The organism is Nonomuraea sp. B5E05 (assembly GCF_039880665.1).
Classification (GTDB): Bacteria; Actinomycetota; Actinomycetes; order Streptosporangiales; family Streptosporangiaceae; genus Nonomuraea.
In genome coordinates this window covers 1-56,154 of record NZ_JBDPMJ010000019.1, presented here as the reverse complement: position 1 = coordinate 56,154, position 56,154 = coordinate 1, and the positions used below count along the sequence as shown (strand labels likewise).

Sequence of the window (56,154 nt, the reverse complement as noted above, 5' to 3'; positions counted from 1 at the left end):
GCTGCTCGATGTCAAGACGCCCAGCAAGGACGAGACGGAGATCGGCCTCCAGCGTCGCGGGGTCGGGCGGCGAGCCGTACTCGGGGATGACGGAGAACTCGATCACGGCCGTGGACCCCGCGGAGGCGGCCGAGGCGGAGCGTACGACGAGCCGGTGCGCGGCGAGCACGCCCGCGGCGCTCCACAGCAGGCCCACCCGGTCGGGAGCGACGACCGTGACCGCTCCCCCGTTGACGCGCACGGCGCCGCCGCCGTGCCGGGCGAGCGCGGCCTGCTCGGCCGAGAGCACGGGCGGCCTGGGCGGGGGCGAGCCGGCGAGCACGGACCTGACGCGGCGCACGAGGTCGGCGACGAGCCCCGCCTTCCAGCCGTTCCACGCCGCCGGGCCGGTCGCGTTTCCGTCGGCGACCGCCAGCGCGGCCAGCAGGTCGAGGACCTCCCGCGTGCCGACCGTGGCCGCGACCTTCTCGATCGTGACGGGGTCGTCCAGGTCCCTGCGGGTGGCGGTCTCCGGCAGCAGCAGGTGGTGGCGGACGACGGTCGCGAGGATCTCCACGTCGGATGGGGGCAGGCCGATGCGGGTGGCGATGTCGCGGACCACGACCTCGCCGGTCACCGAGTGGTCGCCGGGCCACCCCTTGCCGATGTCGTGCAGCAGCGCCCCGATCAGCAGGAGATCGGGACGGGAGACCTCGCGGGTGTGGCTGGCGGCGTTCGCGGCGGCCTCGATCAGGTGCCGGTCGACCGTGAACCGGTGGATCGGGTTGCGCTGCGGACGGTGGCGTACGCGCTCCCAGTCAGGAAGCAGCTTGACTAGGATGCCCGCCTGGTCGAGCTCCTCCCACACGGGCACGGCGGCGCGGCCCGCCCCGAGGACCGACACCAGCGCGTCGCGCGCCTCCTCGGGCCACGGCACCGGCATCGGCGGCGACTGAGCAGCCAGAACGGACACCGTGGCGGGGGCGAGCGGCAGCCCCGAGTCGGCCGCCGCGGCGGCGGCCCGCAACACCAGGACGGGGTCCTTGCGCGGATCGATCCCCCGGGCGAGCACCACCTCGCCGCCGTGCTCGACCACGCCGTCCGCCAACGGGCGGCGGCCCCGGGGAGCGGGGCCTGACAGGAGCCTGTCAACGGTGCGCCAGGTGGCGTCGAACGCGTGGGAGATGGTGCGGCCCGCCTCGGCGAGCCTGCGCATCAGCGCCTCGGCGTCGAGCAGGCCGAGCAGCCCGGCCACCGCGTCCTGCTCCTGCAACACCAGCCGGTCGGTGCCACGGCCGGTGACGACGTGCAGTGCGTGCCGCACGTCGAGGATGAGCTCGTACGCCTCCCGCGCCCGGGGGCCGGGCGCCGAGGCGACCCAGGCGGCGGACACGGCCTGCATGGCCTGGACGTCGCGGAGCCCGCCGCGGCCGTCCCTCAGATCGGGTTCGAGGAGGAAGGCCAGCTCGCCGCTGGCGCGGGCCCGCTGGTCGGCGGCGGCGCGCAACTCGCCGAGCCGGCGCCGGGAGTCGGCCCGCCACTCGGCGAGCACCGCCTCCCTGGCCTTACGGGTCAGCTCGGGGTCGCCCGCCACGTGCCGGGCCTGGATGAGGCCGAGCACGGCCTTCAGGTCCTGGCGGGCGACGGTCACCGCCTCCTCGACCGTGCGGACCGAATGGTCGAGGTTGACCGCCGAATCCCAGATCGGATACCAGATCCGGTCGGCGATCCTGGCGACGTCGGCCCGCCCGTTGTGCAGCAGGACGAGGTCGAGGTCGCTGCCGGGAGCCAGCTCGCCCCTGCCCAGGCTCCCGACGGCGACCAGGGAAACATGCCGGCCGTCGCCGGCCGTACGGAAGAGATCCTTGAGCCAGCGGTCGGTGTCCGCGGCCCGCTCCTTGCGGGCCCCGGCGTACGAACGGGCCTCGCCCCTCACTCCTGCGCCCCCTTGCCGAGCTCCGCCCGGACCCCGTCGTCCGGGCGTCGCCTGGGTCTCCTCACAGGGCCTCCGGGCCCCTCTCTCCCGTGCGCACGCGGATGACGGTGTCCACGGGCACGGACCAGACCTTGCCGTCGCCGATCTTGCCGGTGTGCGCGGCCTTGACGATGACGTCGATCACGTCCTCGGTGTCGTCCTCTTCGGCGAGGACCTCGATCCTGACCTTCGGCACCAGGTCGACCTGGTATTCCGCGCCGCGGTAGACCTCGGTGTGGCCGCGCTGGCGGCCGTAGCCGCTCGCCTCGCTGACCGTCATGCCCTTGATGCCGAACTGCTCGAGGGCGGCCTTGACGTCATCCAGCTTGAAGGGCTTGATGATCGCCGTGATGAGCCTCATGCGTCCACCTTCTTCGTCGCGGGAGCGGTGACGGGGCCGTTGGGCGAGCTCACGCCGGAGGCGTGAACGGTGCCGAGGTCATAGCCGGTCTCGGCGTGGGTGGTGATGTCGACGCCGGTGACCTCGTCCTCGGTGGAGATGCGGAAGCCCATCGTCCTGTCGATGATCTTGCCGATGACCCAGGTGAGAATGAAGGAGTAGCCGCCGACCGCGACGGGACCGAGCACCTGCAGGCCCAGCTGGCCGACGCCGCCGCCGTAGAACAGGCCCTCGCTCTGCTGCTCCAGGAAGGGGTAGGCGGCCAGGAAACCCAGGGAGACGGCGCCGACCACGCCACCGACGAGGTGCACGCCGACCACGTCGAGGGAGTCGTCGAAGCCGAGCTTGTACTTCAGGCCCACGGCGTAGGCGCAGATCGCGCCGGCCAGCAGGCCGATGACCATCGCCGCCCACGGGTCGACGAAACCGCAGGCCGGGGTGATGGCGACCAGACCGGCGACCGCGCCGGAGGCGGCGCCAAGGCTCGTGGCGTGCCCGTCGCGCAGCTTCTCCACGACGAGCCAGGCGCCCACGGCGACCGCGGTGGCGACCTGCGTGTTCAGGAAGGCCAGGCCCGCCGTGCCGTCGACCGCGAGCTCCGAGCCGGCGTTGAAGCCGAACCAGCCGAACCACAGCAGGGCGGCGCCGAGCAGCACCAGCGTCAGGTTGTGCGGCCGCATCGGCTCCTTGCGCCAGCCCTGCCGCTTGCCGAGCACGAGAGCGAGCGCGAGCGCCGCGGCTCCGGCGTTGATGTGCACGACGGTGCCGCCGGCGAAGTCCTCGATGCCCATGGTGTTGAGCCAGCCGGTGCCCCACACCCAGTGCGCGACCGGGAAGTAGACGACCGTGGCCCAGATGACGGTGAAGAGCATCCACGCCCCGAACTTCGCCCGGTCCGCGATCGCGCCGCTGATCAGCGCGACGGTGATGATGGCGAAGGTCATCTGGAACATGGAGAAGACGAGGCTCGGCATGCCGGTGCCGTCGTCCGCGGTGGCGGTGTCGACCAGGCTCTGCAGGCCCAGGGCGTCGAAGCCGCCGACGAAGTTGTTGAGGGCCGAGCTGGGGTTGTCGGTGAAGGCCAGCGAGTGCCCGAAGAGCATCCAGGTGACGGTGACGGTGACGATGGCGCCGAACGACATCATCATCATGTTCAGGACACTCTTGGCCCTGGTCATGCCCCCGTAGAAGAACGCGAGGCCCGGAGTCATCAACAGCACCAGTGCGGCGGCTGTGAGCATCCAGGCAGTCGTGCCGCTATCGATCTTCACGACGCGACCCTCCTTACATGTGACGTGTGGCCACAGCGTGTTCGGCCGGGGTTTCGTGGCTCGACCAGGTGTGTTTCACATTCGTGAATCTCGCCGCACGGGTGTTTCGCGTACGTTTCGGCCTTCTCACAGGCACGGTTTCCGCACCGCACTATCAGGGGCGTGGGATACTTAGGCTTGCCTAACCTAACGATCAAGGAATGCCGATGCGTCTCCGCCTGGCCCTCGCCGCCGCGCTCTCCTTCGCCCTCGTCGCCTGCGGTAGTTCCGCCTCCTCGCAGGAGGCCGGTCCCACCCGGACCGTCAAACACGCCATGGGCGAGACCAAAGTGCCCATGGCCCCCAAGCGGGTGGTGGTGCTCGACACCGACAAGCTCGACACCATGATCTCGCTGGGCCTCACGCCCGTCGGCGCCGCGCAGGCCTCCCAGAACCAGAACTGGCCCGAATACCTCGGCCCTGCGCTCAAGTCCACCAAGGCGGTGGGCACCCTCCAGGAGCTGAACATCGAGGCCATCATGGCGCTGCGACCAGACCTCATCCTCGGCTCGAAGTTCCGCCAGGCCCCCTTCTACGACAAGCTCAGCAAGATCGCGCCCACCGTCTTCACCGAGCGCGTCGGCATCACCTGGAAGGAGAACTTCCTGCTCGACGCCGAGGCACTGGGCAAGAAGGAACAGGCCACGCGGCTGCTGTCGGACTACGAGACGCGAGCCAAGGACGTGGGCGCCAAGTTCGCCAAGCTCGAGGTCAGCATCGTGCGCTTCATGCCCACCGAGATCCGCATGTACGGGCCCGAGTCCTTCAGCGGCATCGTGCTGGGCGACGCCGCCATCCCGCGGCCCGAGACGCAACTGCTGAAGGACCAGGACGACAAGCGCTTCGGCAAGCTGAGCCAGGAGAACATCGCCAAGGCCGACGGCGACGCGATCTTCTACAGCGCGTACGGCGAGGCCGCCGCCAAGTCACAGGCCACGGTCACCGCCGGCCCTCTGTGGACGAACCTCACAGCCGTCACCTCGGGCAACGCCCACAACGTGGACGACGAGATCTGGATGACCGGCATCGGCGTCACCGCCGCCGGCAAGATCCTCGACGACCTCGACGAACACCTCACCCCGCTGGTGTGACGCGATCGCCCTTCCTGACCAGGCCGGGCCGCAGCACCCGCGCGTATACCCCCGCGCACGGCTGCGGCCCCATGTCGAACACCGGCACCCGGTTGTGCCTGGCCACGGTGCGCAGGGCCTCCGTGTCGCGATCCAGCGGCCCGTGCGCCAGAGTCGGCACGGCGCAGCGAGGCGTGGCCACGATCACCTTGAGCACCAGTTCGTCGCCCACGTGCAACTCCCGGCCCGCCCAGGCGTTCTCCGGAAACCCCTCCTCGTCCGTCGCGATCACCAGGTTGGGCCGGTAGCGGACCACCTCGACACGCCCGCGCGGGCTCAGCGCGCCGATCCGCTCGACAGCGGACGTGGAGATCAGGTGAACCGGGGCGAAATCGAAGAACGTGCCGTCCGGAGACGCCCCACCGAGCGTGCCCACCGTGTGCGGCACCTCCGCCTCGATTCCCTCGGCCAGCACCTGCTCCGGCACCGACCGTTCGAACTCGGCGCCCGCCGGCGGCACGTCGATCACCCGCACCTCGCGACCGAGCATCCGCGACAACTCCACGTCACCGGGGACCCGCGCACCCTCGATCGTCAGCAGGCCACGCCAGAGCCGCGGGTTCTTCGCGCTGGCGATCTTGCCGGTGGCGACGTCGAGCACCGCCCGCGCCCGATCCCCCGCAAGGCCGCGCTCGGTCACCTCGCTCTGCCCGACGTCCTCGCCCAGCATCGACTTCACCGGATAGCGCCGCAGCATCTCCACAAGCATCCCCCGACCCTACGACCTGTCGTGCTGGGTGGGGTGCCGGGTCGCGTGGGTGCCGGACGCGGCCTGCGGCGGTCCCTGAGAAGAGCTTTTCGGGAACCCCCTCGGGCCGGGCGCCGCACTGCGTGCCTTCGGCCCGCTCGACCCGCCGTAGACCACGTGGCCTGAGGCCCGCGTGCCTACGGTGGGGCCATCAGGCGGCGGCGGTGGCCATCTTGCGCAGGCGGGCCAGCGCGTCGCGCTCGATGCGGCGGGCGCGGTCGCGGCCGATGCCGTAACGCTCACCGACCTCCGTGAGCGTGTGCTCGCGCCCGTCGAGCAGGCCGTAGCGCCAGCGCAACATCTCGCTGGTGACGCCCTCGAGCCCGGTCAGCCATTCGTTCAGCCGCTCCCGCTCCAGGATGTCGATGGCCTGCTGCTCGGGGTCGGCCCACGTCTCGTCGGCGATCATGTCGCCCAGCTCGGTCTCGTCCTCGTCGCCCACCCCGAGCTGGAGCGAGACCGGATCTGACGCCCACCGCCGCAGCTCCCGCACCCGCTCGATCGGCAGGTCGAGGATCTCGGCGAGGTCGTCGTCGGTCGGCTCGGCGTCGAACTCCGCCAGGATGTCGCGCCGCACGCGCATCAACCGGGTCATCTGCTCGCCCGCGTGCGTGGGCAGCCGCACCGGCCGCGCCTGCTCGTGGATGGCCCGGCCCACCGACTGCCTGATCCACCACGTCGCATAGGTGGAGAACTTGTAGCCCCGCCGGTAGTCGAACTTCTCCACGGCGCGGACCAGGCCGAGGTTTCCTTCCTGCACCAGATCGATGAGCGGCATCCCCCGGCCGGAGTATTTCCTGGCCACCGCCACCACCAGGCGCAGGTTGGCCTGGATGAACTCGTCTTTCGCCCGCTGGCCGGAAATGGCCAGGCGCTCCAGCTCCTCGTCCGCCGCGTCCCCGATGCGCGGCTCCGAGCCCCCGCTGTCGAGCAGCTGCTCGGCGAAGAGACCCGCCTCTATCCGCTTGGCGAGCTCCACCTCTTCCTCCGCCGTGAGCAGCGGGACCCGGCCGATCTCGGCCAGATAGGTCCCCAGCAGGTCGCGGTCGGCGACATGCTGCTCTTGCGTGCGACTCCCCGTAGGCCTTGCCATCCCCAGGCACCTCGTTCCCGCAGCTGCGTTCCCTACCGGGCCAACGTCCGGCCACAGGCAAAGATTCCCTAAAGCACTACGTCGGAGGGAGGGTTCTGGATGTCCTCCTCAAGGAGGAGACCGCCGTGAAACACCTGGTGGACAAGGGGAACGCCAGGTCGGTAAGCGAGGTGCACATAAGAGGGGGCGTCGAGGATGACGAGGTCCGCGCGGGCTCCGCGCCGCAACCAGCCTACGTCCGTACGCCGTAGCGCGCGTGCCCCGCCGTACGTGGCCGCCCTGATCGCCTCCAGCGGCGTCATCCGCATCTCGCGCACGGCCAGCGCCACGCAGAACGCCATCGACGACGTGAACGACGACCCCGGGTTGCAGTCGGTCGCCAGCGCCACCGTCGCTCCCGCGTCGAGCAGCCGCCGCGCGTCCGGGTACGGCGACCGCGTGGAGAACTCCGCCCCCGGCAGCAGCGTCGCCACGGTGCCGGAGGAGGCCAGCGCGTCCACGTCGGCCGGCGTGAGATGGGTGCAGTGGTCGGCTGAGGCGGCGCCGATCTCGCAGGCGATCCGCACGCCCGGCCCCTCGGTCAGCTGGTTGGCGTGCACCCGCGCCCCGAGCCCCGCCTTCACGCCCGCCGTCAGGATCTCCCGCGTCTGGTCACCGTCGAACGCCCCGCGCTCGCAGAACACGTCCACCCACTTCGCGTAAGGGGCGCACGCTTCGAGCATCTCCCCGGCGACGAGCCGCACGTACGCGTCGGCGTCCATGTCGGAGGGCACGACGTGCGCGCCGAGGAAGGTGGTCTCGTCGGTCAGCACGGTGGCGATCTCCAGGCAGCGGCGCTCGTCCTCGACGGACAGGCCGTAGCCGCTCTTGATCTCCACGGTGGTCGTGCCCTGGGCGAGCATCTCGTTCACCAGGCCGAAGGCGCGGGTGGCCAGCTCGGCGTCGCCGGCCCCGCGGGTGGCGGCGACCGTGGTCCTGATGCCGCCTCCGGTGTAGGGCTCGCCGGACATGCGGGCCTGGAACTCGGCGGTCCTGTCGCCGGCGAAGACCAGGTGGGCGTGGCTGTCGACGAAGCCGGGGATGACGGCCCTGCCTCCGGCGTCCACGCGCTCGTCGGCGTCGGGCGCCCGGCTCGCGGGCCCGGTCCAGGCGACCTGGCCGTCGTCGATGACGAGTGCCGCGTCGGGGATCTCCTCGCGTTCCGGGTCGCCGGTGTACAGGAGCCCGATCCCGTCGATCAGCGTCGTGCCCGTCATGGGTTCCTCCTGAGTGGTCGGTCTTCGCAAAGGCGCCGATCTACGCGGTCACCGCGGGGCGGCGCGCTGAGGGCGTCACCGGGATCCGGTCCGGGCGGTCATCGCGGGGGTCCGGGCCGTCATCGCAGGGCGCCGATCGCCTCGGCGAGCATGGAGCCGACGTCGCCGAGCCGGTGGCGCCCGTCGGTGACCACGCGCCGGCCGCCGGACACGACCGCGTGCACGTCGGCCGCCGTGGCCGCGTACACCACGGCCTCCAGCCCGCGCGCGCCCGCCGTGCGCACGGAGTCGAGCCGTACGGACACCAGGTCGGCCCACGCGCCCGGCACGAGCAGCCCCGCGCCGGGGAAGCCGAGCGAGGTGTGGCCCGTGACGGTGGCGGCGGCGAGGAGCTCGTCGGCGCGCCAGTGGCCGCGCTGGTGGCTGGCCAGCCGCTCGTCCAGCTCGACCGCCCTGGCCTCCTCGAACAGGTCGATCACGGCGTGGCTGTCGGAGCCGAGCGTGATGGACGCCCCGCGGTCGGCCGCCGCCCTGGCCGGGCCGACGCCGTCGGCGAGGTCGCGTTCGGTGGTGGGGCACATGCAGACGTAGGAGCCCGACTGGCCGAGCAGCTCGATGTCCACGTCGGTCAGGTGGGTGGCGTGCACGGCGGTCGAGCGGGGCCCCAGCACGCCCCGCTCGTGCAGCACCCGGACGGGCGTGGCCGCGTACATCTCGATGCACGCGGTGTTCTCCGCATGCTGTTCCGAGACGTGCACGTGCAGGGGCGCCGCGTTGCGGTGGGAGAACTCGGCCACGACCGGCATCTGCTCGGGCGGCACCGCGCGCACCGAGTGGACGGCCGCGCCGATCTCCACGTCGGGCTGCCCTTCGTACGCCGCCGCCAGCTCCTCCGCCCTGGCGTCCCAGCCTTCGGCGTCGCCGTCGGTGAAGCGCAACTGCGTGCCGGCCAGGGGTACGCCGATGCCTCCTGACAGGTAGCAGGTGTCGAGCAGCGCGATGCGCAGGCCGGCGTCGCGGGCGGCCTGGATGAGGGCGTGGCCCATCGCGTTGGGGTCGTCGTAGGGGCGGCCGTCCGGGTCGTGGTGCAGGTAGTGGAACTCGCCCACGCACGTCACCCCCGCCAGTGCCATCTCGGCGTAGACGGCCCTGGCCAGGCGGAGATAGGAGTCGGGGTCGAGCTTGGCGGCCATGGTGTACATCCGCTCGCGCCAGGTCCAGAAGTCGCCCTTGCCCTCCTGGGCGCTGCCGCGCAACGCGCGGTGGAAGGCGTGGGAGTGGGCGTTGGCCAGGCCGGGGATGGTCAGCCCCGCCAGCCGCTCGGCGGAGCCCGGCGGCCCCTGGCCGATGTGCGCGATCCTGGCGCCCTCGATCTCGATGAGCACGCCGTCGGTGACGCCCTCGGGCAGCCACGCCTGCTCGCACCAGTACACGTGGAGGGCTTCGCCACCCGCGGCCCCTCCGAAAGGCACGGCGCTCCGCTTCCCCATCAGGATCTCGACTTCGGCTCGGTCAGCGACACAGATCCTCCAGCACGTTCGCGAGTGCCACGACTCCCGCCTCGCAGTCTGCCCGTTCGGCGTGCTCATCGGGCGAGTGGGACACGCCGGTGGGGTTCCTGACGAACACCATGGCGCTCGGGACGCCCGCCGTCGCCAGGATTCCCGCGTCGTGCCCGGCTCCTGTCGCCAGGATCGGCGCGGGCGTGTCGCCTCCTGCCACCCTGGCCAGCCGGTCCCGGAGCGCCACGTCGAAGTCGACGACCGGCGTCCACGACTCCTCCCGCACGTCCGCCGGGGCCTCGGCCGTCAGGTCCGCGACGAGGGCGCGTACGGCCGCCTCGTCGGCGCCGCGCGCGTCGAGCCAGGCCGAGACCAGGCCGGGGATCGCGTTGGCGTTGCCGGGCGAGACGCGGACCTTGCCCACCGTGGCCACCACGCCGTGCCGCGCCGCCAGCTCGCGCGCGGCCTGCACCATGCGGGCGAACGGCACCATCGGGTCGTCGCGGTCGGCCAGCCGGGTGGTGCCCGCATGGTCGGCCCGGCCCCGGAAGTCGAACCGCCACCGCCCGTGCGGCCAGATCGCGTCGGCCACCCCCACGGGGCGGCCCTCCGTCACGAGGCCGCGGCCCTGCTCGACGTGGAGCTCGACGAACGTGCCGATCATGGCCAGCGTCTCGTCGTCACGCCCGATCGTGCGGGGGGTGCGTCCCGCCCGGGTCATGACGTCGGCCAGCGTGTCGCCGTCGTCGTCCTTGAGCGCGAGCGCCCGATCGGGCTCAAGGAGGCCGGTGAGCAGCCGCGACCCCATGCAGGGGACGCCGAACCTGGCGCCCTCCTCGTCGGTGAAGCAGGCGACCCCGACGGGCACGGCGGGGGTGACGCCGCGTGCCTTCAGCAGGTCGAGCGCGGCGAAGGCCGAGACGACGCCCAGCGGCCCGTCGTACGCGCCGCCCTGGCGCACAGAGTCGAGGTGGCTGCCCGTGACCACGCCGGGCCGCCGCGGCGAGGGGTCGCCCCACCATCCCCACAGGTTGCCGTTGCGGTCTTCGCGCAGGTCGAGCCCCCTGCGCGCGGCCTCGCCCGCGAACCATTCGCGTAGCTCCAGGTCAGCGGGCGACCAGGCGTCTCTGACGTAGCCGCCGGTCGCCGGATCTCGTCCTACGTGCGCGAGTGGTTCAAGCATGACCCCACTCTAGTGAATGGACCCATTCAACCCCGGGGCCGGATGGTCAGCTCGGTGAGGTGGGCGTCGGGGCCGGCGGTGACGGCGGCCAGCACCGCCCGCGCCACGCTCTCCGGGGTGAGGTAACGCTCCGGCTCGAAGTCCCCGCCCTCGAACTCGCGCACGCCGCGCTGCATGTCGGTGGCCGTACGGCCGGGGTAGACCGTGGTGACCCGCAATTCGGGCTCCTCCAGGCGCAGCGCGTCGGCGAGGGCCTTCAACGCGAACTTGCTGGCGGAGTAGGAGCCCCAGCTGGGGTTCACCCGCTGGCCCGCGCCCGAGTTCACGCAGACGACGTGGCCGCCGGCCCGCCTGAGCGCGGGCAGGAGCAGCCTGGTCAGCTCGGCGACGGCGACGACGTTGACGTCCATGGTCCTGCGCCACACGTCGGCGGGCTGGTCGGCGATCCGGCCCAGCTCGCTGATCCCGGCGCAGTGCACGAGCACGTCGAGCCGCTCGACGTGCTCGACGTCGGCCTGCGTGACCCGCATCAGCTCCACCGGCCACGGCTGCGCGCCGGGCAGCTCGGCCGCCATCGCGGCGAGCGCGGCCTCGTCGCGGCCGCCGAGCAGGACGTCGTGCGTCGGGGCCAGGGCCCTGGCGACGGCCGCACCAACGCCTCGGGAAGCGCCGGTGACCAGCGCCGTCGGTCGTTCACTCATGAGCCCAGCCTATTGACCGGGGCGCGCCGGAACCGTCGGCCCGCCCGCAGTCATGGATTCGCCGCGAAAAAGGGGAGATTCTGGGCGCCCTGTATGGCAGGATGCGTCAGCTCACGATCGAAACGTTTCCGGTGCCCGGGAGAACGCCACGTCCCCCGGCACGCAGGCGAGAAACTCCGTCCGGCACAACCATGTCGCGAACCCGGCCCTGACCGGGTCCGGCAGGCGATCGGGCGGGTCGAGGCGGACGAGTAGCCCCTAGAAGGAGCGGGACCCCCCATGATCATTCAGGCAGACGGCCTGCGCAAGACGTTCACCACCAGAAGCCGGAAAGGCACACAGACCGTCGAGGCCGTACGCGGTGTCGGCTTGGAGGTGAAGAAGGGCGAGATCTTCGGCGTGCTCGGCCCCAACGGCGCCGGAAAGACCACCACGATCCGCATGCTCTCCACGCTGATCGCCCCCGACGCGGGCACGGCCGTCATCGCCGGCCACGATCTGCTCAAGGAGCCCGCCGCCGTCCGCCGCAACCTCGGCTACGTGAGCCAGGCCGGCGGGGTGGAGGACACCACGAGCGCCAGGGCCCAGATCGTGATGGCCGCCAAGATCCACAACGTGGCCGATCCGAAGCGGGCCACGGATGAGGTGCTGGAGCGCTTCGATCTGACCGAGATGGCCGACCGCCCGGGCCGTACGCTCTCCGGCGGCCAGAAGCGGCGCGTGGCCATCGCGATCGGGCTGGTGCACAGCCCGCCGCTGCTCTTCCTCGACGAGCCCACCACCGGCCTCGACCCGCAGAACCGCGCCAACCTGTGGGAGCGCATCAGGCAGTTGCGCGAGGCGGGCACGAGCGTGCTGCTCAGCACCCACTACCTCGACGAGGCCGACGCCCTGTGCGACCGGCTGATGATCGTCGACCACGGCGAGGTCGTGGCGGAGGGCACCCCCGGCGACCTCAAGCGGCAGGTGTCCGGCGACGTGATCACGCTCAGGGCGGACGACCTCGGCAAGGCCGCCGAGACGCTCAGGCCGCTGGCCCGCGAGACCCGCGTCGACGAGGACGTGCTGCGCGTCTACGTCGACGACGGCGAGCACACGCTGCCCGCGCTGCTGCGGGCGCTGGAGGAGCAGGGGATCGGGCTGAGCTCGATCGCGCTCGACAGGTCCACCCTCGACGACGTCTTCCTGGCCAAGACCGGCCGCACCCTTCGTGACGCTGGAGCCGACTCATGATCCGCCACACCGTCCTGTTCACCGGCTACGAGTTGAAGAAGTCGTTCAGCAATCCCGTCTGGCCGCTGTTCGGCATCATGCAGCCGGTGCTTTATCTGCTGATGTTCGCGCCGCTGCTCAAGACCATGACGCCGGGCGGCACCACCGTCGACGCGCTGCGCATGTTCACGCCGGCGTCGATGATGATGATCGCGGTGTTCGGTTCGTTGTTCTCCGGGTTCGGCCTGATCGCCGAGCTGCGCAACGGCTCGCTCGAGCGCTACGCCGTCAGCCCCGCGTGGCGGCCGGCCATCGTGCTCGGGCGGGTGGCCAAGGACATGGTCGTGCTGGTGTGCCAGGCGATCCTCGTGCTGGTCGTGGCGACCATGATGGGCGTGCGCATCGGGGTCGTCGAGCTGGTGCTGGTGCTGCTGCTCATGGCGGCCACGGGGTTGTTCGCCTCGGGATTGTCGCAGGGGCTGGCGCTGACCGTGCGCGACGAGAACGGCATGTCGCAGACGCTCAACCTGTTCATGTTGCCGATCATGCTGCTGGCCGGGTTGTTCGTGCCGATCTCGTTCGCGCCCGACTGGATGAAGGCGCTGGCCCCGATCAACCCGCTCTACCACGCGGTCGAGGCCGGGCGGGCGTTGTTCGCCGGGCGGCTGTCCGACTCGTCGATCCCGGTGGCGTTCGGGCTGTTCCTCGTGCTGGCGGTGCTCACCACGATCTGGTCGATGCGCTCGCTACGCAGGATCGCCGGTTAGGAACGTGCCGGTCTCGTCGGTCATCCGTTCGTACTCCTCCAGGCGCGCCCGGGTGCGCAGCGGCGCCGCGTCGGCCATGGCCTCCACCAGGGCCATGGCCAGAGCGAGCGGCGCCGCGTGGGAGTCGAACACGAGGCGGTCGCCGACGGGGGCGTCCAGCACGATCTCCGCGGGGAAGTCTGACCTGTCGGTGATGGCGGCGACCCGGAGCCCGAGCTTGCCCGCGTACTCCAGCGCTTGCACGACTTCGACCGGATATCTCGGCAGCACCACGGCCACCACCCACTCGGCCCCCGCCCGGCGGGCCGCGTGCAGCCCGTCGGCCAGCTCAGACCCGCCGTGCGTGAGCAGCCGCACGTCGGGGTGGATGCGGCGGGCGTAGTAGGCGAAGGTGGTGGCCGGCCCGCAGGAGACCCGCAGCCCCACCACGGGCAGCGGCTCGGTGGCGGCCAGCTGCTCCCCCAGCTCCTTGAGAGGGAAGGCCGGCAGCCGCTCCCTGACGAGCGCGAGATTGCGGATCTCGGCGTCGATGGCGCCGCGCAGCAGGCTCTCCTGCGGCGCCTGCGCCCCGCCGCCCAGCACGAGCGGCCGCAGCGCCTGCCGCAGCTCGGGATATCCGGCGAACCCCAGCACCATGGCGAACCTCGTCACCGAGGGCTGGCTCACCCCGGCCCGCTCGGCCAGCTCGACGCTGGACAGGAAGATCGCCTCGTCGAGGTGCTCACTGAGGTAGTGGGCGATCCTGCGCTGCACGGGCGACAACCGCCGGCCGTCCAGCAGCACGCTCAGCCCACCGTGATATCCGTCCGCCACGCCACCTCCAACGCCGCCCGCCCCGCTTTCTCATCCCTCACCCTGGTCGCGGGGCGCTCAGGACTCCCGCATCGGCACACGGACACCGCGGTCGGCGGCCACCCGCGCGGCCTCCTCGTAACCCGCGTCCACGTGCCGCATGACCCCGGTGCCCGGGTCGTTGGTCAGCACGCGGTCGAGCTTCTCCGCCGCCAGCGCGGTGCCGTCGGCCACCGTGACCTGGCCGGCGTGGATGGAGCGCCCGATGCCGACCCCGCCGCCGTGGTGGATGGACACCCAGGCGGCCCCCGAGGCGGTGTTGAGCATGGCGTTGAGCAGCGGCCAGTCCGCGATCGCGTCGGACCCGTCGGCCATGGACTCCGTCTCGCGGTAGGGGGAGGCCACCGACCCGCTGTCGAGGTGGTCGCGCCCGATCACGACGGGCGCCTTGAGCTCGCCGGACGCCACCATGTCGTTGAACCGCTCGCCCGCCAGGTTGCGCTCGCCGTAGCCCAGCCAGCAGATGCGCGCGGGCAGACCCTGGAAGTGCACCTGCTCGCCGGCCTTCCTGATCCACCTGGCGAGCGCCTCGTTCTCCGGGAAGAGCTCCAGGATCGCCCGGTCGGTGGCGGCGATGTCCGCCGGATCGCCGCTCAGCGCCGCCCACCGGAACGGGCCCTTGCCCGCGCAGAACAGCGGCCTGATGTACGCCGGCACGAACCCGGGGAAGTCGAACGCCCGCTCGTAACCGGCCAGCCGGGCCTCGCCGCGGATGGAGTTGCCGTAGTCGAACACCTCCGCGCCGGCGTCCTTGAAGCCCACCATGGCGCTCACGTGCCGGGCCATCGAGGCCCGCGCCCGCTCGGTGAACCCGGCCGGGTCCTTGTCGCGCTCGGCCGCCATGTCCTCGAAGGCCACCCCCTCCGGGAGGTACATCAGCGGGTCGTGGGCCGAGGTCTGGTCGGTGACGATGTCGATCTCCGCACCGCGGGCCAACAGGTCGGGCACCGCCTCCGCGGCGTTGGCCACCACCCCGATCGACAGCGGCCTGCGGGCGTCGCGCGCCTCGTAGGCCAGCCGCAGCGCCTCGTCCAGCGACTCCGCGGCCACGTCGAGGTAGCGGTGCTCGATGCGGCGGGTGACCGAGCGCGGGTCGCAGTCGACGCAGATGACCACGCCGCCGTTCATGGTGACGGCCAGCGGCTGGGCGCCGCCCATCCCGCCGAGCCCGGCCGTCAGCGTGATCGTCCCGGCCAGCGACCCGCCGAAGCGCCTGTCGGCGACCGCCGCGAACGTCTCGTACGTGCCCTGCAGGATGCCCTGCGTGCCGATGTAGATCCACGAGCCGGCGGTCATCTGCCCGTACATGGTGAGCCCGGCCGCCTCCAGCCGCCGGAACTCCTCCCAGTTCGCCCAGTCGGGCACCAGGTTGGAGTTGGCGATGAGCACCCGGGGCGCCCACTCGTGGGTGCGGAACACGCCCACGGGGCGCCCCGACTGCACCAGCAGCGTCTCGTCGCCCTCGAGCGTCGTCAGCGTCCTGACCAGCGCGTCGAACGACGGCCAGTCACGTGCGGCGCGGCCCGAGCCGCCGTAGACGACCAGCTGCTCGGGGTGCTCGGCGACCTCCGGGTCCAGGTTGTTCTGGAGCATGCGGAGGGCCGCCTCCTGCGGCCACCCCTTGGCGGTGATCGTCGTGCCTCGCGGCGCCCGCACGCTGCGGCTCATGGTGACCCTCCTGAATGAGAGCATTCATCAATGTCACCCGCAGACTACATCGGCTAGCTCACCAGGAACTGGGTGGCCGCCAGCTCGCGATAGAGGTCGTCCAGGCCGACCAGCTCGTCGTGCGTGCCGACCGCGCGCACCCCTCCGCCCTCCATGACCACGATCCGGTCGGCGTTGGTCACGGTGGACAGGCGGTGCGCGATGACGAGCACCGTGGTCTCCGCGGCCACCTCGGCGATGACCTCGCGCAGCCGCAGCTCGTTGACCGCGTCGAGCTGCGAGGTGGCCTCGTCGAGCAGCAGCAGCCTGGGCTTGCGCAGCAGCGCCCTGGCGATGGCGACGCGCTGCCGCTCGCCGCCGGACAGCAGCACCCCGCGGTGCCCGACCGCCGTCTCCAGCCCTTCGGGCAGCCTGGCCACCAGGTCGTCGAGCCGGGTGCGGGCGATCGCGCGGCGCAGCTCCTCGTCGGTGGCCTCTCTGGCGGCGAAGAGCAGGTTCTCCCGCAACGTGCCGGCCAGCACGGGGGCGTCCTGCTCGACGTAGCCGAGTGCGGCCCGCAGCTCGCCCAGCGGCCAGTCGCGGATGTCGCGGCCGCCGATCCTGATCGTGCCGCCCTGGTGGTCGTAGAAGCGTTCGAGCAGGGCGAACACCGTCGACTTCCCCGCCCCCGACGGCCCCACCAGCGCGGTCAGGCCGCCGGGCGGCACCTCGAAGGTGACCCCGTCGTGCACGATCGGCCGGTCGTCGCCGTACCGGAACACCACGTCCTCGAACGTCACCCCGACCGGCTCCACGCTGCCATGGGCGACGCGGACCGGCTCGGCCGGCTCCGCCGGCAGCTCCTCGATCTCCTTGATCCGCTTGAGCGCGGCCAGTCCCTGCTGGAGCTGCACACCGCCCTGGACCAGCTGCCCGATCGGCGGCACGAGGTAGAACAGATAGAGCAGGAACGCGATCAGCGACGACACCTCGAGCGTGCCGGAGGCCACCCTCGACCCGCCGACGCCCAGCACGCACAGGAACGCGATCTGCACCGCCATCCACGTCGCCACGCCCGCGAGCGACGTCCACCCGGCGACCTGCAGGCCCCTGTCACGGGCGCGCACCGCCGCCTCGCCCACCTCGGCGATCTCCCGCTCCTCCGCGCCGCTCGCCTTCACCGTCCTGTACGCCTGCAGTGCCCGGTCCAGCACGGCCCCCATCTCGCCCACGGCCTCCTGGGCGTGCGTCTGGGCCCGCTGGATCCTCGGCATGATCAACGCGACCAGCCCGCCGATCACCACCACCACGAGCAGCGTGATCAGCAGCAGCACGCCGTCCATGGCCGCCATCATGACGATGGCCCCGACCAGCATGAACGCCGCGCTCACTGACTCGACGATGCCGTTGGTCAGCACGGCGCGCAGCAGCGTCGTGTCGCTGGTCACCCGCGACATCAGGTCACCGGGCTTGAGCCGGTCGACGTCGGCGACCTTGAGGCGCAACATCCGGTCCACGAGCCCGCGCCTGGCGCCGAGCACGATGCCCTCGCCCGTGCGCTCCATCAGGTAACTGCCACCGGCCGACACGACCGCGCCCACCAGCACCGCGGCGGTGAGCCCTAACAGCGGCCCGGCCATCGACGTGTTCTGGCCGAACGCGTCGACGACGTACTTGGCCAGCAACGGCATCGCCAGACCCGCCACCGAGCCGATCAGGCCCAGCAGGCCGCCCAGGAACAGGACCTTCCTGTGCGGGCGTACGTAGGCGAGCAACTCCTTGACCACCGCAACCCCCTTCACGACATTTCTCGACTTTGCTCCAACGAACGGGAGCCCTCGATCGGCACCGATCCGCCATCGTCAACCTAAATTGACGACCTTAGTATGTCAACTTCGGTTGACTTCTCCTTCGTGGGGAGGAGACGACATCCGGGAGCGGCCCGCGCGCGAATAGGGCATCGAGGAACGAGGTCATCCCTCCACCGGGGACCGCGGCGTGACCTCGGAAGCGCCCTTGTGACCTCGCGGGCGCTTTATGGCAGGAAATCAGTCAATGTCCGGCAAATCGGGATTGTCATGGCCGGCGTCACCGTCATCGACCCGCCGCAGGTGACCGGACGCTGCTGGAACGCCTCACGCAGCAGGTCGAGTCCCCGGTCGCCATGTCCTCGACCATCAGCCGCGCCATCCGCGGCGTGACATCGGTGATCGACGCCCGCAGGCCCGCGTCCAGGAACGCGCCCGCGACACCGTCCGCCACCTCGCGAAGGGGGGTCCCCATGGCGGTGGCGAAGTCGAGGTCGGCGCCCGGCCGGTCGGTGAAGCCATGAGCCCTCATGGCGTGACCGCCCGCGAGTACCAGACCGTAGGTCTCACACACGGGTGACACGGCCTGGAGCAGACGCCGCTGGAAGGAAGGAAGCTCCATGTTTCACGTGTTCCAACGCCCGCGCCGCGTGGACGGCAGATCGTGCCGCCCTGAGAGGAACTCCTGGAAGGCGATCTTGGCCTTGATCACCGGCCGCCGCCAGCGTTCCTCCCGGTGGATCGCCTTGGCCATCTTGCGCGGTGACTGCCTGGTGAAGAACCAGTGGGCCCAGGGCGAGCCCGGCCGCGCCAGGCGGAACGCGCCCACCAGCAGCATGGGCGGGATGAACAGCCCCGCCATCCCGGTCCAGATCTTGCCCTTGAGCAGGGTGACGACGGCCAGCGCCAGGTTGGCGATGATGAGCACGGCGGGGTTGACCGGGGTGCCGTAGTCCCAGGTGAGCGGGCGCAACCCCATGAGGAGCAGGCCGGTGACGGCGACCGCGATGAAGACGGCGTCCACCGAGGTGCGCCCCTCCTCTTCCCAGTAGACGTCGTGCAGGTGCAGGATCAGCGCGAACTCGTCCAGCACCAGCGCCGATCCGATGCCGAACACGCACGCCGCGGCCGCCGTGCCCACCTGCGACGCGGGCGGGACGATGAGGCCGGCGACCCCGCCTGCCATCATCAGCACGACGCCGAACACGACGTGGTGGATGTGCATCTCGCCCACGCTCACGTTGCGGAACCAGCCGATCTTCGCCCTGATCAGGCGGACGTTGATGCGCGTGGCGATGAAGGCGACGATGAGCGCCACGAAGTAACAGAACAGCGGCAGCCGTCCTGTGGCGATGATGGTGTGCTGAAACCAGTTCCCCATGATGCTGGAACTGATGCTACGAGCCCATGGGTCCCAAATGCGCGCAACCGGCGGCGACTCTCAGGCCAGAAACGCGCGCAGGAGGGCCGCCGTGCCCTCCAGGTGCTCGGCCACCGCCTGCCGGGCCGCGTCGGGGTCGCCCGCCAGGATGGCGTCGACGATGGCCTGGTGCTGCACGGCGGCGTGGTCGAGGTTGACCTGGAGCATGGGGATGGCGTTGAGCAGGTCGCTGACCCGCGAGCGGGCGTCCGCGCAGGTCGTGGCGAGCAGGGGTGAGCCCGTCAGCTCGGCGATCGACAGGTGGAAGGCTGTGTCGAGCCGGCGGTAGTCCTCGAGGCCGGCCTCGTTCACGTCGGCGAGCCGGCGTACGAGCACCGCCCGCTGCTCCTCCGCCGGCCGGGACATCGCCAGCACCTGGGCCGCCCCGCACTCGACCGCCAGGCGGAACGTGAGGGCGTCCGACAGGTCGGCCATGCCCATCTCCTCGACGGCCTCGCGCAGGTGGCCGGCGTCCGGCTGGGGCGGCGTGTACGTGACGAAAGCGCCGCCGTACCGGCCTCTGCGCACGTCGAGGTAGCCCGCGTCGGACAGCGCCCGGATGGCCTCGCGCAGCGTCACCCTGCTGATGCCGAGCCTGACGGCCAGCTCGCGCTCGGGGGGAAGCTTGTCGCCCTGCGCGACCAGGCCGAGCTTGATGGCCTGGAGCAGGCGTTCCACGGTCTCCTCGAAGGCGTTGCCGGCCCGGACCGGGCGCAGCACCGTCATCAAACGCGCCGACTCGTCCAACGTGTCCTCAGGTCTTGACAAGGGATCCCGCCATACACATCAATGGTCTAAGACTAGCCCAATCAACGGGGACGCGTGTCAGCGCAGATCGGAGCGGCGTAGCGTGAGCGAGGGAGCGAGCACCGGATGCCTTTCCGTCGGCGAGCTGCGCGACGAGGTGGCATCCGGGCGGATCGACACCGTGCTGCTCGCGATCGCCGACATGCAGGGCAGGTTGCAGGGCAAGAGGCTGTCCGCACGCTATTTCCTCGACGAGGTGCTGCACCACGGCTCCGAAGGGTGCAACTACCTGCTCGCGGTCGACGTGGACATGAACACCGTCTCCGGCTACGCGATGTCGTCCTGGGAGCGCGGATACGGCGACTTCGTGATGAGACCCGACCTGACGACGTTGCGCCGGGTGCCGTGGCAGGAGGGCACCGCCCTGCTGATGGCCGACCTGACGTGGGAGGACGGCGGCGACGTGCCGCCCTCGCCGCGCCAGATCCTGCGCAGGCAGCTGGCCCGCCTCGAGGAGCGGGGGCTGGCCGCGTACGTCGGCACCGAGCTGGAGTTCTGCGTCTACGACGACACCTACGAGCAGGCGTGGCAGCGCGGCTACCGCGACATGTCGCCCGCCAACCTCTACAACGTCGACTACTCGCTGCTGGGGACCGCCCGCATCGAGCCCCTGCTCAGGCGGATCAGGCGGGACATGGAGGGCGCCGGGCTCTACGTCGAGTCCGCGAAGGGCGAGTGCAACCTGGGCCAGCACGAGATCGCCTTCCGCTACGCCGAGGCGCTGAAGACCTGCGACAACCACGCCATCTACAAGAACGGCGCCAAGGAGATCGCCGCCCAGGAGGGCAGATCGATCACCTTCATGGCCAAGCCGAACCAGCGCGAGGGCAACTCCTGCCACATCCACATCTCGCTCAGGAGCCTCGACGGCGACCCCGTCATGGCCGGGCCGGGGCCGTACGGGCTCTCGCAGCTCGGCGCCCGCTTCATCGCCGGGCAGCAGGCCTGCCTGCGCGAGCTCACGCTGCTGTACGCCCCCAACATCAACTCCTACAAGCGTTACACGCCGGGCAGCTTCGCCCCCACGGCGATCAAGTGGGGCGTCGACAACCGCACCTGCGCACTCAGGCTCGTCGGCCACGGTCCGTCGCTGCGGATCGAGAACCGCGTGCCGGGCGGCGACGTCAACCCGTACCTGGCGGTGGCGGGGCTGGTGGCGGCCGGGCTGCACGGCATCGACAACGAGCTGCCGCTGGAGGACGCGTTCGAGGGCAACGCCTACGACTCGGGCGCGGAGACCGTGCCGCACACGCTGCGCGACGCGCTCCCCCTGTTCGAGGGGTCGAAGCTGGCGCGCGAGGCGTTCGGCGAGGACGTCGTCGAGCACTACGCGAACAACGCGCGGGTGGAGCTGGCGGCGTTCGACGCGGCGGTGACGGACTGGGAGATGTTCCGTGGTTTCGAGCGAATGTGACGGGTGACCGATGAAGATCGTCAATCCGGCGACGGAGGACGTCATCGCCGACGTCGAACTCGCCGACGCGGCCGAGATCGACCGGGCGGTGGAGCGTGCCAGGAAGGCGTACGCCGCCTGGCGGCAGGTGGCGCCCGGCGACCGGGCGCGGCTGCTGAGGAGGTTCGCCGACCTGGTGGGCGAGCACGGCGAGGAGCTGGCGCGGCTGGAGCTGGCCAACGCCGGGCACCCGATCGGCAACGCCCGCTGGGAGGCGGGCGCCGTACGCGACGTGCTGCACTTCTACGCAGGCGCGCCCGAGCGCGACCACGGCAAGCAGATCCCGGTGCCCGGCGGCGTGGACGTCACCTTCCAGGAGCCGCTGGGCGTGGTGGGCGTCATCGTGCCGTGGAACTTCCCGATGCTGATCATGTCGTGGGGGGTTGCCCCGGCGCTGGCGGCCGGCAACACGGTGATCGTCAAGCCGGCCGAGTGGACTCCGCTGACCGCGCTGAGGCTGGCCGAGCTGGCCCTGGCGGCGGGCCTGCCCGAGGGGGTGCTCCAGGTGCTGCCCGGGGCTGGGGAGGTCGCGGGCGCCCGGCTGGTGGAGCACCCCGACGTGGCCAAGATCGTGTTCACCGGCTCGACCGAGGTGGGCAAGGAGATCGCGGCCAAGGCGGCGGCCCAGGTCAAGCGGGTCACGCTGGAGCTAGGCGGCAAGTCCGCAAATATCATCTTTGCGGATGCCGATCTCGACAGAGCGGCACAAGCAGCCCCTTACGCGGTCTTCGACAACGCGGGACAGGACTGCTGCGCCAGGTCCCGGCTGCTCGTCCAGGCAAGCGTGTACGACGCCTTCATGGAGCGCCTCTCCGAGGCCGTACGCGGCGTCGTCGTCGGCGACCCCCGCGACGAGAGCACCGAGATGGGCCCGCTGATCAGCGCCGAGCACCTCGACCGCGTGCGCGGCTTCGTCCAGGACGGCGCCCCCTACCTCCAGGGGTCGTGCCCCGGCGGCAAGGGCTACTGGTTCCCGCCGACCGTGCTCACCCCGGACGTCACCGACCGTACGTTCACAGAAGAGATCTTCGGGCCGGTCGTGTCGGTGGCGCCCTTCGAGGACGAGGCGGACGCCGTACGCATCGCCAACGACACCCCCTACGGGCTGAGCGGCTCCATCTGGACCCGCGACGTCGGGCGCGCGCTCCGCGTGTCCAGAGCGGTCGAGGCGGGCGCCCTGTCGGTGAACTCCAACGCGTCGGTCCGCTACTGGACCCCGTTCGGCGGCTTCAAGCAGTCAGGGCTGGGCCGGGAGCTCGGCCCCGACGCCCTGGCGGCGTTCACGGAGACCAAGAACGTCTTCATCTCCTGGGAGTGAGGCAGCACGTGAAGAGACTGCAGGATCGGGTGGCTGTGATCACCGGCGCGGGCGGCGGCATCGGGCTGGCCACCGCGCGCAGGTTCGCCGACGAGGGCGCCAGGGTGGTCTGCGCCGACCTCGACGAGGAGGCGGGCGTCAAGGCCGCGAACGAGGTCGGCGGCCTGTTCGTACGCGTCGACGTGGCCGACGAGGACGACGTCGCCCGGATGTTCCGTACGGCGTTCGACACCTACGGCAGCGTGGACATCGCCTTCAACAACGCCGGCATCTCGCCGCCCGACGACGACTCGATCCTGGAGACCGGCATCGACGCGTGGCGCCGCGTCCAGGACGTGAACCTGACCAGCGTCTACCTGTGCTGCAAGCACGCCATCCCGTACATGCGGCGCCAGGGCAAGGGCTCGATCATCAACACCGCGTCGTTCGTGGCCGTCATGGGCTCGGCGACCTCGCAGATCTCCTACACGGCGTCCAAGGGCGGGGTGCTGGCGATGTCGCGCGAGCTGGGCGTGCAGTTCGCCCGCGAGGGCATCCGGGTGAACGCGCTGTGTCCGGGGCCGGTGAACACGCCGCTGCTGCGGGAGTTGTTCGCGAAGGACCCCGAGCGGGCGCAGCGGCGTCTGGTGCACGTCCCGGTCGGGCGCTTCGCCGAGGCGTCGGAGATCGCGGCGGCGGTCGCGTTCCTGGCCAGCGACGACGCGTCGTTCATCACGGGCAGCGAGTTCCTGGTGGACGGCGGCATCTCCGGCGCCTACGTCACGCCGCTCTAGGAGGTCATCGTGCGACGTCCCGTCATCGGGGTCACTTGTTACGTGGAGCCGGCGACGTTCACGGTCTGGCAGGACATGCCGGTCGCGCTCCTGCCGTACATGTATGTCGAGCAGGTCGTCCGGGCCGGCGGCCAGCCGGTGGTGCTCCCGCCCGCGGGGGACGCCGCGCAGGTGGTGAGCCGCCTGGACGGGCTCGTCCTGGCCGGGGGCGGCGACATCGATCCGGCGAGGTACGGCGAGACGCCGGAGGAGCGTACCGGCTATATCCGCGAATTCCGTGACCAGGCCGAGTTCGCCGTGCTGGCCGCCGCCCTCGACGCCGGGCTGCCCTTCCTCGGCATCTGCCGGGGCCTCCAGGTGCTCAACGTCGCCCTCGGCGGCACCCTCCACCAGCACCTGCCCGACGTGGTCGGCCACACGGGTCACTCCCCCGCGCCCGGACGTTTCGGCCACCTCCCCATCACCCCCGTCCCCGGCACCCGGCTGGCCAAGGCGCTGGGCACGGCGCCCGTGACGGTGCCGCACTATCACCACCAGGCCGTCGACCGGCTCGCTCCCGGCCTCACCGTGACCGCGACCGCCGCCGACGGCACCGTGGAAGGGGTGGAGCTGGACTCGGGGCCGTTCAGCGTTGCGGCGCAGTGGCATCCGGAGGCGGCCGAGGACCACGCCCTCTTCGAGGCCCTGGTGACCGCCTGCTGACGGGCGAACGCGACAAGACCCCCAAATCACTACTAGGCTGGCGGGACACACCAGCAAACCGTGCGGGAGAGCACCCTGACAGCCGGTCAGGGTCCCTGAAGGAGCAAGCCCTCCCCGCGAACCTCTCAAGGCAAAGGACCGCACGGCTGACCAGGAGCATGTCTCCTCGGAAGGTGACCTCTGGAAAGCAGGCCCGCAGGGCCTCGCCGAAGGTGAAAGTCCGGCAAAACTCGGGCGAAGCTCTCAGGCATCGATGACAGAGGGGGAGGATGCTGGCATCCAATCCTGTCCTGAGGTGCGATAAATGTCCCGACCTACTCCGCTACGAGACGTGCACGAAAGCCTCGGCGCGACGCTGACCGACTTCGCGGGCTGGCTCATGCCACTCCGGTACGGGAGCGAGTCCGCGGAGCACAGGGCCGTCCGCGAGGCCGCCGGACTGTTCGACCTCTCGCACATGGGCGAGATCTTCGTGACCGGGCCGCAGGCCGCCGCCGCGCTGGACTACGCGCTGGTCGGCAACATGTCGGCCGTGACGCCCGGACGAGCGAGATACACCATGATCGTCAACGAGCGAGGCGGGGTGCTGGACGACCTCATCGTCTACCGGCTCGGGGACGAGGAGTTCATGGTCGTCGCGAACGCCTCGAACTACGAGAAGGTCGCCGGCGAGCTGGAGAACCGCTCCAAGGCGTACGACGCCGTGGTCGACGACCGTTCGCAGCAGTACGCGCTGATCGCCGTCCAGGGACCCCGCTCCCAGGAGATCCTCGCCACGCTCACCGACGCCGACCTGGCCGGGCTCAAGTACTACGCGGGCCTGCAAGGGCTGGTCGACGGGCGGCAGGCGCTCATCGCGCGCACCGGCTACACCGGCGAGGACGGGTTCGAGCTGTTCGTGGCCAACCAGGACGCGGTGCCGCTCTGGCACGCGCTCGTGGCCGCGGGCGAGCCGTACGGGCTCAAGCCCGCCGGACTGTCCAGCCGCGACACGCTCAGACTCGAAGCCGGCATGCCCCTGTACGGCAACGAGCTGAGCGCCGAGCTGACCCCGTTCGACGCGGGGCTGGGCAGGGTGGTGAAATTCGACAAGCCGGGCGACTTCGTCGGCAGGTCGGCGCTCGAGGCGGTCAAGGACGACCCGCCGCGGCGCCGTCTCGTCGGTCTGGTCGCCCGGGGCCGCCGGGTGCCGCGCCACGGCTACCCGGTCACCAAGGACGGCGCCGTCGTCGGCGAGGTCACCAGCGGTGCGCCCTCCCAGACCCTGGGCAAGCCCATCGCGCTGGCCTACGTGGACACCGGCGCCGACTCAGGCCTGGCTGTGGACATCCGGGGCAGCCATGAACCCATGGACCTGGCCGAGCTGCCCTTTTACAGGAGGAACAAGTGAGCAACATCCCTGACGACCTGAGCTACACCAAGGAACACGAGTGGGTTTCCGGGGTCGAGGACGGCCTCACCGTGACCGTCGGCATCACGGCCTACGCCGCCGACGCCCTTGGTGACGTCGTCTTCGTGCAGCTCCCCGAGATCGGGTCGATCACCGAGCCGGGCGACTCCGTCGGCGAGGTCGAGTCGACCAAGTCGGTCAGCGAGATCTACACGCCCGTCGGCGGCGAGATCGTCGAGATCAACCAGGCCATCGTGGACGACCCGAGCCTGGCCAACAGCGACCCGTACGGCGAGGGCTGGATGTTCCGGGTGCGCATGGAGGGCGACCCGGAGGACCTGCTCTCCGCCGAGGAGTACGCCGCGCTCACCTCGGGCGAGTCCTGACCCTGCCAGGTCTCATCGGCTGACGCCGGGGCCCGCGTCCGGGCCCCGGCACTCATGAAGGGCGCACCATCAATGGCGATCAGCGTCTTCGATCTCTTCAAGATCGGCATCGGGCCGTCGAGCTCCCACACGGGAGGCCCGATGGCCGCGGCCCACAAGTTCGCCCGCGGCCTGCACGAGGACGGCCTGCTGCCGCGCGTGGCCCGGGTGGAGGCCATCCTGTACGGCTCGCTCGGCCTGACCGGCAAGGGCCACGGCAGCGACAAGGCGGTCCTGCTGGGCCTGTCCGGCGAGAAGCCCGAACTGGTCGACGTGGACACCATCGAAGGGCGCCTGGCCGAGATGCGCGAGTCGGGCAGCGTCCGGCTGTACGGCACGCACGAGATCCCCTTCGTCGTCGGCCAGGACCTCGTCTTCGAACGCAAGATCTCGCTGCCCGAGCACCCGAACGGCATGCGCTTCACCGCCTACGACGCGGCGGGCGAGCGGCTCAGGGAGAAGGTCTACTTCTCGGTCGGCGGCGGCTTCGTCGTGGACGAGAAGGCCACCGGCGCCGATCGCATCAAGCCGGACGACACCGTCCTGCCCTACCCCTTCACCACCGGGGAAGAGCTGCTCAAACACTGCACGAACACCGGTCTGTCGATGTCCGCGCTCATGCTGGAGAACGAGAAGGCGTTCGGGCGTACCGAGGAGGAGGTCCGCGCGGAGCTGCTGCACCTCTGGCAGGTGATGTCGGAGTGCGTGCGCCGGGGCATCTCGAAGGAGGGCGTCCTGCCCGGCGGGCTCAAGGTCAGGCGCCGCGCCAACCAGCTGCACCGCCGCCTGCAGTCCGAGCCGGCCGAGAAGGACCCGCTGCAGGCGATGGACTGGGTGACGTTGTTCGCGCTGGCGGTCAACGAGGAGAACGCCGCCGGCGGCCGCATCGTCACCGCCCCCACCAACGGGGCCGCCGGCATCATCCCGGCGGTCCTGACGTACTACACCCGCTTCGTCCCCCACGCGGACGAGGACGGCGTGGTCCGCTTCCTGCTCACGGCCGGCGCGATCGGCGTGCTGTTCAAGGAGAACGCCTCGATCTCGGGCGCCGAGGTGGGCTGCCAGGGCGAGGTCGGCTCCGCCTGCTCCATGGCCTCCGCGGGCCTCACGGAGGCGCTCGGGGGCACCCCGGAGCAGGTCGAGAACGCCGCCGAGATCGGCATCGAGCACAACCTGGGGCTGACCTGCGACCCGATCGGCGGGCTGGTGCAGATCCCGTGCATCGAGCGGAACGCGGTCGCCTCCAACAAGGCCATCACGGCGGCCAGGATCGCCCTGCGCGGCGACGGCCGCCATTTCGTGGCCCTGGACAAGGCGATCAAGACGATGCGCGACACCGGCCGCGACATGCTGGACAAGTACAAGGAGACCTCACGCGGCGGCCTGGCCGTCAACGTGATCGAGTGCTGACCACCATCGAGCGCCTCCGGGCGCGCGATTTGTCGCGTTAGCTGGGAAATGCCAGCTTATTTGGAGAAAAGCCCCAGGAAAGGGCGGATCCGTTCGGCGCTCCGTTGTGCGGGCGGGGGGATTCGAACCCCCACGGTGTCTCCACCAACAAGACCTAAACCTGCCGCGTATGCCATTTCGCCACGCCCGCGTAGTCCCCGCCGAAAGCGGGCTTCAGACAGTTTAGCGCTCTGGGTGAGGACGACGCGCATCCGTGATGAACGCCGGCCGGAGAAGGGCGGGAGAAGGGCGCGGGCCCTTTTCCGCGGGCCCGCGAACCGGCTCAGGCCAGGCCCAGCTTCTTCTTCAACGAGGCCACGTGCCCCGTCGCCTTCACGTTGTAGAGCGCCTGCTCCACCTTCCCGTCGCCGTCGATGACGAACGTCGAGCGGATGACCCCCACGATCTCCTTGCCGTACAACTTCTTGGGGCCATAGGCGGCGTACGCCTTGTGCACGACGAGGTCGGGATCGGAGAGCAGCGGGAAGGTCAGCGCGTCACGCTCGACGAACTTGGCCAGCTTTTCCGGTTTGTCCTTCGACACGCCGAGCACCACGAAACCCTCGGCGGTCAACTGGCTGAGGTTGTCACGGAAATCGCAGGCCTGCTTGGTGCAGCCGGGCGTCATCGCGGCGGGGTAGAAATAGAGGATCACCCGTTTGCCGCGGTGGTCGCCGAGGGAAACGGTGGTTCCGTCGGCGGCGGGTAGCACGAACTCGGGCGCGGCGTCGCCGGGCGCGAGCTTGGTCTCTGTCATGGGCCCTCCTCGGTTCTTCCCGCAAACCTACCGGGCTGGCCACCGTGCCGTACGGCCTGCCGACCTGACAGACTGATCACGACCACTACGGCCGCAGCCCGCACGGCACACGAGGCGGGCGCGGCCACGCACGGTCGAAAGGAGACGCCATGGCTGACACCGATCCCGACGAACTGGAGCGGCGGATCGCGCGGACGCGCGCCGAGTTGGCGCAGACGGTCGACGCCATTGCCGACCGGGTGAGCCCCAAGCGGGTCGCCGAACGCACGGTGACCGACGTCAAGAGCAGGGCGGGGCACTTCGTGGCGTCCGTGGGCGACGCGCTCGGGGTGGCGCCGCGACCGGCCGGCTACGCCGACGATCCCGAGCGGGCGTGGGACGATGAGCGGCCCGACCTGGGTCCTGTCCTCATCGGGGTCGGGGCGGTCCTGGTCGTGGGGGCGGCCCTCGTGCTCTGGCGCCGCCGCCGCCGGCAGCGCGCCTGACCCTCCCGCACACCGGTCGAGCACGCCCGGCGCGCGTGGCGCCGGAGGTCAGAGGAAGGTCCTGCCCTCGCCTCTGTACGTCGGCACCGATCCGGCCAGGGTGTCCCCGTCGACGAGGTGGAGCGTGTCGAACCGCTCGCACATCTCGCCCGCCTTGGCGTGCCTGAACCACACCCGGTCGCCGATCCGCAGGTCCTCGGCGGCCTGCCCGAGCAGCGGCGTCTGCACCTCCCCCGCGCCTTCGTCCGGGGAGAAGCGCAGCCCCGCCGGCAGGTAGGGCTGCGGCAGGCGGCTCCTGCCGGCCGCACCCGAGGCCGGATAGCCGCCCCCGAGCACGGTGGCGATGTCCGGAGCCGGGCGGCGTACGACCGGCAGGGCGAAGAGGGCCGCCGGATGGCCGGTGAAGCCGCGGTAGAAGTCGAACAATCTCGGGTGGAAGAGTCCGGATCCCGCCGTCACCTCCGTGACGGCCTTCTCGCGTACGGTGCGCTCGATGGAGCCGGTGCCGCCGCCGTTGACGAATTCGAGGTCGGCGACCCGGCGGACGGCGTTCACGACGCGGCCGCGCCTGACGACGAGCTCCCGGGCGGAGCACGCCTGCATGACTCTGATCGCACGGGTGAGCAGAGCGTTGCCCGGAGCGTCGTCGCCGACTCCGGCGATCTGGGCCTCGTACGCCAGCAGCCCGGCCAGGCGGAGCCCCGGGCGTTCGGCGATGGCGGCGGCCAGGTCGGCGGCCTGCTCGGGCTCGCGGATCGGGGAGCGCAGGGCTCCCGCCCGGAATCTCCCGCCCAGGGCGAGGTAGCCGGCGTCGATGTCGAGGCAGATCCGCAGCTCGGCCCGAGGACGCACCCCGTCCACGGCCGCCTCGATGAAGTCGAGGTGCGCGAGCGAGTCGACGGTCACGGTGATGCGCCCGGCCGCGACCGCGTCCCCGGCCAGTTCGGCGAGCGCGTGCCGGTCGGCCGTCGGGTAGGCGACGAGGACGTCCGTGCACCCGTGCCGGGCCAGCCACAGCGCCTCGGGCAGGGTGAAGGCCATGACGCCCTGGAAACCGTCCATGGCCAGGACGCGTTCGAGCAGCGGCCGGCTGCGCAGCGATTTGCTCGCCACCCGGATCGGTTTGCCCGCCGCCCGGCGGACGAGGTCGGCCGCGTTGGCCCGCATGGCCGCCAGATCGAGGATCGCGAACGGAGGCTCGAGCGCCGCAGTGGCGCGATCATAGCGCTGGCGGGCATCCATACCAGCAGCGTAACGACATATCAGGCAAATGAATATGAGCGGCTTTCATATTAGTCCTCGTCCCCGTAATGATCGGGCAAATCGGCGGCGAGGGCGCGGTTCAGGCCATGCGGCTCCCCTGTACTTCTGTCCTTGTGATGACCACGCTTCAGCAGATACTGCCCGGCGCCGCCGCCACCCCACGGCTCACCGGACTGCGCCGGGCGAACAGGGCACTCAGGCCGGCCAGGACCGTCCCAGGGGCCGTCGTGGCGATCGCACTGACCGCCGGGATGGGCCTGACCACGGCGGAGCTGGTGTCGGGGCTGCTCGGCGCGCCACTCGGCTGGCTGCCGGTGAACGAGGTGGTGGAGCTGGCGGGCAAGACCGCGTGGCCGAAGGTGTCCACCGCCGCCCTGGTCGTGGCCGGCGCCGGCGTGCTGATGGTGCTGCTGGCCGTCGTGCCGGGCACGTCCAGGCTGGTCGCGGTGGAGACGTCCGACCCGCTGATCGTCATCGGCATCACCCGTCCGGGCCTGCGCCGTACGCTCGCCGCCGCGGCCCAGCAGGTGGCGGGCGTCGACAAGGCCCGGGTGCGCCTGCGCAGGCGCACCATCGAGGTCACCGTCGTGACCGACGCGGAGAGCACCGGAGTGATGCTCAGGCAGGTCGGCAGCGCGGTGGGCGACCGGCTGGCGGGTGTGGGCACGCTCGGCACCGGCGAGGTCGTGGTCCGGCTGCGCAGGAAGGCGCCGTGATGCGGCAGTACGCCGGCAATCGGGTCGGGCTGGCCGTCGTGGGCACCGTGCTGGCCGGGCTGGGCGCGTACGCGTGGTTGCGCGGCGAGGGCCGCCTGTCCGATCTGCCGCCCAAGGCGAAGGTCCTGCCGGCGCAGCTCCACCGGACGCTGGCCGAGGAGCCGTGGAGCATGTGGCTGCTGGCCTTCGCCCTGCTGCTCCTGTCGCTGGTCTCGCTGCGCTGGCTGCTGCTCTGCCTGGGCTGGGGCCGCCGCGGCACGCCCAACGGCACGGGCACCGCCATGTTGTTCGTCGGGCTGAAGAACGTGGAGGGCCTGGGCAAGGCCAAGGTGCGGGTCGGCGATGACGGCCTGCGGATCAGCGTGACCTGCCCGTCGGAGGCGGACATGGGCGCGGTGGTGGGCAAGCTCGACCAGGACATCGTGGGGCGCATCCGGCGCGAGGTCCGCGACGACGAGATGAGCACGGTGGTCCGCCTGCACGTGCGCCGTTAGGTTCAGGAACGCCGAAGGCTACTGGGTCGCGCGGCGTTTCTTCGTCACCGCGCGACCCGGGCGTCTTGATCATGATCCGCCATCACGATCTCCCTTTACTCACCCACAAGGGGCGCTCCCGATGACCAAGAATGCCCGATCGCCTGTAAGCCCGGCGTAAGGGGTCGGTCTCGTCAGACCTGGGTCGTACGCGCACTTCACCCTCCAGGCTGATCAAGACCCCACTATAGGTACATATCTTGAGGATGTGTTCGGAAGCGTACAAGCGTGGTCGAGGCGCCACGAGAAGCTGGCCGCCGTCCTGCGGGTGGCGCCGCTCGGCGCGCTGTGCCTGATCACGGCGGTGGTGTACGCGGGACGTGAGGCCCCGGGCGGTGGCGTCAATCCCGGCGTGATCTCGTACGTGGGCTTCTCGGCGGCGCTGGTCGTGCCGCTGGTGTGGCGCGACCGGCCGCGCCTGTCCTTCGCGATCATCGCGCTGGCCAGCTTCTTCCAGTGGGTGGCCGACGTCGGCCCGATGCCCGCCAACATGGCGGTGCTGATCGCCCTCTGGGGCGTGGCCTACCGGTGCTCATTCCGCTGGGCGCTGGCGGCGCTCCTCGTGGCGGAGGTCGGGGTGCTGTTGGTGCTGATCAACTGGCTGGTGCCCACGTTCGGCATGTTCTTCAGCGGCTCGATCCTCGTGGTGACGATCTGGCTGACCGGCCTGTACGCCAGGACGCGCAGGCACTATCTCGAAGGGCTGGAGGAACGCGCCGAGCGGGCCGAGCGCGAGCGGGACCAGCAGGCCAGGATGGCGGCCGCCGCCGAGCGCGCCAGGATCGCCAGGGAGTTGCACGACGTCGTGGCGCACAACGTCAGCGTGATGGTGGTGCAGGCCGACGGGGCGGGCTACGCCCTCGACCACGATCCCGAGCAGGCCCGCCTGGCCGTCACGACCATTTCCAGGACCGGCAGGGCCGCCCTCGCCGAGATGCGCAAGCTGGTCGGGGTCCTGCGCGAGAACGAGAGCGCGGCGACCGACTACACCCCGCAGCCCGGCCTGGACGGGTTGGAGAAGATGGTGCGCGAATCGGCCGTGCCCGCCCGGCTGCGCATCGGCGGGAGCCCCGCCGACCTGCCCGAGGGCCAGCAGCTCGCGGTCTACCGCATCGTGCAGGAGGCGCTGACCAACGCGCTCAAACACGGCGGACCCGGCGTACGGGCGGACGTGGAGATCGACTTCACCGGCCCTGACCTGCTCGTACGCGTGACCGACGACGGCCGCGGCGCGGCGGCGCCCAGGAGCCATGACGGGCACGGCCTGATCGGCATGCGCGAGCGCGCCGGCATGTACGGCGGCGCGGTCTCGGCCGGCCCCCTGCAGGGCGGCGGCTTCGAGGTGCTGGCCCGGTTGCCCATGGCGGAAGCGGCGTAAGAGGAGGCGGCCGGGTGATACGCGTGATGCTCGTCGACGACCAGGAGTTGCTCCGGGCCGGGTTCCGGATGGTGCTGGGGGCGCAGCCCGACATCGAGGTCGTGGCGGAGGCCGGCGACGGCGTCACCGCGCTGGAGGTCCTCGAGTCCACAGAGGTCGACGTCGTGCTCATGGACGTGCGCATGCCCCGCATGGACGGCGTCGAGGCCACCCGGCTCATCGAAGGGGCGAAGGTGCTGATCCTCACCACGTTCGACCTCGACGAGTACGCGTTCGCAGCGATCAGGGCGGGCGCCTCCGGGTTCCTGCTGAAGGACGTGCCGCCGGCCGACCTGGTCGACGCCATCAGGCTCGTGCACGCCGGCGACGCCGCGGTGTCGCCGCGCACGTTGCGGCGGATGCTGGACACGTTCGCCGCCCAGCTCCCGAGCCAGGCGCCGGCGACGGCGGACGACCTGACGCCGCGCGAACGCGAGGTGCTGCTCATGGTGGCGCGCGGCCTGTCCAACGGGGAGATCGCGGCCGGGCTGGAGGTCGCGGAGGCGACGGTGAAGACGCACCTGGGCCGGGTGCTGGCCAAGCTGGGCCTGCGGGATCGGGCGCAGGTGGTGGTGTACGCGTACGAGGCCGGGCTGGTGGTGCCCTCCCATCGGCCGAAAGGCTGACCGGGGTCATCTGGGGGCGCACCTGAAGTCCCTCCTCAGGGCCCATGGATCCCGGAATCTCCGCCCCTAGCGTTGGTCGCGTTCGAGCCCGCGCCCCAGGGAGAAGGAGTGAAGGTGACGCTCACCGAACGCCGAGCCGCGACCGCCGTCGTGGCCACGGAGCTGACCAAGGTGTACGGCCAGGGCGACGCCCGCGTGCACGCCCTGCGCGAGGTGAGCGTGGCCTTCGCCACCGGGGCGTTCACCGCCATCATGGGCCCGTCGGGCTCGGGCAAGTCCACGCTGATGCACTGCCTGGCCGGTCTCGACACGGCCACGTCGGGCACCGTGCACCTCGGCGACGTGGAGCTGACCGGGCTGTCCGACCGGCAGCTCACCCTGCTGCGCCGCGAGCGGATCGGGTTCGTCTTCCAGGCGTTCAACCTGCTGCCGACGCTGACCGCCGAGCAGAACATCCGCCTGCCCCTGGAGATCGCCGCCCGCCAGGCCGATCAGGCGCTGTTCGACCGGGTCATCGAGACCGTCGGGCTGACGGACCGGCTTTCGCACCGGCCGACCGAGCTGTCCGGCGGCCAGCAGCAGCGCGTGGCCGTGGCCAGGGCGCTCATCAGCAAGCCGCAGGTGATCTTCGCCGACGAGCCGACGGGGAACCTGGACTCCCGCAGCGGCGCCGAGATCCTGTCGTTCCTGCGCACGTCGGTGCGCGAGCTGGGCCAGACCATCGTCATGGTCACGCACGACCCGGTCGCGGCGTCGTACGCCGACCGCGTGGTGTTCCTGCGCGACGGCGAGCTGGTCACCGAGATCGACGCCCCGACGCCGCAGACCGTGCTGGACACGCTCGTGAAGCTGGAGGCGTGAGATGCTGAGGTCGGCTCTGGCGGGGCTGCGCGCCCACACGCGCCGGCTGCTGCTCACGTCGCTGGCGATCATGCTGGGCGTGGGGTTCATCGCGGGCACGTTCGTGCTGAACGACACCGTCGAGGCGGGTTTCGCCCAGCGGGTCACCGCCGACGCGGGCAAGGTGGACGTCGCCGTCCTGCCCAAGGGTGCCGGCTCCGTGCTGCCCGAGCGCGTGCTGGAGCGGGTCCGCGCCCTGGACGGCGTGACGGAGGCGCAGGGCCTGGTCCGTGGCGCCGCGCCGCTGCTCGGCAAGGACGGCAAGACCGTCGGAGACCTCCCCACCACGGCGATCTCGATCGTCACCGGCCCGCTCGACCGCGCCGACATCGTCGCCGGCACCGGGCCCGGCACCGACGACCGGGCCGCCGTGCTCGACGAGAACACCGCCAGAGCCCAGGGCTTCCGGCTCGGCGACACCATCACCGTGCTCGACGCCGGCAAGGCCGAACACCGGTTCAGGCTCGTCGGCCTCCTCGACACCGGCCTCGACCAGGACCTCTCCTTCACCGGCGCGGTCGGCTTCACCACGGCCACCGCGCAGCGCATGACGGACGCCAAGGGCTACCGCGAGATCGACGTCGCGGGCTCGGCCCCCGGGCTGAAGCAGGCCGTCGCGGCGGCCGTCGGCGGCGCGTACACCGTCAAGACCGGCGACGAGCTGGCCGCCGACCTGGCCCGTGCGGCCGGGGTCGAGACACAGATGTTCACGCTGGGCCTGCTGCTGTTCGGGGCCGTGGCCATGATGGTGGCCGCCCTGGTCATCTACAACACGTTCAACATCCTCGTCGCCCAGCGCACCAGGGAGATGGCGCTGCTGCGGTGCATCGGCGCCACGCGGGGGCAGGTGTTCGGCTCGATCCTGCTGGAGTCGGCCGTCGTGGGCACGCTCGCCTCCGCGCTGGGCCTGCTGCTCGGGTACGGCCTGGCCGCGCTCACGCTGACGGTGCTCGCCGCGATCGACGCCCCGCTGCCCACCGACGCCGCCGTCACGCTCTCACCGGTCACCACGGCGACAGGGCTGGCCGTCGGCCTGATGGTCACGGTGTGCGCGGCTCTGCTGCCCGCCAGGTCCGCCACCCGCGTCCCGCCGGTCGCGGCGCTGCGCAGCCAGGCCGAGGAGCAGACGTTCCGTGCGGGCCTGCTGCGCGGGCTCTTCGCCGCCCTCTTCCTGGTGGCCGGGCTCGGCACCACCGCCGTCGGCGTGTTCGTGCTCGAACCCGGCCGGGAGATCTCGTTGCTCGTCGTGATGGCCGGGGGCACGCTGACGTTCCTGGCCGTACTGATCTTCGGCCCGGTGCTGGTCAGGCCGCTGAGCGCGCTGGTCGGCTGGATCCCCGGCAGGCTGTTCGGGGTGCCGGGCCGCCTGGCCGTCGGCAACTCGGGACGTAACCCGAAGCGGGCCGCGACCACCACGGTCGCGCTGACGATCGGAGTGACGCTCATGACGCTGATCTCGGTGGTCACCGCATCCACCCGGCTGACGATGACGGCCGAGCTCGACGAGCAGTTCCCCATCGACTACGTGCTGATGGACCAATCCCGCGACTCCGTCGTCCCGAGGACCGTCGCCAAGAGCCTGCGGGGCGTGCCGGAGCTGGCCTCCGTGCTGCAGATCCGGCAGGCCGACGCCACGATCGACGGTCAGCGCGTGATCGCCGGCACGTTCCGCGGGCCCGTCGAGCCCTACGTCACCGCCGGCTCCATGGCGGGTTTCGGCGCGGACCGGGTGGCGCTGCGGGACAGCGAGGCCGAGGACCTGGGCGTGCGGGTCGGCGACTCGGTGCGGCTGAGGACCGCGCAGGCCGGGACGGTGCAGCTGGAGGTGGTCGCGCTGCTCGACGGGAACCGGTCGGCGCTGCCGCCGGTCACCGTGGCGGAGACCGCCTTCGACACCTACTTCGGCGCGGTGCCCGACACGCGGGTGATGATCCGCATCGGTGACGGCGTGCCGCCCGACCGGGCGCGCGAGGTGGTCGACGCGGCCGCAGCGCCCTACCCGAGCGTGAAGGTGTCGAGCTCGACGGAGGTACGCGGCCAGTTCGACGAGACGCTGGACATGCTGCTCATGATCATCACCGGGTTGCTGGGACTGGCGATCCTGATCTCGCTGCTGGGCATCGCCAACACGCTCTCACTGTCGGTGCACGAGCGCACCAGGGAGTCGGCGCTGCTGCGGGCGCTGGGCCTGACCCGGCGGCAACTGCGCGGGATGTTGTCGGTCGAGGCGCTGGTGCTCGGACTGATCGGGGCGCTGGTGGGTGTCGTGCTCGGAGGCGTCTTCGGGTGGGCCGCGATCATGGCCATGCTGGACGGCGCCGTCTTCTCGGTGCCGGTCGCGCAGATCGTGCTGTTCGTGGTGCTCTCCGGCGTGGCCGGTGTCCTCGCCGCCGTCCTGCCGGCCCGCCGCGCCGCCCAGGCGTCGATCACCGGTTCCCTCGCCACCGGCTGACCCGGGGCCTTCGATGCCTCAGGCGGGACGCTGGTCACGCACTCAAGGCAGTGGGGCTGAGTCCACCTTCCGGGTGGCAATTTCCCACCCCGGGAGGTGGGCCGACCCCCATGGAGGCCGGCCCTCCGGACCGCGAGGCTGGGCAGGCCTGATCGGAGTTTGCCGATCGGGCCCGGCCAAGCCAAGGAGAGCGGGACGTGATCGAAGTGAGGGGACTGAGCATGCGGTACGGCCGCACGCTCGCCGTGGACGACCTGACCTGCACGGTGAAACCGGGGCTGGTGACCGGGTTCCTCGGACCGAACGGCGCAGGCAAATCCACGACCATGCGGGCCATACTCGGGCTGGAGGTCCCCGCCTCGGGTGAGGCGCTGGTGGACGGGCGACCGTACGTGTCGCTGCGCCGGCCCATGCGCACGATGGGGGCGCTGCTGGACGCCGGGGCGGTGCACGGCGGCCGCTCGGCCCGCGACCATCTCGGCTGCCTGGCGCGCAGCAACGGCATCGGCCGCGCCCGCGTGACCGCCGTCCTCGATCAGGTCGGCCTGACAGACGTCGCCGGCAAGCGGATCGGCGGGTTCTCCCTCGGCATGAAGCAGCGGCTGGGCATGGCGGCGGCGCTGCTCGGGGATCCGCCGGTGCTGATGTTCGACGAGCCGCTGAACGGACTGGACCCTGAGGGCATCCGCTGGCTCCGCGGCCTGCTGCGCTCGCTGGCGGACGAGGGCCGTACCGTGCTGCTGTCCAGCCACCTGATGAACGAGATGGCACTCACCGCCGAGCACGTCATCGTCATCGGACGGGGCCGGCTGATCGCTGACACCGCCATGGACGCCCTGGCCGGGCACTTCAAGGGCGACGTGCTGGTCCGCACGCGTCACCCAGAGCAGCTCACCGCCATCATGCGCACGCACGGGGCGACGGTGGTGGCCGAGGACGACGGCGCCCGGTCCGTTGGCCTGTCCGTCCGTGGCCTGGACGCGGCCGAGATCGGCGTGATGGCGCTGTCCGCGGGGATCGCGCTAATGGAGCTGTCTCCGCGCGACGCGTCCCTGGAGGAGGCGTTCATGCGGCTCACGGAGGACAGCACCGAGTACAGAAGCGAGAGCGGGACCGCTCCGAAGGAGGCCGTGCGATGATCGACGTCATCGCTTCCGAGTGGCTGAAGCTCCGCTCGCTCCGCTCGAACGTCTATGTGCTGGCCTGCTCGGTGGCGGCCGTCCTGGCCTGCGCCGGGATAGCGTTCATGATCGGCCGCGGGTTCGACGACCAGACGTTGGACGAGAAAATGGCCTTCCCCGGCAACGGGGACGGCATCGGCAACGGGATCGCGGTCGCCTACTTCGTGTTCGCCGTGCTGGGCGCGCTGGCGATCACCTCGGAACACAGCACCGGGATGATCCAGATGAGCCTGGTGGCCGTGCCGCGCAGGCGGATGCTCCTGCTGGCCAAGGTGCCGGGCCTGGCCGCGGTCGTGCTGGTGGCGGGCCAGGTTCTGGCGTTCGTCATGCACGCGGCCTCCATGGCGGCGCTCGGCGACCGAGCCGGGCAACTGCTCCGCGAAGGGGTGACGCTGGGCACATCGCTGTCAGAGCCGGGCGTGCTCGCCTCGGTGATCGTCGCCGGGCTGTCGATGGCCGCGGTCGCGCTGGTCGGGCTCGGCGTCGGGGCCGCCGTCCGCTCCACCCCGGGCGCGCTGGTCGTGCTGACGGTGCTCATCGTGGTGCTGCCGGTGGTGGCCAAGACGCTGCCCATGCCGCTGCGCGCACAGGCCGGCTCCTTCATGATCGAGAACCTGCCGCTCCAGATCGCGGGCGTCGGGGGCGGGATCCTGCCGCCCGCCGCGGCGGCGGGGCTGCTTGTCGCGTACGTGCTCGCCGCGCTGACCGCGGGCGCCACGATGATCACGATGGCCGGGCGCCGGATCAAGGTGCTGGCGATCGGCCTGGCCGCGGCCGTCCTGGTCTCGGGTGTGCCTGCCGCCGCGGCGAGTTCGCCGGGCCCCTCATCGAGGCTGGCCTGGGCGGTTTGCGCGGACAAGACCCTCGTCAAGGAGCTGCGCTGCGCCTCGGTCGAGGTGCCCGTGAACTGGGCCGAGCCGTCCGGACGGAAGATCGATCTGACCGTCGGCCTGCTCCCGGCCACCGGCGCCCAGCGCAGGATGGGCACGGTGTTCGCGATCCCCGGCGGGCCGGGCGGCTCGGGCGTGGAGGACCTGAGCAACAACGCGGGCAGCTTCGCCGAACTGCGCGATCGGTTCGACGTGGTCAGCGTCGAGCCCCGCAACACCGTCGACAAGGGCGTGCTGTCGTTCGACTGCCTGTTCTCCGGCCCGTGGATCGCCTTGCCCGCCACCCGCGCCGAGTACGCCGAGCTGGGCAGGCGCAACCGGGCGGCGGCTCAGCGATGCCGCAGCGCCGACCCCGAGTTCTTCGACCACATGGACTCCGCCTCCGTGGCGCGGGACATGGAGGCGATCCGCGTCGCGCTGGGAGAGGAGAAACTGAGCTTCATCGCCAACTCCTACGGAGGCAGACCCGGGATCGAATACTCCCGGCTGTTCCCCGGCCGGGTGCGCGCGATGGTGTTCGACGGCGCGGTCAACCCGTACGCGCACCGTGCGCAGAGCAGGCTCCCCCACGAGAAGTCCTTCACCCGCTTCGCCGCCTGGTGCGCGGCGAACACCACCTGCGCGCTGCACGGCCAGGACGTCGGCGAGGTCTGGAGGGCGCTGGTGGCGCGGGCCGAGCGGGTCCCGGTGCCGGTCAGAGGCGAATCGCCGGCGGCCGCCTACAGCGGGTTCGACATCAAGCAAGCCGCCGCCCCCAGCATCATCTCGCCAGGTGAGGAGCCCGACCTCCCCCGATGGACGGAGCTTGCCGAGGCGATCAAGCGGGCCGTCGACGGTGACGCCTCAGGGTTCGCCGACTACGTCCGGCAGGCCAGGAAAAGCCCGAAGGTGCCCTCGTCCACCGGGATGAACATGACCCACTGCCTCGACGGCATCGTCTTCCGCGACTACGAGGAGTACCGGAAGAGGCGCCGCGAAGGTGAGCGCCTGCTGCCCAACATCGCCGGGACCGAGCTCTGGCACCCGCTCGGCTGTGTCGGCTGGCCGACCCCCGTCACCAATCCGCCTGGGCCGCTGCCCGCCGAGGAACTGCCGCCCTACCTGGGTGTCGGCTCCTGGACGGACTACGGCAGGAGCGCGGACATCGTACGGCGGGTACCGGGCTCGGCGGCGGTCCAGTACCAGGGACACGGCCACGGCCTCTACAACGCCGGGAACTCCTGCATCATCGGCCACGTCAACCGCTATCTGATCAGCCTGCGCCTCCCCGCGCAGGGCACCGTGTGCCCCAAGACCGTCACCTGACGGCCGCCCGGGTCTCAGCGGGGTCTGCGGCCGGGCCACAGCTCGGCCACCGTCTCCGGGTCGAGGAGCGGCCGGGCCACCACCTCGCCGGTGGCCCGGTCGATCACGATGCACCCGCCACCCACGACGTCCGGCAACCTGGCGGGATCGTCGGGGTCGAGATCCCGCACCCACGCGACATAACCCGCGTCGAACGCGTACACCCCCACCGGCACCGCCGCATCGAGCGGGAGCACCCCGTTGAAATACTCCTCCGCCAGCGACCTGGCCTGATCCAGGTTCATCGCGGCCGCCCCTGCCGATCGAGCACCAGGCAGAACACCCCGGTCACCGTCGTGTACGGCGGCTCGACGGACATGTGCCCCCGCTGCGCGTCGATCCAGATCACCTCGCCGTCGGCGTTGACCGCGTTCCAGGCATGGGAGCCGCCGCCGGGCCAGCGCACCACGATGACGGCGCTCGCGCCGTGCCCGGCGTCGAGCAGCCGCCGGGCGATCAGCGGGTAGGCGTGCCGCCCCTGCCCGGCGTACTGCAGGCGGTGGCCCGCCCACCGCTCGATCCTGGCCGTGCCGCCCCGCTCGCCGGTCAGCACCGGCCGGCCGATCTTGTCGTACTCGGGCAGCCGTGGCGCGGCCGTCGCGGGCTCGCCGTGCCAGGTGGACAGCACGGCGAGCGCGCAGTCGGCGGCGTTGGAGGCCCGGAACGGGTCGTCGGCGGGCCCGCCGCCGTTGATCAGCCGCACCCAGGTGCCGCGCGGGTCGGGAAAGCGGGCGCCGGGCTGCAGCGACTCGGCGAGGTCCCGCTCGACCTGCGGGTCCGGCCTGGCCAGCCCGCCCGGCACGCCGTACGGCCGGCAGTCGGCGAGCCTGGGCGGCCGCCGCGGCCGATCGAACCAGTCGACCTCCACCGGCTCCGAGACCTCAGCGGGCGCACCGAGGTCCGTGGGCCCTCCCAGCTCCGCGAGCTCCCACTGCTGCCTTGAGCGCGCGGGCCCTTCCGGCTCCCTCAGCGTCCCGGGCCTCACGGGCTCCCTGAGCGCCCCGGCCTCGCTGGACTGCGCGGCCTCCTTCAGCAACCCGGGACCCCTTGACTGCGCCGACTCCCCGGGCCCCCTGGACTGCGCGGGTCCTGCGGGCATCCTGGGCCCACCGGGCTGCGCGGGCCGTCCTGGATCGGGGGTGGTGGGGCTGAGGGGTTGGCCGTCCGGGGCGGCCTGGTGCGCGGGGATGGAGCCGCCGTCAGGGGGCTCCTCGGCGGCCCGCTCGTAGTCGAGCCACCGCACCCCTTCGGCCACCACAGGGTCGTAACGCCCCTCTGGAAGGACCCACCGGACACTCGGCTTGCGCTCGCGGAACACGGCCTGCCTCCTGTCATGCTCGACGACCGATCGTAGAGGCGTCACCACGGCAGGGAGATGAAGTCAGGCAGATTGACCGCCAGAGTTCCCCTCTCTACCTGGGCAAACAGCGCAAACCCCGACAAGGATCAGACGACGTTCACCGTGATCGTGTGCCAGCCCGTCGCGCCGTCCGGCGCCACCGGCGCGAGTTCGCCGGTCTGGGTGTAACCGGACGCGTCCGTCGCGCGCACCTCGATGCGGTGCTCGCCCGGCCGGGCGTCCCAGTCGATCGACCACTGCCGCCAGGTGTCCGGCCCGGGCACCTCGGCCAGTTTCGCCTGCCTCCACTCCCCGCCGTCGAACCGCACCTCCACGGCGTCCACCCCCGTGTGCTGCGCCCACGCCACCCCGGCGACCGTGTTCCGCCCCGGCTTCAGCGTGTCCGCGGGCTTCGGCACGTCGATGCGCGACTGCGTCTTGATCGGGCCCTTGGCCGACCATCCGCGGGGCGTCCAGTACGCCTCGTCCCTGTCGAACCGGGTCACCTTGATGTCCACGACCCACTTGGTGGCCGAGACGTACCCGTACAGGCCCGGCACCACCTGGCGCACGGGGAACCCGTGGTCGACGGGAAGCACCTCGCCGTTCATCGCGACCGCGAACAGCGCGTCGCGCCCGTCCATCACCACGTCCACAGGGGTGCCGCAGGTGAAGCCGTCCGCGGAGGTGGACAGCAACATGTCGGCGCCGGACTGGAGCCCGGCCTGGCGCAGCACCTCGGCCATGCGTACGCCCAGCCACCGGGCGTTGCCGGCCAGCGGGCCCCCGACCTCGTTGGAGACGCAGGTGAGCGTGACGTCAGCCTCGGTGAGCGGCATCTTCAGCAGGTCCGCGTAGGTGATCTCGACGGGCCGGTCGACCATGCCGTGGATGCGCAGCGTCCAGTCGCCTGGATCGACCTGGGGGACGACGAGCGCGGTGTCGACCCGGTAGAAGTCCTTGTTGGGCGTGATGAACGGCGACAGCCCGCCGATGCGCAGGTCCGCGCCGGCCGGGATCGGCCTGGCCGGGGTCGCGGGCCCGGGCAGCGCCACCCCGGCCCGCGCGGTGTCGACCATCTGCCGCCCCCCGAGCGTCTGCCCGAGCAGGTAGGCGGCCCCGGCCGCCACCGCGCCGCCCGCCGCGCCGGTCAGCAGCCGGCGGCGGTCGAACGCCGGCGGCTCCCCCGCGACCCACATGACGGCGGGCCGCTCCACGACACCCCCGCCACCACTCGCGGAGCCGCTCCCCGGGCCACTCGCCGTACCGCTCCCCCGGCCGCTCGCCGGACCACTCGCCGGACCACTCGCCGGGCCGGCTTCGCCGCCGGCCGGGGCGCCGACCTTGGCGGGTCGCAGCGGCGGCCGGGCGTCGATCCCGTGGAAGGGGTCGCCGTCGCCGGTCGCCCGGCGTACGAGCCAGGCCAGAGCGCAGGCGCCCGCGCCCACGCCGGCCAGGGTCGGAAGCGTGTCCAGCACCCCCGCCTCCGGCCGGGTCAGCACCGCCAGCAGGCCCACCACACCGAACGCGGCCAGCCCCGCGAAGCCGTAGGAGAGCCGGCGCAGGGCCAGCATCCCGATGAGCGGCGCGACCCCGAAGAGCACCACCACCAGCACGCCGCCGACGAGAACGGCCTTGTCGCTCTCGCCGAACGTCCTGATCGCCCATTCCTTGACCGGCGCCGGCGTCAGATCGACCGTCGCATCGCCCACGGCGAGCACGGGAGACGTCTCAGGACCGACGAACGCGGCCACGAGCTGCGCGATCCCGAGCGCCACGCCCCCGGCGACCAGCCCCAGCAAAGCCCTGGCCCAGGCGGGCACCACCGATTTCCTCTGCACGTCTCGACGGTACGCCGCCCGCTGCCCGGCGGTTCTTACACGGTGGTTACGAGCCGAGCAGCTCGCGCACGATCGGGGTCAGCGCGCGGAAGGCCCGCCCCCGGTGGCTGATCGCGTCCTTCTCGTCGGGCGACATCTCAGCGGTCGTGCGGTCGTCGCCGTCGGGCACCAGGATCGGGTCGTAGCCGAACCCGTTACTGCCGCGCGGCGTGGTGACGAGCCGCCCCGGCAGCACGCCCTCGACCACCCGCGACTCCCCCGACGGCAGCGCCAGCGCGGCGGCGCAGGCGAAGTGGGCGGTCAGCCGGTCGGCGGGCACGTCGGACAGCTGGGCCAGCAGCAGGTCGAGGTTGGCCTGGTCGTCGCCGTGCCGTCCCGACCAGCGGGCGGAGAACACTCCCGGCATGCCGTTGAGCACGTCGACGCAGAGCCCCGAGTCGTCGGCGACCGCGGGCAGCCCGGAGCCCTGGGCGACGGCATGCGCCTTGAGCAGGGCGTTCTCCTCGAACGTGACGCCGGTCTCGGCGACCTCGCCGATCTCGGGGAACGCCTCCAGCCCGACGATCTCGAAACCGGCCAGGATGCGGCGCAGCTCCGCGATCTTGCCGGCGTTGCGGGTGGCCAGCACGATCTTCATGACCCCAGCGCCTCCTGCTGGATGAGCGTGAGCTCCTCGCAACCCGCCACGGCCAGGTCGAGCAGCTGGTCGAGCGCCGCGCGGTCGAACGGCGCGCCCTCGGCCGTGCCCTGCACCTCGACGAAGCTGCCCTCGCCGGTCATCACGACGTTCATGTCGGTCTCTGCGGCGACGTCTTCGGTGTAACAGAGGTCGAGCATCGGCACCGAGCCGACCACGCCGACGGAGACGGCCGCGACGGAGCCGATCAGCGGGTCGCCAGGGCACATCTTGCGCCCGCGCATCCACGCCACAGCGTCGGCCAGCGCGACGTAGGCGCCGGTGATGGCGGCGGTGCGGGTGCCGCCGTCGGCCTGCAGCACGTCACAGTCGAGCAGAATGGAGTTTTCCCCCAACGCTTTGTAATCGACGCAAGCGCGTAGCGAACGGCCGATCAACCGCGATATCTCGTGGGTCCTGCCACCGATTTTTCCCCGAACCGATTCACGATCGTTACGGGTATTGGTCGCACGGGGCAACATGGCATATTCGGCCGTAACCCACCCCTGCCCGCTGCCGCGGCGCCAGCGGGGCACGCTGTCCTGGACGGAGGCCGCGCACAACACCCTGGTGCCGCCGAATTCGACGAGCACGGATCCTTCGGCATGGGTGAGCCATTGCCTCGTGATGGTTATGGGACGTAGCTGGTCAGGGTTGCGGCCATCCTGTCGCGACATGCAGATCACCCTATCTCCGCGACACAACGCTCTTGACCAAATGTGTCCGACACATGGATCCTTACGCAATGACAACGGGGGTGTTGCGAAACCCTGACTTCCTACGGTTCCTCGGTTCTCACGTCGCCAACGAACTCGGCGCGAATATCTCGCGGGTGGCGCTACCGCTGGTGGCCGTGCTGGCATTACACGCCGGCCCCACTGAGGTCGGCCTGCTGTCGGCGTTGCAGACAACGGCGTTCCTTCTGATCGGCCTGCCCGCGGGGGTGTGGGTCGACCGGATGCGCAGGCGCCGCGTGCTCATGGCCGCCGATCTGGCCAGGTTCCTGCTGCTGGGCAGCATTCCCGTCGCGGCCGAGCTGGGGATCCTGACGATCGAGCTGATGTTCCTGGTGGCGCTGCTGGTCGGCGCGGCCCAGGTCTTCAACGACGTGGCCGACCGCACGTACCTGCCCGATCTGATCAGCACCGCGCAGCTCGGCGACGCCAACTCCAAGCTGGAGGTCGTGCGATCCAGCGGGTCGCTGTCGGGCCCGGCCATCGGCGGCGCGCTCGTGCAACTGCTGGGGGCGTCGCGCACGCTGGCCGCCACCGCGCTCGGCGCGCTCGCCTCGGTGCTCCTCCTGAGCCGGATCAAGGCGCCGGACAAGCCGCCCGCGGCCACCGAGCCCACGCCGCTGATGCGCGGCATCCGCGAGGGCCTCGCGTACGTCTGGGACGACCGGCTGATGCGCACGTTCGTGATCACGTCGGCGGCCATGAACCTCTTCGTGAGCGCGGTCCTCGGCCAGTCGGTGTTGTTCCTGGCCGACGAGGTCATGCTCGAGCCCGGCCTCATCGGCGTGCTGCTCATGTCGGGCGGCATCGGCGGCCTGATGGGCGGCCTCAGCGGCGGCTGGCTGTCCAGGAAGTACGGCACCGCGCGGATGACCTGGCTGGCCGTCACCATCGGCTCGCCCTTCGGCCTGCTGTTACCGATGACGCAGCCCGACTGGCGGGCGGTGTTCTTCGCGATCACCTCGATCGGCCTGTCGTGGAGCTCGGTCCTGCTGAACGTCGGCCAGGTCACCTACCGGCAGACCGTGACCCCCGAGCACGTGCTCGGCCGGGTCAACGCGTCGGTGCGGTTCATGACCTGGGGCATGATGCCGCTGGGCGCGCTGCTCGGCGGCCTCGTGGCCCAGCAGATCGGCGTGCGGCAGGCCCTGTGGGTGTTCATGGGGGGCAGGCTGCTGGCGTTCCTGCCGTTGCTGTTCTCGCCGCTGCCGCGCATGCGCGACTTCGACGAGGTTCAGGCCAGGTCGTAGACGGCGCCGCTGCGGGCCAGCTCGAGCGGACCGCCATAGCCGCCTTCCGAGGCCTCCCTCAGCACGGTCGCCTGGTCGTTCCACGGGACGAGGTGGGTGAGCACGAGCCGGCCGACATCGGCCTTGGCGGCGTGCTCGGCCGCCTGCCGGCCGGTCAGGTGCAGGCCGGGCGGCAGTCCCGGGCGCTCGACGAACGACGCCTCGCACAGCAGCAGGTCGGCGCCCGCGGCCAGCTTCACCAGCTCGCTCGACTCGCCGGTGTCGCCGGAGTAGGCCACGGACCTGCCGCCGCCGGTCACCCGGAAGCCGTACGCCTCGACCGGGTGGTTGACCAGGCCGGCGGTCAGGGTGAACGGCCCGATCTCGAACGTTCCAGGCTCCAGCGGCACGAAGTCGAAGGCGGTCTCGAGGCCGGGCTCGTCCGGCATCCCGTACGCGGCCGCCAGCCGGCGCGGCGCGTCCGCGGGCGCGTAGATCGGCACGATCGGGTACGGCGCGGCCGGCCCGTACGTGCGGACCACGTGGTAGCCGCAGACGTCGAGACAGTGGTCGGCGTGCAGATGGGTCAGGCAGATGGCGTCCACGTCATACAGGCCGATGTGGCGCTGGAGCGCGCCGAGCGAGCCGCTGCCGAAGTCGAGCAACATCCTGAACCCGTCCGCCTCGATCAGGTAGCAGGACGCGGGACTGTCGGGGCCGGGATAGCTTCCCGAGCAGCCGACGATGGTCACCTTCATGTGGGCTCCTTCCCAGTACGACGCTCCGCGTCGCGGCTCGGCCCCTCGATCCCGGCGTCTTCCCTCGGCACAGCGGCGGCTGCGCTCCCGCCGCCGCGAAGGCCGGACACGGATGCGGCCGAGTGGCCGTTCGAGGTGGTACCCCCCAGCGGTGCGACTTCGACCGCGTCGATCTCCGGCCCCAGGAAGCGCTGCCCGAGCCGGGCGAAGAGCAGGGAGTCGCCGGTGGCGCGGAAGCGGTGCCGGGGGGTGGCCTCGCCTCCCGCCGCCAGGCCGCGGTCGTGCAGGATCCGGTAGACGTCCTTGGCCGTCTCCTCGGCACTGGAGACCAGCGTGACGCCGTCGCCGGCGACGTAGGAGATCGCGCCGGTGAGCAGCGGGTAGTGGGTGCAGCCGAGGATGAGGGTGTCGCACCCGGCGGCCCTGATGGGATCCAGGTAGTCGCGCACGACCTCGATGAGCTCGTCGCTCATCGTCTCCCCCCGCTCGACGTACTCCACCAGGCGCGGGGCGGCCACGCCGGTGAGCTGCACGTCGGGCGCCGCGGTGAAGGCGTCGTGATAGGCCATCGAGTCGATGGTGGCCCTCGTGGCGATCACGCCGACCCTGCCGGTGCGGGTGGCGCGCACGGCCCTCCTGGTGGCCGGCTGGATCACCTCGACGACCGGGACGTCATAGCGCTCGCGTGCGTCGCGCAGCACGGCGGCGCTGGCGCTGTTGCACGCGATGACGAGCATCTTGACGTCGTGCTCGACGAGGTGGTCCATGACCTCCAGGGCGTAGGCGCGGACCTCCGCGATGCTCTTCGGCCCGTACGGCTGGCGGGCCGTGTCGGCCACGTACGTGATCGACTCGGAGGGCAGCTGGTCGATGATCGCGCGGGCGACCGTGAGGCCGCCGACCCCGCTGTCGAAGATCCCAATACTCGCGTCCGGCACGCCTTCGAGGGTAGGCGACCTGCCCGATCAACTCTGCGTAAGAATGCTCACAGTCGCGCGCCGCGCTCGCTCATTCGGCAAACATGGTCGTGATGTGGTGGCGACTTGGTCACGACCACACGTTCATCCCCTGCCGACGCGGGCCAGCTGGCGCGACTGGGCCACGAGCCGGCCGGTCGAGTCGCGCACCTCCGCCTCCTCGTCGAACCAGCCGTCTGAGACGAGCCGGCCGCCGCAGAGCACGGTGAGCCAGCCCGGCGCGGGCAGGGCGCGCAGGTGCAGGGTGAGGTCCACGGTGGGCGCCCAGCCGCGCGCGCCCGCGGAGAACACCACGGGCGGCAGCGCGTCCACGGCCAGAGCCAGCACGTACGGGTCGGGGTCCTGCGGCTCGGCCATCCTGAAGTAGGCCCGCGACTCGGGCCTGCCGCTGGGCTCGCCCTTCAGCCAGCCGACCGTGGGCGGGTCGAAGAGCACCTCCATCTGGGCGTTCAGCATCATGCCCGACTCGGGTCTGGGGTCGGGGAGCGCGACGCAGTCGTCGATGCTCGGCATGGCGCAGGCCGGTTCGCCGGCGTAGACGGGCTCGGCGCCGTGCAGGGTGGCCGTCGTGATCGAGCTCGCGATCTGCGCGACGCCGTCCTGCACGAGCGTGGCCCTGGCGAAGGCGGCCGTCCTGCCCGCTTTGAGCGGCTCTATCTTGACCTGGGCGGGGCCGGGGACCGGCGCCTTCAGGAACTGCGCGCTCGTGGTCACGGGATGGTCGAACGGCGAGGCCTCCACGGCCGCACGCATGATCACGGCCAGCAGGTAGCCGCCGTTGAGCGGGCCGCCGATCCCGTATCCGGGGTCGAGGCACACGTCGTAGGTGTTGTCGTCGACCCTGATCGCCTGCGTCGCCTCGTCGAACTTCGTCATCCGCACCCACCTCGTATGGAACTTAGTTCTAGTGCTTCCACACTCTAGCGGCGTGACGGGGAGACGTACCGCCGTGGAAGGGGCTCAACCGGGTGCGAAGTCGTACTTCAGCGCATTGCAAGCGGCGGTCTACCAACATCAGCTACCTTCACTGTGGCCATAAGTCCACTTTGTGAGTTGAGTGATGTCTGTGAATAATCCCCCGTCTGGCCAGGACCCTGACCGGACCACGGCATACAACTGGAACCAGGGGCAGCAGCCGGTGAACCCCCCGACGATGCCGATGTCATCGGGTGAGCCGTACCCACCGCAGCAGCCTTACGGTCAGCAGGCCGCCCAGGGGGGCTATGGCCAGCAGCAGCCCCAGCAAGGATGGCAGCAGCAGCAGGCGTACGGGCAGCAGCCCTCCTACGGGCAGCAGCCGCAGCAACCCCAGCAGCAGTGGCAGCAGGGCGGCTGGCAACAGCAGCAGCCCCAGCAGGGGTGGCAGCAGGAGCAGGGCTGGCAGCAGCAGAACCAGCACGCGCAGGGCGGCTGGCAGCAGCAGGGCCCCGAAGGCTTCGGCCCCGCCGAGCCGGCCAAGAAGGGCCCCAAGGCTTGGATCATCGCCGTCGCCGCCGCGCTCGCGGTGGTGCTGCTCGGCGGCGGCGCCGTCTGGGCCGTGGGCGCCATCGGCGGTGGCGGCACCCAGCCGCACGAGGTGCTGCCCGCCGACAGCATCGCCTACGCCAGGCTCGACCTCGACCCCGCGGCCAACCAGAAGGTGGCGCTGTTCCAGCTGGCCAGGAAGTTCACCGTCACCAAGGACACCTTCTCCGGCGAGGACCCGCGCCAGGCGCTGTTCGACACGATCACCAAGGACGGCGACTCCAAGGTCGACTTCGCCAAGGACGTCGACCCGTGGCTGGGCAGCCGGATCGGCTTCGCCGCCGTCCCCTCCGGCAAGGAGGAGCCCGACTTCGCGGTGGCCGTCCAGATCACGGACGAGGAGCAGGCGAAGGCCGGCATCGCCAAGCTGATGGAGGGCGACAAGTACGGCATCGCCTTCCGCGAGGACTACGCGCTCCTCACACCCACGCAGGAGCTCGCCGACAAGTACGCGCAGGCCGAAGGCAACCTGGGCGACAACACCGCCTTCGACGACGACATGGCCACCGTCGGCGAGCAGGGTGTGTTGTCGTTCTGGACCCACATCGGCGGCATCGCACAGGCGGCCAAGAAGGAGCTGACCGCCGAGCAGGCCGCGGCCATCGAGCAGGTCAAGGACACCAGGTTCTCCGGCGCCCTCCGCTTCGACAGCGCCTACGTCGAGCTCACCGGCATCGTCAGCGGCGCCAAGGGCATGGTGCCCGAGGGCGAGCTGCCCCTGGCCAACCTGGGCGGCCTGCCTGCGACCACGGCCGGCGCCCTGTCGGTCTCCGGCCTCGACCAGGTCGTCACCAAGAACTGGGCCAACATCGAGAAGCAGGCCACGGCCACCGGCGCCGCCCAGGTCCAGCAGATGCTCGCCCAGGTCAGGACCCGCTTCGGGCTGGAGCTGCCGGGCGACCTCGCGACGCTCTTCGGCAAGAACTTCACGTTCGCGGTCGACAGCGAGGGCCTGGACAGCAACCAGTTCAAGGGCGGCGTACGCATCGCCACCGACCCGGCCAAGGCCCAGGCGATATTCGACAAGATCCTGCAGGCGATGGCCTCCGGCGGGCAGGGCGCCCCGCAGCTCGCCAAGGTCGCCGGCGACGGCGTCTTCACCGTGGCGACGACGGACGACTACGCCAAGAAGCTGGCCGAAGAGGGCACGCTGGGCGACTCGGAGACGTTCCAGACCGCGATCGCCAACCCGGACGAGGCCAACGCGGCGCTCTTCGTCGACCTCGACAAGATCGAGAACCTGTACCTGAACTCCATGCAGGGCGACGACAAGGCCAACGCGCAGGTGCTCAGGGCCGTCGGCATGAGCACGTCGATCACCGACAGCTCGGCGACGTTCTCGCTGCGGGTGCTGTTCAACTAGACACCGGGACGAGGAACCAGACACGCGACGAGGGCGGCCGGTCAGCGAACCGGCCGCCCTCGTGCTCTCCGCAAACACTGGCGCGGCCTCCTGGGCTGTGCCGTCACAGCCCACCGGCGCTCAGGCCCAGAGCTGGCCTTCGAGGCGGTCCTCCGCCTCCTCGAGCGTGCCTTCGTACGCGCCCGTGGACAGGTATTTCCAACCGCCGTCGGCCACCACGAAAACGATGTCGGCGCGCTCGCCCGCCTTGACCGCCTTCTTGGCCACGCCCAGCGCCGCGTGCAGCGCCGCGCCGGTCGAGACCCCGGCGAAGATGCCTTCGGAGGCCAGCAGCTCGCGGGTGCGCCGCAGCGCGTCGGCCGAGCCGACCGAGAAGCGCGTGGTCAGCACGGACTCGTCGTAGAGCTCGGGGATGAAGCCCTCGTCGACGTTGCGCAGCCCGTAGACCAGCTCGCCGTAACGCGGCTCGGCGGCGACGATCTGCACGCCGGGCACCCGCTCGCGCAGGAACCGCCCGACCCCCATCAGCGTGCCCGTCGTGCCGAGCCCGGCCACGAAGTGCGTGACGGTGGGCAGGTCCGCCAGGATCTCCGGGCCCGTGGACTCGTAGTGGGAGCGCCAGTTGGCGGGGTTGCCGTACTGGTAGAGCATCACCCACGACGGATTCTTCGCGGCCAGTTCCTTGGCCACGCGCACGGCCTCGTTGGAGCCGCCCGCGGCGGGCGAGGAGATGATCTCGGCGCCCCACATGCGCAGCAGCTGGCGGCGCTCCTCCGAGGTGTTCTCCGGCATCACGCAGATCAGGTTGTAGCCCTTGAGCTTGGCCGACATGGCCAGCGAGATGCCGGTGTTGCCGCTGGTGGGCTCGAGAATCGTGCAGCCGGGCGTGAGCCGCCCGTCCTTCTCGGCCTCCTGGATCATCCAGAGCGCCGGACGGTCCTTGATCGACCCGGTCGGGTTACGGTCTTCGAGTTTCGCCCAGATCCGCACGTCGGAGGCGGGTGACAACCTCGGCAGCCCCACCAGAGGCGTGCGGCCGACCGAGTCGATCAACGAGTCGAAACGCATGTCACCCACCGGCGACGGCGGGAAGCACGGTCACCGTGTCGCCGTCGGACAGCGGCGTGCCCAGGCCGCCCAGGAAACGTACGTCCTCGTCGTTGAGGTAGACGTTGACGAAGCGGCGCAGCGCGCCCTGGTCGACCAGGCGGTCCTTGATGCCGGGGTGGCTCGACTCGAGATTGCTGATCAGCTCGTCGAGCGTGGCACCCTCGGCGTTGACGGCCTTGGCGCCGTCGGTGTAGTTGCGCAGGATGGTCGGAATGCGAACCTCGATGGCCATCGCGGTCAGTCTCCTCAGGTCAGTCGTCGTCCCATCGGCAGCAACGCCGACGGCAGGATGCGGATTCCGGGGAAGTTCCACCAGGGGATCGGCTCGCCGGACCGCCGCGCCCGTCAGGGCCGTGGCGGCAGCCCGCGCAGCGGATCGCTCACGGACAGTCGTAGACGACGACAGCCGCGGTGTGCGCGAAGAGGAAGCTCTGCACCTGCCGGACCATCATGGGATGAACCTTACCTCTTCCTCGGTGATGACGCCTTCGAGGATGCGGTAGGAGCGGAACTCCACCTCGGTGTCGTCCTTGGTGGAGACCAGGACGTAGTGGGCGCTCGGCTCGGAGGCGTAGGACACGTCGGTGCGCGACGGGTAGGCCTCGGTGGCGGTGTGGGAGTGGTAGATCACGACGGGCTCCTCGTCGCGTCCGTCCATCTCCTTCCAGACCTTGAACTGCTCCATCGAGTCGAAGCGGTAGAAGGTCGGCGAACGCTCGGCGTTCTCCATCGGGATGAACCGCTCGGGCACGCCGCCCCGGCCCGCGATGACGCCACACGCCTCGTCGGGATGATCGGCGCGAGCATGCGCGACGATCTTGTCCGCGAGTTCCTGCGAGATCGACAGCATGCCCCGGAAGTTACCAGAGGGCCCGGACCAGGCTGTCCTGCAGGTAGGTCAGCCAGTCGTAGGTGACGTAGGCCGGGTAGCGGGGATCGTCTTCCGACATCATCGCGATCTCGTCGTGAACCTCCTCGGTCACGTCGAGCTTGATGCCGAGCGTCAGGCGCACGTCGTTGAGCGAGCGCAGCCACGCCTGGGCCTGCTCGGCCGTGAGCTCGGCGTGGCCCGGCTCGGCGGTGTCGAAGACGGTCTGCGCGTCCGCCCGCTTGCCGTCGCGCAGCGTCGCCTCGGTGTAGCGGCGGAACTCGGCGGAGTCCTTCTCGTCCTCGTACGCCGACGGGAACAACCTGGCCAGCACCGGATCGGACGGCACCGCCGTGTCACCGATCCCGAGCGCCCGCTCCAGCGGGTCGTCGCTCGTCTGCCCCGGAGAGACGATGCCGAGCATCATCGACACGAGCGAGCGCAGCAGCGAGACCTCCGCGGCCTCGAAGGCCGCGATGACGCCGCCGTTCCTGCCCGGCTTGAACCCCGAACTCACCTGTGCCGCCTCACTTGACCGAATCCGGCTGGACCGTCGCCCACAGGCCGTAGGAGTGGAGAATCTGCACATCGCGTTCCATCTCTTCACGCGTGCCACTGGACACGACGGCCTTGCCCTTGTGGTGGACGTCCAGCATGAGTTTCTCGGCCTTCTCCCTGGTATAGCCGAAGACCGTTTGGAAGACATAGGTCACGTAGGACATGAGGTTGACCGGGTCGTTCCAGACGATGGTCACCCAAGGCAGATCGGGTCGGACGTCCGATGACGGACGCTCAACGGCGATTGGAGCGGTGCTACCCACATCCCCGAGTCTGCCCTATCTGGGCCGTAGTCTTCGACTCGTGACATTGACCATGAGCACTGCGTTGCTCACAGATCACTATGAGCTGACGATGCTGCAGGCGGCCCTGCGAAGCGGCGCGGCGCACCGGCGCGCCGTCTTCGAGGTGTTCGCCAGACACCTGCCAGGCGGGCGGCGTTACGGGGTTGTCGCTGGAACGGGACGTGTCCTGGACGAGCTTGAACGCTTCCGCTTCGGTGACGAAGAACTCACCTACCTGCGCGAGCGCCGGGTCGTCGATGAGTCCACTCTGGCGTTTCTCGCCGATTACCGGTTCTCGGGGAACATCTACGGCTATCGCGAGGGCGAACTCTACTTCCCCGCCTCCCCCATCATGATCGTGGAGGGCACCTTCGCCGAGGCCGTGCTCCTCGAAACGATCGCGCTGTCCATCCTCAACCACGACTGCGCCATCGCCTCCGCCGCCTCCCGCATGGTCAACGCAGCCGGCAAGCGCCCCCTCATCGAGATGGGCTCGCGCCGCACGCACGAAAGCGCCGCCGTGGCCTCCGCGCGGGCCGCGTACATCGCCGGGTTCGCCTCGACCTCCAACCTGATGGCCGGCCGCGTGTACGGGGTCCCCACGGCCGGCACGGCGGCGCACGCGTTCACCCTGCTGCACGACTCGGAACGTGACGCGTTCGAGGCCCAGATCGCCTCGCTCGGGCCGGAGACGACGCTGCTGGTGGACACGTACGACGTGGCCGAGGCCGTCCGCACGGCCGTCGAGCTGGCCGGACCGAAGCTCGGTGCGGTCCGCATCGACTCCGGCGACCTGGCGGCGGCCGCGCAGGAGGTGCGCGAGCAACTGGACGCGCTCGGGGCGTTCAACACCCGCATCCTCGTCACCTCCGACCTCGACGAGTACGCCATCGCCGCCCTGGCCGCCGCCCCGGTGGACGGCTACGGCGTCGGCACCTCCCTCGTGACCGGGTCGGGCGTGCCCACGGCGGCGCTGGTGTACAAGCTGGTGGCGCGGGAGACGGCCACGGGCAGGCTGGAGGCCGTGGCCAAGCGCTCGGTGGGCAAGCCGTCGCGCGGGGGCCGCAAGGAGGCGTACCGGCTCTTCGACGAGAGGGGCCACTGCGACACCGAGCTGATCACGACCGGCGGGCTCACCCCCGAAGGCGGCATCCCCCTGCTGCACGAGCTGGTGCGCGACGGCGAGGTCGTCGGCGGGGAGCCCCTGTCCGCCGCCCGCGATCGTCACGCCAAGGCCATCACCACCCTCCCCCTGGACGCCCTCCACCTCGGCAGGGGCTATGCGGCGATCCCCACCGAATTCGCCTGACGTATCGTGGCCCGTATGGGCAGCGCGCTGATCATCGTCGACGTGCAGAACGACTTCTGCGAGGGCGGCAGCCTGGCCGTCACCGGCGGCTCGCAGGTGGCGGAGGCGATCACCCGTCACGTGGCCGACCACCCCTACGACCATGTGGTGGCCACCCGCGACCACCACGTCTCGCCCGGCGAGCACTTCTCCGACACCCCCGACTACGCCTCCACCTGGCCCGCCCACTGCGTCGCCGGCACGCCCGGCGCCGACTTCCACCAGGCCCTCGACCTGTCGGAAGTGGACGAGGTGTTCAGCAAGGGCGCCTACGACGCGGCGTACAGCGGGTTCGAGGGCACCTCGCGCGGCGGGGTGCCGCTGATGGAGTGGCTCGAGGAACGCGGGGTGCGCCAGGTCGACGTGGCGGGCATCGCCACCGACCACTGCGTGCGCGCCACCGCCCTCGACGCGCTCCGCCACGGGCTGGAGGTGCGGGTGCTGCTCGACCTCACGGCGGGCGTGGCACCGGCGACCACGGAGGCGGCGCTGGCGGAGCTGGAGGCCGCCGGCGCCACCCTGCGCGGGACGCCCGTACTGGACTGACCTGGGCCGGTCAGTTCGCGTCGGCGGGGAGCACCGTGAAGGCGTCGCCCCAGAGCGGCTTCATCGCCCGGAAGTGCCGCTGATCAAGCGTCAGCACCCTGGTCGTGGCATGCCGTCCGGCCACGAGCGCGACCGAGGCGTCCGTCAGCCCGATGGACATGCCCCGATAGCGTTCGGCGATGTGCACCGCCCGCCTGACGTCGGCGGCCGTCATGGAGACCATCTCGTAGCTCCCGTCACTGACGTCGTGCAGGAACTGGAGCTCCCCGCGCTCTCCGGCGAGCTTGAGGAGCATGTAGTCCACTTCGGCGAGCACGTAGGGCGACAGCAGCAGCGGCCCCGGATCGGACAGCAGCACCTGGCGTGCCTCCTCGTGGTGCGGTTGCTCGGGACCGATCGCGGCGAGCAGGCCGCTCGTATCGAGGACCAGCATCAGTCGAGCCCGTCCTTTCCGAACCCCTCGGCCAGGATCTCGTCGACGCGTTCGGCCGTCAGGTTCTCCCCGCTCAGAGGGAACAGCGGGAGTCTGGGACGGGGTCGTTCGCCGACGATCTCCTCGGCGAGAGCGCGTGTGACCGCCTCGCGAATGTAGTCCCCTTCGGACATCTCGTGCGCGCGGGCCGCCTCGGCGACCCGGCTCAGGACGTCCTCGGGCAGGTACAGGCTCACTTCAGCGTGATCTGGCGTGGAACCCCGGGCGTTTACGCCCGGGAGGAAACGACAGCGGGAGGGCCTCCAGGCCCGAGCGGTGCTCTGACAGCCGGTCTGTGTGGGTGGCTCAGCCTGGCCGCTTCTGGTTCCCGATGTACTTCTTGATGATCGGCAGGGTTGGCCCGCCGCAGGAGGCGGAGAAATACGAGGGGGACGAGAGCTGGCTCCCACGGATATCGGCGGATGGGGGCCGGAAACTCCTTGCGCAGCGCGGATATCGGGTTGGGGTTTCCCCGCGCTGTGACGTGGACCTTGATAGTGTGTTCGATTGTGAAACTGGTGGTGCAGGTGAAGCTGCTGCCGACGCCGCAGCAGGCGGCGGCGCTGGAAGCCACCCTGGACGCCGTCAACCGAGCGGCGAATCTGGTCGCGGCATTGGCGTTCCAGCGCCGCTGTTTCCGTAACTTCGATCTGCGCAGGCACG

The 56,154-nt window shown here is 70.9% G+C and carries 55 protein-coding genes, 1 tRNA gene and 2 riboswitches (1 of these 58 only partly in view); of the genes, 23 read left to right on the top strand and 33 right to left on the bottom strand.

All coding sequences use genetic code 11. The features are described from left to right. From ABGB01_RS30530 to ABGB01_RS30520, 3 genes are all read right to left on the bottom strand, one after another. Positions 1-1,915: the 5' portion of a [protein-PII] uridylyltransferase gene (locus ABGB01_RS30530; RefSeq protein WP_347776975.1), read on the bottom strand. Its footprint begins 311 nt before the window's first position; only the first 1,915 of its 2,226 coding nucleotides appear in the window; it begins with the start codon at positions 1,913-1,915; its stop codon lies off the left edge, out of view. A gap of 61 nt (positions 1,916-1,976) precedes the next feature. After that, the gene (locus ABGB01_RS30525) at positions 1,977-2,315 is read right to left on the bottom strand and encodes a P-II family nitrogen regulator (protein ID WP_132594180.1); all 339 of its coding nucleotides are present in this window, start codon (positions 2,313-2,315) and stop codon (positions 1,977-1,979) included. Continuing rightward, positions 2,312-3,625 carry an ammonium transporter gene (locus tag ABGB01_RS30520; RefSeq protein WP_347776974.1) on the bottom strand — a complete coding sequence of 438 codons (1,314 nt, stop codon included), beginning with the start codon at positions 3,623-3,625 and terminating at the stop codon, positions 2,312-2,314. Before ABGB01_RS30520 ends, ABGB01_RS30525 begins: the two co-directional genes overlap by 4 nt. A gap of 206 nt (positions 3,626-3,831) precedes the next feature. Between ABGB01_RS30520 and ABGB01_RS30515 the strand changes: the two genes are divergently transcribed. Further along, positions 3,832-4,755, top strand: coding sequence for an iron-siderophore ABC transporter substrate-binding protein (locus tag ABGB01_RS30515; RefSeq protein WP_347776973.1), 924 nt, complete (start codon positions 3,832-3,834; stop codon positions 4,753-4,755). Here the strand turns inward: ABGB01_RS30515 and ABGB01_RS30510 are convergent. The 6 genes from ABGB01_RS30510 to ABGB01_RS30485 form a co-directional block, all read right to left on the bottom strand. Then, positions 4,739-5,503, bottom strand: a complete 765-nt coding sequence (locus tag ABGB01_RS30510) for an MOSC domain-containing protein (protein WP_347776972.1) — start codon at positions 5,501-5,503, stop codon at positions 4,739-4,741. The genes ABGB01_RS30515 and ABGB01_RS30510 overlap by 17 nt on opposite strands. A gap of 190 nt (positions 5,504-5,693) precedes the next feature. Next, the gene (locus tag ABGB01_RS30505) at positions 5,694-6,635 is read right to left on the bottom strand and encodes a sigma-70 family RNA polymerase sigma factor (protein WP_132509943.1); all 942 of its coding nucleotides are present in this window, start codon (positions 6,633-6,635) and stop codon (positions 5,694-5,696) included. Positions 6,636-6,703: 68 nt separating this feature from the next. Then, positions 6,704-7,891, bottom strand: a complete 1,188-nt coding sequence (hutI, locus tag ABGB01_RS30500; protein WP_347776971.1) for an imidazolonepropionase — start codon at positions 7,889-7,891, stop codon at positions 6,704-6,706. 119 nt (positions 7,892-8,010) lie between these two features. Beyond that, positions 8,011-9,363 carry a formimidoylglutamate deiminase gene (locus ABGB01_RS30495; RefSeq protein WP_347776970.1) on the bottom strand — a complete coding sequence of 451 codons (1,353 nt, stop codon included), beginning with the start codon at positions 9,361-9,363 and terminating at the stop codon, positions 8,011-8,013. A 40-nt stretch (positions 9,364-9,403) separates the two neighbouring features. After that, complete coding sequence (locus tag ABGB01_RS30490) at positions 9,404-10,576, bottom strand: allantoate amidohydrolase (RefSeq protein ID WP_347776969.1); 1,173 nt, start codon at positions 10,574-10,576, stop codon at positions 9,404-9,406. A gap of 26 nt (positions 10,577-10,602) precedes the next feature. Continuing rightward, entirely contained in the window at positions 10,603-11,277 is a 675-nt protein-coding gene (locus ABGB01_RS30485) for an SDR family oxidoreductase (RefSeq protein ID WP_347776968.1), read from the bottom strand. A 279-nt stretch (positions 11,278-11,556) separates the two neighbouring features. Here ABGB01_RS30485 and ABGB01_RS30480 point away from each other — a divergent pair, with 279 nt between their 5' ends. Both ABGB01_RS30480 and ABGB01_RS30475 read left to right on the top strand, forming a co-directional pair. Next, positions 11,557-12,510: an ATP-binding cassette domain-containing protein gene (locus ABGB01_RS30480; RefSeq protein ID WP_347776967.1), complete on the top strand. Its 954-nt coding sequence runs from the start codon at positions 11,557-11,559 to the stop codon at positions 12,508-12,510. After that, complete coding sequence (locus ABGB01_RS30475) at positions 12,507-13,256, top strand: ABC transporter permease (RefSeq protein WP_347776966.1); 750 nt, start codon at positions 12,507-12,509, stop codon at positions 13,254-13,256. Before ABGB01_RS30480 ends, ABGB01_RS30475 begins: the two co-directional genes overlap by 4 nt. Here ABGB01_RS30475 and ABGB01_RS30470 read toward each other — a convergent pair. The 6 genes from ABGB01_RS30470 to ABGB01_RS30445 form a co-directional block, all read right to left on the bottom strand. Continuing rightward, complete coding sequence (locus ABGB01_RS30470; protein ID WP_347776965.1) at positions 13,236-14,069, bottom strand: MurR/RpiR family transcriptional regulator; 834 nt, start codon at positions 14,067-14,069, stop codon at positions 13,236-13,238. The two genes, ABGB01_RS30475 and ABGB01_RS30470, sit on opposite strands and share 21 nt — an antisense overlap. Before the next feature lie 57 nt (positions 14,070-14,126). After that, the gene (hutU, locus tag ABGB01_RS30465) at positions 14,127-15,776 is read right to left on the bottom strand and encodes a urocanate hydratase (protein WP_347776964.1); all 1,650 of its coding nucleotides are present in this window, start codon (positions 15,774-15,776) and stop codon (positions 14,127-14,129) included. Between the two features lie 53 nt (positions 15,777-15,829). Then, on the bottom strand, positions 15,830-17,557 hold the full coding sequence (locus ABGB01_RS30460; RefSeq protein WP_347776963.1) for an ABC transporter ATP-binding protein: 1,728 nt from the start codon (positions 17,555-17,557) through the stop codon (positions 15,830-15,832). A gap of 292 nt (positions 17,558-17,849) precedes the next feature. Next, a complete protein-coding gene (locus ABGB01_RS30455) occupies positions 17,850-18,095 on the bottom strand; it encodes a hypothetical protein (protein ID WP_347776962.1) in 246 nt (81 codons plus the stop codon). A 93-nt stretch (positions 18,096-18,188) separates the two neighbouring features. After that, positions 18,189-18,944 carry a hypothetical protein gene (locus tag ABGB01_RS30450; RefSeq protein ID WP_347776961.1) on the bottom strand — a complete coding sequence of 252 codons (756 nt, stop codon included), beginning with the start codon at positions 18,942-18,944 and terminating at the stop codon, positions 18,189-18,191. A 60-nt stretch (positions 18,945-19,004) separates the two neighbouring features. Continuing rightward, positions 19,005-19,709, bottom strand: coding sequence for an FCD domain-containing protein (locus tag ABGB01_RS30445; protein WP_347777077.1), 705 nt, complete (start codon positions 19,707-19,709; stop codon positions 19,005-19,007). Positions 19,710-19,833: 124 nt separating this feature from the next. On the opposite strand from ABGB01_RS30445, the gene ABGB01_RS30440 reads away from it, so the two are divergent. From ABGB01_RS30440 to ABGB01_RS30410, 7 genes are all read left to right on the top strand, one after another. After that, positions 19,834-21,204 (top strand): glutamine synthetase family protein, encoded by a 1,371-nt coding sequence (locus ABGB01_RS30440; RefSeq protein ID WP_347776960.1) that lies wholly within the window; start codon positions 19,834-19,836, stop codon positions 21,202-21,204. A 10-nt stretch (positions 21,205-21,214) separates the two neighbouring features. Continuing rightward, entirely contained in the window at positions 21,215-22,561 is a 1,347-nt protein-coding gene (locus ABGB01_RS30435; RefSeq protein WP_347776959.1) for an aldehyde dehydrogenase family protein, read from the top strand. Between the two features lie 8 nt (positions 22,562-22,569). After that, positions 22,570-23,334, top strand: a complete 765-nt coding sequence (locus tag ABGB01_RS30430; RefSeq protein ID WP_347776958.1) for a 3-oxoacyl-ACP reductase — start codon at positions 22,570-22,572, stop codon at positions 23,332-23,334. Positions 23,335-23,343: 9 nt separating this feature from the next. After that, positions 23,344-24,036 carry a gamma-glutamyl-gamma-aminobutyrate hydrolase family protein gene (locus ABGB01_RS30425; RefSeq protein WP_347776957.1) on the top strand — a complete coding sequence of 231 codons (693 nt, stop codon included), beginning with the start codon at positions 23,344-23,346 and terminating at the stop codon, positions 24,034-24,036. Between the two features lie 53 nt (positions 24,037-24,089). Next, positions 24,090-24,187: riboswitch (glycine riboswitch) on the top strand. A 19-nt stretch (positions 24,188-24,206) separates the two neighbouring features. Continuing rightward, a riboswitch (glycine riboswitch) is annotated at positions 24,207-24,306 on the top strand. 34 nt (positions 24,307-24,340) lie between these two features. After that, complete coding sequence (gene gcvT, locus ABGB01_RS30420; RefSeq protein WP_347776956.1) at positions 24,341-25,426, top strand: glycine cleavage system aminomethyltransferase GcvT; 1,086 nt, start codon at positions 24,341-24,343, stop codon at positions 25,424-25,426. After that, positions 25,423-25,812 carry a glycine cleavage system protein GcvH gene (gene gcvH / locus ABGB01_RS30415; protein ID WP_347776955.1) on the top strand — a complete coding sequence of 130 codons (390 nt, stop codon included), beginning with the start codon at positions 25,423-25,425 and terminating at the stop codon, positions 25,810-25,812. The genes gcvT and gcvH overlap by 4 nt, the downstream gene beginning before the upstream one ends. A gap of 72 nt (positions 25,813-25,884) precedes the next feature. Continuing rightward, positions 25,885-27,261 carry an L-serine ammonia-lyase gene (locus tag ABGB01_RS30410; protein WP_347776954.1) on the top strand — a complete coding sequence of 459 codons (1,377 nt, stop codon included), beginning with the start codon at positions 25,885-25,887 and terminating at the stop codon, positions 27,259-27,261. A gap of 107 nt (positions 27,262-27,368) precedes the next feature. Here ABGB01_RS30410 and ABGB01_RS30405 read toward each other — a convergent pair. Together ABGB01_RS30405 and bcp are read right to left on the bottom strand one after the other, a co-directional pair. After that, positions 27,369-27,451, bottom strand: a tRNA-Leu gene (locus ABGB01_RS30405). A 132-nt stretch (positions 27,452-27,583) separates the two neighbouring features. Further along, positions 27,584-28,057 (bottom strand): thioredoxin-dependent thiol peroxidase, encoded by a 474-nt coding sequence (gene bcp / locus ABGB01_RS30400; RefSeq protein ID WP_347649830.1) that lies wholly within the window; start codon positions 28,055-28,057, stop codon positions 27,584-27,586. 149 nt (positions 28,058-28,206) lie between these two features. Between bcp and ABGB01_RS30395 the strand changes: the two genes are divergently transcribed. Continuing rightward, a complete protein-coding gene (locus ABGB01_RS30395) occupies positions 28,207-28,542 on the top strand; it encodes a DUF3618 domain-containing protein (RefSeq protein WP_347776953.1) in 336 nt (111 codons plus the stop codon). A 48-nt stretch (positions 28,543-28,590) separates the two neighbouring features. Here the strand turns inward: ABGB01_RS30395 and ABGB01_RS30390 are convergent, their stop codons facing one another. Beyond that, positions 28,591-29,784, bottom strand: coding sequence for an amino acid deaminase/aldolase (locus tag ABGB01_RS30390; RefSeq protein ID WP_347776952.1), 1,194 nt, complete (start codon positions 29,782-29,784; stop codon positions 28,591-28,593). A gap of 137 nt (positions 29,785-29,921) precedes the next feature. On the opposite strand from ABGB01_RS30390, the gene ABGB01_RS30385 reads away from it, so the two are divergent. The 8 genes from ABGB01_RS30385 (at position 29,922) to ABGB01_RS30350 (ending at position 39,825) form a co-directional block, all read left to right on the top strand. Beyond that, the gene (locus tag ABGB01_RS30385; protein WP_347776951.1) at positions 29,922-30,521 is read left to right on the top strand and encodes a DUF6286 domain-containing protein; all 600 of its coding nucleotides are present in this window, start codon (positions 29,922-29,924) and stop codon (positions 30,519-30,521) included. After that, positions 30,521-31,015 carry a hypothetical protein gene (locus ABGB01_RS30380; RefSeq protein ID WP_347776950.1) on the top strand — a complete coding sequence of 165 codons (495 nt, stop codon included), beginning with the start codon at positions 30,521-30,523 and terminating at the stop codon, positions 31,013-31,015. Before ABGB01_RS30385 ends, ABGB01_RS30380 begins: the two co-directional genes overlap by 1 nt. Before the next feature lie 247 nt (positions 31,016-31,262). Further along, a complete protein-coding gene (locus ABGB01_RS30375) occupies positions 31,263-32,432 on the top strand; it encodes a histidine kinase (RefSeq protein ID WP_347776949.1) in 1,170 nt (389 codons plus the stop codon). A 14-nt stretch (positions 32,433-32,446) separates the two neighbouring features. Next, complete coding sequence (locus ABGB01_RS30370) at positions 32,447-33,097, top strand: response regulator transcription factor (RefSeq protein WP_347776948.1); 651 nt, start codon at positions 32,447-32,449, stop codon at positions 33,095-33,097. A gap of 114 nt (positions 33,098-33,211) precedes the next feature. Then, a complete protein-coding gene (locus ABGB01_RS30365) occupies positions 33,212-33,958 on the top strand; it encodes an ABC transporter ATP-binding protein (RefSeq protein WP_347776947.1) in 747 nt (248 codons plus the stop codon). A 1-nt stretch (position 33,959) separates the two neighbouring features. Then, positions 33,960-36,449 carry an FtsX-like permease family protein gene (locus tag ABGB01_RS30360; RefSeq protein WP_347776946.1) on the top strand — a complete coding sequence of 830 codons (2,490 nt, stop codon included), beginning with the start codon at positions 33,960-33,962 and terminating at the stop codon, positions 36,447-36,449. 197 nt (positions 36,450-36,646) lie between these two features. Next, positions 36,647-37,588, top strand: coding sequence for an ATP-binding cassette domain-containing protein (locus ABGB01_RS30355; protein ID WP_347776945.1), 942 nt, complete (start codon positions 36,647-36,649; stop codon positions 37,586-37,588). Further along, positions 37,585-39,825, top strand: coding sequence for an alpha/beta fold hydrolase (locus ABGB01_RS30350; RefSeq protein WP_347776944.1), 2,241 nt, complete (start codon positions 37,585-37,587; stop codon positions 39,823-39,825). The genes ABGB01_RS30355 and ABGB01_RS30350 overlap by 4 nt, the downstream gene beginning before the upstream one ends. A gap of 14 nt (positions 39,826-39,839) precedes the next feature. On the opposite strand, the gene ABGB01_RS30345 is transcribed toward ABGB01_RS30350, so the two are convergent. The 5 genes from ABGB01_RS30345 to rph all read right to left on the bottom strand — a co-directional run bounded on the left by ABGB01_RS30345 (position 39,840) and on the right by rph (position 44,397). After that, positions 39,840-40,109 carry a hypothetical protein gene (locus ABGB01_RS30345; protein ID WP_347621831.1) on the bottom strand — a complete coding sequence of 90 codons (270 nt, stop codon included), beginning with the start codon at positions 40,107-40,109 and terminating at the stop codon, positions 39,840-39,842. Next, positions 40,106-41,227, bottom strand: a complete 1,122-nt coding sequence (locus tag ABGB01_RS30340; protein WP_347776943.1) for a toxin glutamine deamidase domain-containing protein — start codon at positions 41,225-41,227, stop codon at positions 40,106-40,108. The genes ABGB01_RS30345 and ABGB01_RS30340 overlap by 4 nt, the downstream gene beginning before the upstream one ends. Positions 41,228-41,310: 83 nt before the next feature. Then, the gene (locus tag ABGB01_RS30335) at positions 41,311-43,044 is read right to left on the bottom strand and encodes a molybdopterin-dependent oxidoreductase (RefSeq protein WP_347776942.1); all 1,734 of its coding nucleotides are present in this window, start codon (positions 43,042-43,044) and stop codon (positions 41,311-41,313) included. A 46-nt stretch (positions 43,045-43,090) separates the two neighbouring features. Continuing rightward, on the bottom strand, positions 43,091-43,681 hold the full coding sequence (gene rdgB / locus ABGB01_RS30330; protein WP_347621828.1) for an RdgB/HAM1 family non-canonical purine NTP pyrophosphatase: 591 nt from the start codon (positions 43,679-43,681) through the stop codon (positions 43,091-43,093). Next, positions 43,678-44,397 (bottom strand): ribonuclease PH, encoded by a 720-nt coding sequence (gene rph, locus ABGB01_RS30325; protein ID WP_347776941.1) that lies wholly within the window; start codon positions 44,395-44,397, stop codon positions 43,678-43,680. Before rph ends, rdgB begins: the two co-directional genes overlap by 4 nt. A 53-nt stretch (positions 44,398-44,450) precedes the next feature. On the opposite strand from rph, the gene ABGB01_RS30320 reads away from it, so the two are divergent. Then, positions 44,451-45,704 (top strand): MFS transporter, encoded by a 1,254-nt coding sequence (locus tag ABGB01_RS30320; protein WP_347776940.1) that lies wholly within the window; start codon positions 44,451-44,453, stop codon positions 45,702-45,704. On the opposite strand, the gene ABGB01_RS30315 is transcribed toward ABGB01_RS30320, so the two are convergent. The 3 genes from ABGB01_RS30315 to ABGB01_RS30305 all read right to left on the bottom strand — a co-directional run bounded on the left by ABGB01_RS30315 (position 45,689) and on the right by ABGB01_RS30305 (position 48,294). Continuing rightward, positions 45,689-46,441: an MBL fold metallo-hydrolase gene (locus ABGB01_RS30315; RefSeq protein WP_347621826.1), complete on the bottom strand. Its 753-nt coding sequence runs from the start codon at positions 46,439-46,441 to the stop codon at positions 45,689-45,691. The genes ABGB01_RS30320 and ABGB01_RS30315 overlap by 16 nt on opposite strands. Then, complete coding sequence (gene murI, locus ABGB01_RS30310) at positions 46,438-47,379, bottom strand: glutamate racemase (protein ID WP_347776939.1); 942 nt, start codon at positions 47,377-47,379, stop codon at positions 46,438-46,440. Before murI ends, ABGB01_RS30315 begins: the two co-directional genes overlap by 4 nt. A gap of 123 nt (positions 47,380-47,502) precedes the next feature. Continuing rightward, positions 47,503-48,294, bottom strand: coding sequence for a thioesterase family protein (locus ABGB01_RS30305; RefSeq protein ID WP_347621824.1), 792 nt, complete (start codon positions 48,292-48,294; stop codon positions 47,503-47,505). A gap of 277 nt (positions 48,295-48,571) precedes the next feature. Here ABGB01_RS30305 and ABGB01_RS30300 point away from each other — a divergent pair, with 277 nt between their 5' ends. After that, complete coding sequence (locus tag ABGB01_RS30300; RefSeq protein ID WP_347776938.1) at positions 48,572-50,305, top strand: hypothetical protein; 1,734 nt, start codon at positions 48,572-48,574, stop codon at positions 50,303-50,305. Between the two features lie 120 nt (positions 50,306-50,425). On the opposite strand, the gene ABGB01_RS30295 is transcribed toward ABGB01_RS30300, so the two are convergent. The 5 genes from ABGB01_RS30295 to clpS form a co-directional block, all read right to left on the bottom strand. After that, entirely contained in the window at positions 50,426-51,373 is a 948-nt protein-coding gene (locus ABGB01_RS30295; RefSeq protein WP_347776937.1) for a cysteine synthase, read from the bottom strand. A 1-nt stretch (position 51,374) separates the two neighbouring features. Next, positions 51,375-51,647: a MoaD/ThiS family protein gene (locus tag ABGB01_RS30290; protein WP_347776936.1), complete on the bottom strand. Its 273-nt coding sequence runs from the start codon at positions 51,645-51,647 to the stop codon at positions 51,375-51,377. Between the two features lie 216 nt (positions 51,648-51,863). Continuing rightward, complete coding sequence (locus tag ABGB01_RS30285; protein WP_347776935.1) at positions 51,864-52,265, bottom strand: M67 family metallopeptidase; 402 nt, start codon at positions 52,263-52,265, stop codon at positions 51,864-51,866. A 10-nt stretch (positions 52,266-52,275) separates the two neighbouring features. Next, entirely contained in the window at positions 52,276-52,800 is a 525-nt protein-coding gene (locus ABGB01_RS30280; RefSeq protein ID WP_347776934.1) for a DUF2017 domain-containing protein, read from the bottom strand. Positions 52,801-52,810: 10 nt separating this feature from the next. Further along, entirely contained in the window at positions 52,811-53,104 is a 294-nt protein-coding gene (gene clpS, locus ABGB01_RS30275; protein ID WP_132330654.1) for an ATP-dependent Clp protease adapter ClpS, read from the bottom strand. Between the two features lie 40 nt (positions 53,105-53,144). Here clpS and ABGB01_RS30270 point away from each other — a divergent pair, with 40 nt between their 5' ends. Together ABGB01_RS30270 and ABGB01_RS30265 are read left to right on the top strand one after the other, a co-directional pair. Beyond that, positions 53,145-54,434, top strand: coding sequence for a nicotinate phosphoribosyltransferase (locus ABGB01_RS30270; protein ID WP_347776933.1), 1,290 nt, complete (start codon positions 53,145-53,147; stop codon positions 54,432-54,434). 15 nt (positions 54,435-54,449) lie between these two features. Next, on the top strand, positions 54,450-55,019 hold the full coding sequence (locus ABGB01_RS30265; protein WP_347776932.1) for an isochorismatase family protein: 570 nt from the start codon (positions 54,450-54,452) through the stop codon (positions 55,017-55,019). 10 nt (positions 55,020-55,029) lie between these two features. Here ABGB01_RS30265 and ABGB01_RS30260 read toward each other — a convergent pair whose 3' ends face one another. Together ABGB01_RS30260 and ABGB01_RS30255 are read right to left on the bottom strand one after the other, a co-directional pair. Then, complete coding sequence (locus ABGB01_RS30260) at positions 55,030-55,452, bottom strand: PIN domain-containing protein (protein WP_347776931.1); 423 nt, start codon at positions 55,450-55,452, stop codon at positions 55,030-55,032. Then, positions 55,452-55,688 (bottom strand): CopG family transcriptional regulator, encoded by a 237-nt coding sequence (locus ABGB01_RS30255; protein ID WP_347776930.1) that lies wholly within the window; start codon positions 55,686-55,688, stop codon positions 55,452-55,454. The genes ABGB01_RS30260 and ABGB01_RS30255 overlap by 1 nt, the downstream gene beginning before the upstream one ends. Positions 55,689-56,154 lie beyond the last annotated feature (466 nt).

Bases quoted from the DNA above. Each gene is read 5' to 3' on its own strand.
- ABGB01_RS30525 (WP_132594180.1), bottom strand. From the start codon at position 2,315: ATGAGGCTCATCACGGCGATCATCAAGCCCTTCAAGCTGGATGACGTC.
- ABGB01_RS30515 (WP_347776973.1), top strand. From the start codon at position 3,832: ATGCGTCTCCGCCTGGCCCTCGCCGCCGCGCTCTCCTTCGCCCTCGTC.
- ABGB01_RS30510 (WP_347776972.1), bottom strand. From the start codon at position 5,503: ATGCTTGTGGAGATGCTGCGGCGCTATCCGGTGAAGTCGATGCTGGGC.
- ABGB01_RS30505 (WP_132509943.1), bottom strand. From the start codon at position 6,635: ATGGCAAGGCCTACGGGGAGTCGCACGCAAGAGCAGCATGTCGCCGAC.
- hutI (WP_347776971.1), bottom strand. From the start codon at position 7,891: ATGACGGGCACGACGCTGATCGACGGGATCGGGCTCCTGTACACCGGC.
- ABGB01_RS30490 (WP_347776969.1), bottom strand. From the start codon at position 10,576: ATGCTTGAACCACTCGCGCACGTAGGACGAGATCCGGCGACCGGCGGC.
- ABGB01_RS30485 (WP_347776968.1), bottom strand. From the start codon at position 11,277: ATGAGTGAACGACCGACGGCGCTGGTCACCGGCGCTTCCCGAGGCGTT.
- ABGB01_RS30480 (WP_347776967.1), top strand. From the start codon at position 11,557: ATGATCATTCAGGCAGACGGCCTGCGCAAGACGTTCACCACCAGAAGC.
- ABGB01_RS30475 (WP_347776966.1), top strand. From the start codon at position 12,507: ATGATCCGCCACACCGTCCTGTTCACCGGCTACGAGTTGAAGAAGTCG.
- hutU (WP_347776964.1), bottom strand. From the start codon at position 15,776: ATGAGCCGCAGCGTGCGGGCGCCGCGAGGCACGACGATCACCGCCAAG.
- ABGB01_RS30455 (WP_347776962.1), bottom strand. From the start codon at position 18,095: ATGAGGGCTCATGGCTTCACCGACCGGCCGGGCGCCGACCTCGACTTC.
- ABGB01_RS30450 (WP_347776961.1), bottom strand. From the start codon at position 18,944: ATGGGGAACTGGTTTCAGCACACCATCATCGCCACAGGACGGCTGCCG.
- ABGB01_RS30445 (WP_347777077.1), bottom strand. From the start codon at position 19,709: ATGACGGTGCTGCGCCCGGTCCGGGCCGGCAACGCCTTCGAGGAGACC.
- ABGB01_RS30435 (WP_347776959.1), top strand. From the start codon at position 21,215: ATGAAGATCGTCAATCCGGCGACGGAGGACGTCATCGCCGACGTCGAA.
- gcvT (WP_347776956.1), top strand. From the start codon at position 24,341: ATGTCCCGACCTACTCCGCTACGAGACGTGCACGAAAGCCTCGGCGCG.
- ABGB01_RS30410 (WP_347776954.1), top strand. From the start codon at position 25,885: ATGGCGATCAGCGTCTTCGATCTCTTCAAGATCGGCATCGGGCCGTCG.
- bcp (WP_347649830.1), bottom strand. From the start codon at position 28,057: ATGACAGAGACCAAGCTCGCGCCCGGCGACGCCGCGCCCGAGTTCGTG.
- ABGB01_RS30395 (WP_347776953.1), top strand. From the start codon at position 28,207: ATGGCTGACACCGATCCCGACGAACTGGAGCGGCGGATCGCGCGGACG.
- ABGB01_RS30390 (WP_347776952.1), bottom strand. From the start codon at position 29,784: ATGGATGCCCGCCAGCGCTATGATCGCGCCACTGCGGCGCTCGAGCCT.
- ABGB01_RS30385 (WP_347776951.1), top strand. From the start codon at position 29,922: ATGACCACGCTTCAGCAGATACTGCCCGGCGCCGCCGCCACCCCACGG.
- ABGB01_RS30380 (WP_347776950.1), top strand. From the start codon at position 30,521: ATGCGGCAGTACGCCGGCAATCGGGTCGGGCTGGCCGTCGTGGGCACC.
- ABGB01_RS30360 (WP_347776946.1), top strand. From the start codon at position 33,960: ATGCTGAGGTCGGCTCTGGCGGGGCTGCGCGCCCACACGCGCCGGCTG.
- ABGB01_RS30350 (WP_347776944.1), top strand. From the start codon at position 37,585: ATGATCGACGTCATCGCTTCCGAGTGGCTGAAGCTCCGCTCGCTCCGC.
- ABGB01_RS30345 (WP_347621831.1), bottom strand. From the start codon at position 40,109: ATGAACCTGGATCAGGCCAGGTCGCTGGCGGAGGAGTATTTCAACGGG.
- rdgB (WP_347621828.1), bottom strand. From the start codon at position 43,681: ATGAAGATCGTGCTGGCCACCCGCAACGCCGGCAAGATCGCGGAGCTG.
- rph (WP_347776941.1), bottom strand. From the start codon at position 44,397: ATGTCGCGACAGGATGGCCGCAACCCTGACCAGCTACGTCCCATAACC.
- ABGB01_RS30320 (WP_347776940.1), top strand. From the start codon at position 44,451: ATGGATCCTTACGCAATGACAACGGGGGTGTTGCGAAACCCTGACTTC.
- ABGB01_RS30315 (WP_347621826.1), bottom strand. From the start codon at position 46,441: ATGAAGGTGACCATCGTCGGCTGCTCGGGAAGCTATCCCGGCCCCGAC.
- ABGB01_RS30305 (WP_347621824.1), bottom strand. From the start codon at position 48,294: ATGACGAAGTTCGACGAGGCGACGCAGGCGATCAGGGTCGACGACAAC.
- ABGB01_RS30300 (WP_347776938.1), top strand. From the start codon at position 48,572: ATGCCGATGTCATCGGGTGAGCCGTACCCACCGCAGCAGCCTTACGGT.
- ABGB01_RS30295 (WP_347776937.1), bottom strand. From the start codon at position 51,373: ATGCGTTTCGACTCGTTGATCGACTCGGTCGGCCGCACGCCTCTGGTG.
- ABGB01_RS30290 (WP_347776936.1), bottom strand. From the start codon at position 51,647: ATGGCCATCGAGGTTCGCATTCCGACCATCCTGCGCAACTACACCGAC.
- ABGB01_RS30285 (WP_347776935.1), bottom strand. From the start codon at position 52,265: ATGCTGTCGATCTCGCAGGAACTCGCGGACAAGATCGTCGCGCATGCT.
- ABGB01_RS30265 (WP_347776932.1), top strand. From the start codon at position 54,450: ATGGGCAGCGCGCTGATCATCGTCGACGTGCAGAACGACTTCTGCGAG.
- ABGB01_RS30260 (WP_347776931.1), bottom strand. From the start codon at position 55,452: ATGCTGGTCCTCGATACGAGCGGCCTGCTCGCCGCGATCGGTCCCGAG.